Below are 57,150 nucleotides of genomic sequence, written 5' to 3'. Positions count from 1 at the left end.
CTGTTGCTCCAGCCGAGGTCCCAGGGGTAACTCCATGGAAGTAGTCAAAAGCAATGCGTTGGCATCAGACTTTGCGGTCTTGTTTCAGCAGATTATGGCGATTGCTGAGGAGCTCGATGGTATGAAGAGTTATTACCGCGAGCTTTATCAAAAGATAGAGGCTGGTGAAGTTGCTTCAGGCGACGAAGAGTTGCCCGACCTTCTCAAAACTTTTAATGTTGCTGGTTTCGTGAATTTATCCATCGTTGCAGCACGTGCAGCACAAACCGCAGCCATTATTGCCAATGATGTGTCTTTGAGTAGGGTATTTGACCCAGCACTCAAAACCACAGAACGAGCATTGCGTCATATAGAAAGCGGTGCCCATAGATGATGTACAAAGCTTATCAAACCTTTGCTAATTTGCATAATCCGGTTCGGATGTTTGCAAAAGCGTCAGAGCGCGTCTCTACTAATTGGTTTGGAAACTTTTCTCTTAACCCTATGCAGCGATTGGCTGCGCACTATGAGCAAATTTCTTTGCTTGGGTTTACGCATACAAGACCTGATTTTAAAATCCAATCTGTCATAGATTCATTTGGGGTAGACCAGCCTGTTACAGAGGAGTTAATTTACTCAACGCATTTTTGTAACTTAATTCGATTCTCAAAGCCCAATATTTCTGGTCAGCCTAAAATCCTCTTAGTTGCTCCAATGTCAGGACACTTTGCAACTTTGTTAGCGGGAACCATTAAGACACTTCTAACTGATCATGAAGTTTATGTAACTGATTGGTTGAACATTCGTGACATTCCATTGAGCTGTGGTGACTTTGACTTCGATGCTTATGTCGAGCACATCATTAACTTCTTGCAAGTGATCGGACCGCAAACCCACCTGATGGCGGTATGTCAGCCAACAGTAGCCTGCTTAGCAGCCACAGCCATCATGTCAGAAGATAAGAGTCCTTATGTCCCAGCGAGCTTGACCTTGATGGCTGGGCCGATTGACGTCAGTCAAAGCCCAACAAAGGTCAATGAATTAGCTACCAGCAAACCCATGTCTTGGTTTGAAGAAAAGCTTATCGGGGTTATTCCAAATCAATTCAATGGCACTGGACGGAAAGTCTATCCAGGTTTCTTGCAGCTCATGGCATTTATGAGTATGAATCCCGATCGCCATGCAGAGTCCTTCAGAAAGCTATATGAGTATCGCGTTAATGGTGACGATGAGAAGGCGGATGTGATTCATGATTTTTATGAAGAATATTTTGCAATCATGGATTTGTCAGGACCTTTCTACTTGGAAACCATTAAAAAAGTATTTATGGATCGCGATCTAGCTAATGGAACTTTGACATACCAAGGTAGGTTAGTGAATCCAAAGCTGATTAAGAAGACATTTCTACTCACCGTTGAAGGTGAGCGAGATGATATCTGTGGCATTGGCCAAACTTTAGCAGCGCAAGATCTCTGTTCCGGCCTGCCTGGATACAGGAAGTCACATCACCTACAGGCAGGAGTCGGCCATTACGGTGTATTTAATGGTAAGCGCTGGGAAAGTCAGATTTATCCAGTAGTTCGCAACCACATTCAGTCAGCACTTTAATCAGGGGGAAATATGGTCGTCTATATCACTCGTAATATTATTGCCAGAATGCGTTGTAATGACGGTACGGATAATGGCTGCAGACCTCTAAATCCTGGAAAGTATGAAGCTAACAAGACCAATGACGGGGCGCTGGAAATTCTTCAGGATGCTGGTGAGCCAGTTTATCTTTTACCCTTTATTTGGTGGGAAAAGATGGAGTTAGGGGATATATTGATTGCTGCTTAGAAGACAATTCAGAGACGTCATTGGCTGCGCATTCAATAACGTAGGGAGTCATTTAAAATAGCAAGCTCTAGGCATTAGTTTATGGAGCTTTATGCAAGTTAACTCAGAAGGAGTCTCAGCATCGCGGGTGTATTTGCCTGCTGAGCAGACTTATCTGAATTTACTGGCATTCTTTATTGCTCAGTTCCCGCATATTACCGAAGTAGAGTGGATCGATCGCTTTCATGAAGGGCTTATTCTCGATCAAGAAGGCCATGCCCTGAGGGCAAGTGATGCCTATAGGCCCAATACTCACTTGTTGTACTTCAGAAGGCTGACTCGTGAGCCAGGGATTCCATTTGAAGAGCAGATTCTCTATCAAGATAAACATATTCTGGTTTCAGATAAACCCCATTTTTTACCAGTGACGCCAAGCGGACTATATCTACATCAAACACTGCTAAACCGACTTAAGAAAAAAACAGGCATACAAACGCTCAGCCCGATTCATCGAATTGATCGTGACACAGCAGGGCTGGTTATTTTTTCAGTGAACCCTAGTGAGCGAGCTCAATACCAAAATTTATTCAGGGATAGAGCGGTCAAAAAAGTGTATGAAGCAATAGCACCATACTCTGCAGAATTAGAGAAGCAACTTCCAATGACTTATCAAAGTCGAATTCAGGAATCAGAACATTTTCTGCAGATGCAAGAAGTTGAGGGTGAGCCAAACACAGATACCTTGATTGAAATCATAGAGGCAAATCAATCATGGGCTAAATATCGACTCACCCCTGGTAGTGGAAAAAAACATCAACTACGTTGCCATCTCAATGCTCTCAATATCCCCATCAAGCATGATCAGATCTACCCCATGCTTACCCCTTATCAAAAATATGATTTGGACTTTTCAAGGCCATTACAGCTGCTGGCCAAAGAAATAGCCTTTATTGACCCCATGGATGGGTCAAAAAGAGTATTTAATAGCCCTCAAGAGCTAGGGCTTTAGTTCTACCCACCCTTGTTTTAAGGCTCAGGAGCAAGGTCTGCACTAAAAATAGGCATAGAATTTAGTAAAGTATTAGCTCTTAAGCTAATATGCCACCCATGACGTCTAAACACCGTTACCGTTGGCTTTTAAATCGATTGAGGCACCAGCCAGCCGGCCTGGAGGAGTGCAGCCCTGACCTCATCGTGGAATATGCAAAAGCAACCGGCGCAAAAGTCTTTTATCGCCCTAATGAATACCCACGCTGCCCTCAATTAAGTCGAGACTTTAGCAAGTTGGTTAAACATAATTTGGCGGCTCGAAGAAAAACTTTTCTTTACGACCTCAACGGATTCATGGTGTCTCCAAGATCGACCTACCTTTATCGCTTAACGCCGGTAGCTGCACATTCGCTCACTTGGGTGGACCGAGAGTGACACAATTGAATAACATCGAAAGTCTATTCGGGATCAAGCCAAAAATTGCCGTGCTGCTTGGATTTGGTTTGCTGTTAGTGATTTTAATGATCGATGTCTTATCGCCCGATGATTACCGATTGGTTTTGCTCTACTTATTTCCTGCAGCAATCATTGCATTAAATGCGAAGTCAATGAAGGTAGTCATCGCAGCTCTGATTATCGCTACCTTATTTGAAAATTACTTTCTTTTTAGGGATGGTTATTTCCCCGTCTTCTTTACCAAGATAGAAGTATTAAACATTGCCATTCGTTTTCTGGCAACCCTATTAATCATGTGGCTTGCCAGGTCGCTCAGACGTAGTCAACTGCGCGTAAATCTTCTAGCGAATACCGATTCATTAACGGGTTTGTGGAATAGGCGCTGGGCTCGCATCATGATAGAGCAGGCGATTGCAAGGCTAGAAGAGGCCCAGGAAGTATTTTCTGTCGCGCTGATTGACGTAAATGACTTCAAAAAAATTAATGATGTTCGAGGACATTTGGTAGGCGATCAAGTTTTGACAAAGATCGCACATACCTTGATGGAATTTACAGTCGAGAATGTTATGTTTTTCCGCTTGGGCGGCGATGAGTTTTTGATTGTTGCATCAAAGGTAGATCAGCAACAAATGCATCAGATATGTGGTGACATTGTTAAAACAGTTGATCAGACGATGAGTGACTCCGGATACCCAGTTAGCTTAAGTATTGGCATGGCTACATATAGCGATACAGCCAGATCCGTCTCAGAAATCCTGCATGAAGTAGATCTAGAGATGTATCGCCATAAAACTGAAGGTAAAAAGACTCAATAAAACTCTTCTGTAGAGATGCTATAAACCTAAGCCTTCAGAGCAGAAAAGCTTTGTGCTTGCGATCGATGCCAATACAGCTCAAATACTCTGGGCAAATTCAGACTCGGATCTATGTGCTCAGCCTTGAGTAGCAGGCCAGCAGGCATCTCAGGCAGTAGGAAGGATAGAAGGCGTACTTCATGCTTGTTAATACGCCGGATGATGTGAGGAGCATCAATTTCACCAGGGTGATGTAATCCAGCAGCCTCTACCAGCTCTTTCAGTGTTTTGAGGGTTTCGTTATGAAAGTTAAAGACTCGTTCAGCTTTATTCGGCACTACCAATGCTTTCTGGCGCAATGGATTCTGTGTGGTGACGCCAGTAGGGCAGTTGCCGGTATTGCAAACCTGAGCCTGAATACAGCCAATAGAGAACATGAAGCCGCGTGCACTATTGCACCAATCGGCACCTAAAGCAAAGGCCACAGCCATATCAAAGGCGCTAATAATCTTGCCAGCGCAACCAATTTTGATTTGATCTCGTAGATTTACACCCACTAGGGTGTTATGAACCAGGCGCAGGCCTTCTTGCAGTGGTGTGCCCACGTGATTAGTAAACTCCACTGGGGATGCGCCAGTTCCACCTTCGGAGCCGTCTACTACGATGAAGTCTGGATGAATGCCAGTCTCCAGCATGGCTTTGACAATACCAAACCATTCCCAGGGGTGACCAACGCAGAACTTAAAGCCAACTGGCTTGCCTCCTGAGAGGTCGCGCAGTTTCTTCACAAAGTAAATGAGCTCAAGCGGTGTCGAGAAGGCGCTATGCGAAGCAGGGGAGATGCAGGCTTCACCTTCCTTAACGCCACGGGCCGCAGCTATTTCAGCCGTCACCTTAGAGCCTGGCAAGATGCCGCCATGACCAGGCTTAGCACCTTGACTCAATTTGATCTCGATCATCTTCACCTGAGGATCTAAAGCATTCTCTTCATACTTTTTCTCATTAAAACTGCCGTCGGTATTGCGGCAGCCAAAGTAACCAGAGCCAATTTCCCAAATGAGATCGCCACCATGAACGCGATGATATTGAGAGATGGAGCCTTCACCGGTGTCGTGAGCAAAGCTACCTTTTTTAGCGCCAAGATTTAAAGCCAAAATAGCGTTGGCACTCAGTGATCCAAAGCTCATTGCCGAGATATTGAAAATACTGGCTGAATATTTCTGTTTGCAATCCTTGCCACCTATCTCGACACGAAAATCATGGCTAGGTAAGCGGGTAGGGGCTAATGATTGATTAATCCATTGGTAGCCAGGAGCCATCACATCCAGCGTGGTACCAAAAGGAATTTGATCCGGTACAGCTTTAGCGCGTGAGTAGACTAATGTGCGTTGCTCTTTTGAAAAAGGGGTTTCATCATTGTCGCCCTCGATAAAGTACTGGCGAATTTCAGGTCGAATGAATTCAAGCATGAAACGCAAATGACCAATAACAGGGTAGTTCCGAAGAATGGCTACTTTGGTTTGTGAGACGTCATACATGCCCACGAATGATAAAAAGCCAAATAGTAGGAAGAAATTCCAAGCCTGTGGATGCAACTGTAAAGAGACAAAGCTGACAATGGCCCCCAGGATGCAGAGGGAAAATGGAATATATCGGATGGGTAGGTATTTATTGGGTGACATGGCCATAATGAGCTTAAATGTGGATGGTCTAAGTATACGAATTTAATACTAATGCAAACAATTTGACTTAAATCAATCCCAAAAAGCCCTTTAGTAATGATTTTCCAGTAATTACCAAGCCTTGCAGGAGTATTCTGAAAGGGTAGTTAATACTAATCATAGGAAGAATATGTCACTAAATCATGCGGTAATTTGGATCGACCATAAAGAAGCTCACGTAATGTTCTTGAGCGAAGAGGCTAGCGAAGCCGAAGTAATTCGTAGTAAAAGTACCCACACTCATTTGCATCACAAAGCCAATGAAGTCGGTAGCGGCAGAGTCGCTTTAGATTCCAAATATTTGCATTCAGTTATCAATGCCGTGAACGAATCCAAAGAAATATTGATTCTTGGTCCAGGCTCTGCAAAATTAGAGCTCATCAAGCACGCGCACAAACATGATGCCAATATTGCAGAAAAAATTGTTGGCGTAGAAACCGTTGATCATCCTACTGATAAAGAAATTCTTGCCTATGCACGCAAGTTTTTCTATAAAGTAGATCAGATGATTTAAAAAACGAATCAAGGAAATTGAAAATGAAAGAAACTCAAGAATCTTTAGGTCCAGATGGCCTCCCTGGACATGATTATTTTCTAGATGCAGTAAATCATATTGATGCAGCTGTAGCAAACAATACGATTGCCGCTGGCGCTGCCAAAGGCTTGGTATTCAGTTTGGTTGAAACCTTAGGTGCAATGGTGGGCGATCCAGATCTACCGAATCATCTGAAGTCCGGTTATATGGGTGCTTTGGATCTTGCGGTGGAATTAGAAGCAAAACTATCAAAGTAAGTTTTGCTTATAGACTTATGTCAAGGGCAACTTCGGTTGCCCTTATTTATTCCAAAAGACGGGTCAATTGTTACAAAGCAAAGACCCCTTTTACCCCCTTAAATAGCGTTAAATGCTACTCACTTTTGAGTTAAAAAGGGATGGTATTTATTTAGTTAGTCTGATACCGCACAGACGCCTCTAAAACGTATTTATATATTTGTATGCTAGTTCATTCGAATATAAATTTATGACCACAGATCTCCCATCAACAATTTCCATAGATCCCTCACAAGAGGCTCTTGGGCGGGATGCAATTTCAAGATTATTGGCGATCGTTAATAGTGCCGACGATGGAATTATTGGATTAGACCTACAGGGCACAATTACTAGCTGGAACCCGGGGGCGGAAAAAATCTTTTCCTATACTCCCCAAGAAGTAATTGGTCAAACGATGGCATTTCTGATGCCCGCTAATAGATTGGACGAAGAGGACAATATTTTAAAAAAGATGCTTAAGGGTGTTACGGTTAATCAGTTAGAAACGGAGAGGGTTGGTAAAGGCGGTCATCACATAGCGGTATCAATTAAAGCCTGCCCAGTAATGAGTTTGGATGGCAAAGTTATTGGATTTTCTAAAATTATTCGCGACATTACAACGCAAAAGAAAGAGGCTCAGGCACTCATAGATGTTAATAACGAGTTAATTTTTCAAAATGAAGAAAAAGTAAAGCGTGCAGCTGAACTTGTAATTGCTAATGAAGAATTGACATACCAAAATAATGAGAAAGAAAAAAGATTAAAAGAGCTAATCTTTCAAAATGAGGAAAAGGCAAAGCGTGCAGCTGAACTTGTTATTGCTAATGATGAAAAAGCTAAGAGGTTGCATGAGCTTGTTGTTGCAAATAAAGAGCTACTGTATGAGAGCGATGAAAAAGCAAAGCGTGCAGCTGAACTTGTGGTTGCTAATGAAGAGTTACTTCATCAAAATGAAGAAAAAGCAAAGCGCGCCGCCGAACTTGTCTTGGCAAGTGAAGAGAAGGCTAAGCGGGTGCATGAGTTAGTCGTTGCTAATGAAGAATTGCTATATCAGAACGAAGAAAAAGTGAAGCGTGCAGATGAGCTTGTTATAGCTAATGAGGAAAAGACTAAACGGGTTGATGAGTTGGTCATTGCGAATTTTGAAAAAGCCAAAAGATCTGCTGAACTTGAGGCAAGCATTAAAGAAACGCACCAAACGGAATACCAAATGCTGACCAGCTTAAATGCATTGTCTCTTGCTCGTGATAATGAAACTGGCAATCACGTAATTAGAACTCAGCATTATGTGAGGGCTATTGCTACTAGATTATTCGAGATGGGCAAATATCCTGATCAAATCAATAGGGAAACTATTGAGTTAATGTTCAATGCAGCTTCACTTCATGATCTGGGTAAGGTTGGAATTCCGGATACTATTCTGCAAAAAAACGGGAAATTGACGGATGATGAATGGATGGTGATGAAAACTCACACCACAATTGGTGTGAATGTCTTGTCCGCTGCCCATCTTCAGTCTGTAAGAACCAATCAGGTAATTGGGATGGCTATAAAAATTGCGGGAAGCCATCATGAGCATTGGGACGGTACTGGATACCCAAAAGGATTGAGTGAAGAAGCCATACCATTAGCAGCAAGAATTATGGCAATTGCTGATGTATACGACGCCTTGGTTAGCAAGAGGGTTTACAAGGAAAAGTGGGTATATGAACTCGCAATTAAAGAAATTCTTTCTTTAAGGGGGCTCCAGTTTGATCCAGTTATTGTTGATGCTTTCGAGTTAGAGGAAAGTCATTTCTTGGAAATAGAAAAACTACACTGCGATACATAACATCTAGGGCGATTACCATTATCCTGAAGGTTTAATTGGCCCCTAAACCAAAACAAACTAAAATAATCAGTAATAAATTATTGATAAAAAGTGTCTGTGGAAAATCAAACAAAGAAAAGGCTTGCCGTAGCTCCCATGATGGAGTGGACGGACCGCCATTGCCGTTCTTTTCATCGCACGCTTACTAAAGAGGCTATTCTTTATACGGAAATGGTCACCTCTGGCGCGCTCATGCACGGGGATGTGCCACGTCATTTAGATTATTCACAAGAGCAACATCCCGTCGTTTTGCAATTAGGGGGCTCAGAGCCCAGTGACTTAGCAAAGTCTGCCGAACTGGCGCAGCAGTGGGGCTACGATGAAATCGATCTCAACTGCGGTTGCCCCTCAGAGCGGGTGCAGCGTGGTGCTTTTGGTGCTTGCTTAATGGCTGAGCCTAATTTAGTTGCAGACTGTGTACGCTCTATGAAGGGTGCAGTCGATATTCCGATCTCCGTAAAGCATCGCTTGGGTTTGGATTCAATGGATGCTGCCAATTCTGAAGCTGATTACCAATTTGCGCTGAACTTTATTCTTGCTGTTGCTGATGCAGGCGCTAGTCAGGTAACCATCCATGCGCGTAATGCGGTGCTCAAAGGTTTGTCACCCAAAGAGAATCGTAGCAAACCACCACTGCGTTATGAAGTTGCTGCCAAACTGAGATTGGATGCACAAAAGCAATTTCCGAATCTCAAAGTATTGCTTAATGGCGGCCTCGAAACCAATGAGCAAATTGCGGGCCACTGGAATGACTTTGATGGCTTCATGGTGGGTAGGGCTGCATATCATTTCCCGGCGTTGCTCTTAGGTTGGGATGACATGATCAACACGGACGGTGATGCGGCTGGCTATCTATTTAGCGAAACCGAGTGGCATCGCATTCAGATTGCCTTAGTGAAGCAAGTTCAAGCTTGGTTTGATGAGTGCCAAACCAAAGGTAAACCCTTTTATATCGGTACATTCACAAGACATATCCTCGGCTTAGCTCATGGCAGGGCGGGATCGCGGTATTGGCGTCAGCGTCTCTCAGATCATCACGCTTTGGCTAAAGTTCAGAGCAAAGCCGCCATCTTGGACTTCTTTATCGATACGAGCCTATGCCTTGGGGATTGGGCAGCTTTTGAGTTCGAAAGCGCCTAATAACAGGGCTTAAAAGGGTGTTTTTGACAGGATTTTGAGCAAAAAGCTATAATCTGAGTCTTCAGTGGCGGACGTAGCTCAGTTGGTAGAGTCCCAGATTGTGATTCTGGTTGTCGCGGGTTCGAGCCCCGTCGTTCGCCCCACATTATTAAAGTAAAAAAGCTCCTCAATGGGAGCTTTTTTACTTTCTGCGCGACTTATTTTTTGGTAATGCGTGCTGATCTAGCTGATTCGGCGGCAAGGTTAGACATTTTGACTGCTTCAGCTGCGGCGATAGCGGCACGCTTAGTGGCTTCTGCTGCCTCAGCGGACGCCAGAACTGATGACTCTTCCGCGTGATGGGCAACAGCAGCTGCGGCAGCAGCGGCAGCTGCAGAGGCGGCGGCAGCTGCTTCAATCGCTGCTTCAGCAGATGCAGCAGCGGCTTGAGCTGCAGCATCCGCAGCATCAACGATCGCTTTGGATGCAGCGAGCTTGGCTGCGTTGGCACAATTCGTTGCGGAGAGGGAGGCTTTCTCTGCAGATATAGCCGCTCTCTTGGCAGCCTCTAAGGCGCTAGAAGTCAGAATCTTAAGTGTCCCTAGTGCATTAGCATAGCGGGCGTTTACAGTGATATAGCCTTGACGTAAGTGGCTAACTTCCGTTTCTAGACCGACTAGTTTTCCATAAATCTTCTCAATGTCGTCTTTCATGTTCCCTTGACGGTTAATTTACTGTTCAGACACAGCCTATTTTTCCTGGTAGCAAGGCCTTTTCGCTCAATTTGGAGTCATAATAAAAACATGGAATCAAAGCGATTAAAAAAAGACTACGCCTTATCTCCCAATTTGTCTGTTCGTGAGGAGCTGGAGAAACGTGGTTGGGCTTTGTCTGCCTTTTCAGAGGCCGCAGCAACCTTAGCTCGCGCTACATCCACTGAGTTGCTCATTCAAGAGGTGTGTGATGCCATAGCATTGCAGGGGCCTTATAAGCTTGCCTGGGTGGGCGAGGCTGTTCATGATCAATTTAAAACGGTCAGGGTAGTGGGGGCTGCTGGTCCTGCAATGGGTTATATCGAAAATATCTTAGTTAGCTGGTCTGAGGCTGAAGTCACTGGAAGTGGCCCTGCGGGTAAATCTATTCGCAGTAATAAAACATATGTAGTGATTGATGGTGAAACAGATCCTGGATTTATTGCTTGGCGTGAGCGAGCAAAACAATTTGGCATTCGTTCGGTGATTGGGTGCCCAATACCAGATGGTCAACATGGAATGCCTTATGGATGCTTATTGGTTTATTCAGTGCTACCTAATAGTTTTGGCCCATCGGAAGTTAAATTATTTGAAGGCCTTGCACAAGAGATTGGTTTTGGCCTTCGCTCAATTGAGCGTCAACATAAATTAGATGACCAAATTCATGAAGAAGAATTGACGCAAGAGCGTTTGGCAGGAGCCTTACGGGCAACAATTGAAGCCATGTCAAAAACAATGGAGTGGCGTGATCCATATACTGCGGGCCATCAAAAAAGAGTTGCTAGTATTTCAATGGCAATTGCTCGTCAATTGGGCTGGGACAATGAACGCATACAGGCCTTATATATGGCCGCCATGGTTCATGATATTGGCAAGATGGCAGTGCCATCGGAGATTTTGACAAAGCCATCCCGTTTGACTGATCTAGAGATGCAAATGGTGCAAGGGCATGTAGAGGCTGGTTACCAGATTCTGAAGGATATTCCATTTCCATGGCCGATTGCTGAGATGGTGCATCAGCATCATGAACGTTTAGATGGCAGTGGCTACCCTAATAAGCTGGTGGGTGAGGAGATCTGCGAAGAGGCACGCGTGCTAGCTGTGGCCGATACGATTGAGGCAATGGCAACGCATCGTCCATATCGTGCAGCCAAAGGATTAAATGCTGCGCTAGAGGAAATCAAAGCCGAGGCAGGCACTAAGCTAGATATCAAAGTAGTGGAGGCTTCATTGAAATTGTTAGACAACAGCAATGAATTGCAATCTATCATCGATACCCAGTAATTATGATTCAGCAGATTGTAGTTGGCTCCTATCTAATAGCTGTCCTTGCGCAAATTTCTGCAACCGTATACGCACTGAACTTATTTTTTAAATCCAAATCTTACCGCCTAGCTAGTGGCTCACTAGCTCTTGCTTTTGGCTTAATGGTGGGCAGAAGAGTATCCCCTCTCCTACTTTTTTATGCCGAGGGACATTACAACCCATTTGATGCTTTTTTAGCGCTCATTATTTCATTATTGATTTTTTTCGGCATTGTTCAAGTAAAGAAAATCATCTCCGACTTAGAGGGCAAAAATTTCATTCTAGATCGCAGTTCGAAGCTTGATTCTCTGACTCAGGCCTTAAGTCGATCAGAGGTTTTTGCGCGCTCTGAATTAGAAATAGAGCGATCTTTTCGGAATCGTGACCCAGTAGCCTTTTTGATGTTGGATATCGATCATTTTAAAAACATTAATGATGAGTATGGTCATCTACTGGGTGACACTGTTCTGGCCAATCTTGTAAAAAATTGTCAGGAAGAACTACGCGCGATTGATATCTTTGGGCGCGTAGGCGGTGAAGAGTTTTTCGTTGTTTTGCATGGAGATAGTGTTGAGGCTGCGTTTGAGGTCGCCGAGCGGCTCCGTAAAAAAGTATTTTCCTTACCCAGTGCCGTTGTAGATGGCAAGGAGGTCTTTGTCTCCATTAGCATTGGCGTCGCGGGTTTTAGCCCAATCAGCTGTGGCGACACCAGGGCTGGGTCGGTTTTGAGGTCTTTTTACTTCAAAGCGGATAAAGCCATGTACCTGGCCAAATCTAAGGGCCGAAACCGCACTGAAGTCTGGAGCTAATAGCCGCATAATAGGGACTTTAGTCCTATTAAATATTGCGGTAATGCCAAAAAAGAGAAACATAATTCATGCGACCATCAATGCGGTAGATGGCGCCAAAGAACTCATCCTACAAAAGGCCGCCCGGAGAGAGTTAATCTTGGCGGTGATTGCGATCGGTTTTTTTTGTTATCGCCCGAATGTTTATACGGTATTAATTGCTGTTTTGGCCCTCGTGTTGTTGGCGGTTGAGGCTCTCAATACGGCGATTGAAAAGATCTGTGATCACATTACTCCAGAAGAACATCCCGAGATCAAAAAAATTAAAGATCTCGGTGCGGCAGCAGTAATGATTATTGTGTTGGCTATTGTTCTCATCTTTATTCGTTACTTGTCACCGTTTTTCTGATGAGTAATTTCTTAAGCGCCTTTCATATACATATTATTCCTAGGGTCGATGTCGACTCATCGGATGAAGCATTTAATCAAACTGTTCGTGACAAATTAGTGCAACTGATTGCTAGGATATGTAAAGATTTTCGTGGAACCGCATTTGAAGAGTCCCGCGGTAAGTTGATTTATGCATTTCAACAAGTTAGCTTTGCAACTCAAGCTGCTATGGCTATTCAAATAGAGGCGGATGCCTTAAATGCAAAAAATCATTTAGCTCCCATATGCTTAGCATCCATTGGTATTGTTGCCCTGATCAACCCATTTACTGGACTAAAGGAAGAAGAGCGCTCTATACAATTAGCCTCTTTTATTGCTGAAGCTGCTGGGGCAGGGGAGCTCTATCTATCTGAAGGTACGCATGATTCTCTAAAAAATCCAAATTCACTTCTGTGCCGCTTTACACGGCAGTTACTCAGAACGGGTGAGGATAGAGTCCTAAACGCTTATGAAGTCTTTTGGAGTCCCACTGAAGTTGATCCGGGAAAGTTACATAAAGATCCCAATGCAATCGATTTAGAAATTCAGCCTATACGTTCTTTTGGTTTGAAGCTAGTTGCCGGAGTTTTACTGCTCTTCTTTGGGGTACTACTGCTAACGGTGGGCTATGGAGCCCTATGGGAGTGGTTCATTGTGATTGTGAATCGATAATGTTTTTGCGCGATCGTCACTCTAGAATCACTGCAAGCTTACTCATGTTTGCAATTGGCATTAGCCTCATGATTTACTTCGCTGAGGAGCTTCTTAACCTTGGCGGCCAGCTTTACCTGGGATGGGGCTCGTTTTTTATTATTTTCCTAATGTCTAAGGTGAAGTACTTCCGCAATCAGCCTTGGCGATCTTTATTCATTGTTCTAGCGCTATTTGTCAGTTGTCGTTATATGGCTTGGCGTATTTTCGATACTCTAACGTATACCGGTTTCTTTGATTTCATTGGCACTGCCCTACTATTCTTGGCAGAGGTCTATGGTTTTACCCTATTCCTATTGGACATGTTTGTGAATTTCTCACCCATGTCGAGTGAAATTATTCCTTTGTCTGAAGATGAGTCTTCTTATCCCTCTGTAGATGTCTTTATTCCTACCTATGATGAGTCTGAGAGCATTGTTCGCATGACAGTGACAGCAGCAACCCAGATTCAGTACCCTAAAGATAAGCTCAATATTTATATCCTGGATGATGGCGGCACACATGCGAAGCGCCGTAGCAAAGAAACAGGTGAAAAGGCTTGGAGACGTCACTACAGCTTAAGAAATCTAGCTAAAGAGCTAGCTGTTCAATACATCACCCGTGATACCAATCAAAAAGCAAAGGCAGGAAATATTAATCACGCCTTGCAGCATAGCAATGGTGAGCTTATTTTAATATTAGATTGCGATCAAATACCGACCAAAGATATTTTGCACAACACGGTGGGGCAGTTCTTAAGCGATCCCAAAATGTTCTTGGTCCAAACGCCGCATTTCTTCATCAATGAAACTCCAGTGAATAATGTTATTACTGGAATCTCTAATCGCCCTGATGAGAGCGAGATGTTTTATCGCAAAATTCAGCCCGCCATGAATTCTTGGAACTCTGCCTTCTTCTGTGGCTCTGCAGCAGTATTGCGCCGTCATTACTTGATGGAAGTTGGCGGCATTGCCATCAAGACAATTACAGAGGATTGTGAGACCTCGCTGATTCTCCATGCGCATGGATATAACAGTAGCTACATCAACAAACCGATGGTTTGCGGCCTTTCTCCAGAGACCCCATCTGACTATCTGACTCAGCATTCACGTTGGGCCAAGGGTATGCTCCAGGTCTTGATGCATTACAACCCCTTGTTTATGCGAGGACTTAGTTTGCCTCAACGTCTTGCTTATTTCTCATCATGTTATTCATGGTTGTTTGGGTTTGCACGATACATTTTCTTCCTGGCGCCATCGGCATTCTTGATCCTGGGGTTAAATGTCTACGCAGCCAATTGGCATGAGATGGTAGATTTTACGGTGCCCTATGCATTGAGTATTTTGGTAGTCATCTCATATTTTTTTGCAGGCTCACGACAAATTTTCTTTTCTGAGATTTATGAGACTGTCAAAGGCTTCAGAATGATTCGAGAGCTCATGCCAGTTCTCCTGAACCCCTGGAAGCAAAAGTTCTTAGTAACGCCTAAAGGACTCTTGTTGGAAAAAGAGCAGCTCAGCTGGGATGCCTTCCCTTTATTTATTTTGGTAACTATCAATGCCGTTTCTATTCTGATTGCAGCCCTCCGCTGGCATTACGAGCCGATTTGGCATGACAATATCGTGATTACCGCAATTTGGTGCTGCATCAATATTTGGTTGGGCTTAATGTCCCTGGGTGCATTTTGGGAGAAACGCCAAATCAGAGCCTATTACCGAATCGGTGGCGGTGGTACAGTCACGGTCCTTCGTGAGAATAGCTTGCCTGCTATCGAAGTAGATTTGGCGGATCTTTCTGTGAGTGGTATCGGCTTCACTTTGCCATTGAATACAGATTTGAAGGTTGGTGAATCCATTCAATTAGCTGCGAATGATAGTTATGGGAATAACTATCTATTCAAGGCAAAGATCGTTCGCTTGCAGAAAGAAGCGGACCATTACTTTTGTGGAACACAGTTTGTCGCTGAGCAAATTGGCAGTCCTGGGGCTATTGCCTTTGTCTACGGCGATAGCGGTCGTTGGCAGAAAATTTGGGATGCTAGCGCAGAGCTAAAGCAATCAAAACTCCAGCTATATTTATTAACAAAGCTAGGCTTAAGGGCAGTACGCGAAAACTCTGCAGGCTATTTTGCTTACATTACAAAAAGCGTAGGCACTTTTATAGTGATGCTTTTTAACCCCTATGTTTGGTTTTATGCAATCACTGGCCTAGCAAATTGGGCTATTTATCTATTCTATTTATTTGTGGTCTACACCATTGGGTTGGTAGATCATGAGCACGCAAGAACCTTTCCTCGTCTGCAGGCTGGTCAAAAGATGACGGTGTATTTTCCTAAGCTAGATGCCACTCTAGAAGGCTGGTTATTTGATATTTCTTTAACTGGTATCGGCATTAAAGTAACTTTGCCATTTTTAATTGATGACAATGAGCTAATTGAAGTGTTTGTTTCTGGGGTGACACGGGGTCAGCATCGCATGGATTGCATCATTCGTCGGGTGATTAAAGAGGGCGATGAAGTCATTTTGGGCGCCGAATTTATTGTGGATAACAGTAATTTCTTCAAGATTGTGAGCTTTGTTTATGGCCAAGGATCCAAAATGGTATTTTCATTGGCGATTCAGAATTTAAGAAGAATTCTGTCTTATCTCTTTTTCACTGGTGAGTTGTCGGAAGAGCGCAAGAAACTTGCATCCTCTAAGTCCTTAGGTAAATGACGCCTTTGAAAATAAAAACCCTTCATCTCTGCTTCAGTTTTGCATTGCTCTCATCGGTTGGCATGGTTGAGCTTGTCCATGCTTCGGATAGCACCCTTAGCAGGCAGGAGATATCAGAGGCTAGAAGGGTATTAACCCAAGCTACGATTCTGCAAAAGAGTGGCAAGTCAGCTGAGGCAAATGCATTTCTAAAAGAGAAGTTCCCGAACGGACCGCCTGCAGGTGATTTGGCGGTTGGTTATTACAAAATTATTGCCAGCTTGCCTGGGGGTTGGAATGAGGCGCGCTCAGGATTGGAGGGCTTGGTTAAATCTGATCCTAAAAACTTGCAATACGCCTTAGCTTTAGACGCTTTATTAGGCTCAAAGCCTGAAACCCGTGACCTAGCGTTTCAAAATTTGGCTGCGACATATCAAGTTCGCAAGGTGGATAAGCAGCGGGTGCTGCAAGTTTGGAGAGAGGTGCTCAATGCCCAACAAATCGGCCCAGAACTTATTCCCCTTTATGAGCAGTATCTAAAGTTAGATCCCCATAATCAAGAAATAACCGGTCGCTGGATTCTGGAGAAGGATGCGCTTGAAGAACGTAAACGTATTGCAAGCGATCCTTTGCTCAGACGTCGTCAGGTAGGTTTGGATCTATTAGATAAAGGTGACATCGTAGGTGCAGAAGCACCGCTCATGGATACCCTCAAGGATAGGCCAAAGGATTATTTGGCATTGGGTGGCATGGGCTTAATTCGGATGAGGCAAGGTAATTATCAAGAAGCTGTTGCTTACTATCAGAAAGCCTTAGCGCTCAATCCTGAAAACAGTGGCAAGTGGAAGAGTCTGATATCCACCAGTCAATATTGGGGTCAAATTCATCAGGCTGAAGATGCGCGTGATAAGAAGAATTACCCCTTGGCGATGGAGAAAATCCGCGCAGCCATTCAGTTGGAGCCGCAGGGTGCAGAAGGGATTGCTGTATTGGGCACTATTGAAGCTGAGCGAGGAAATAACAAAGAGGCCGAAAAGCAATTCCGAGAAGCTTTAGCCATTGAATCTGATAACGGGATTGCATTACGGGGATTAGTTCAGCTATTAATTAATACTGGTAGGCGAGATGATGCTCTGGTATTAATTAATGCGCAGGCACCTGCAAATAGCCCTGCTGGTAAGGGATATGATTATTTGCGTATCAAGATTTTGAGTTCACAGGCAGATGATATAGTAAATAAAGGGCAGGGTGAGGCCGCCATTCCCTATCTTCAGAGCGCACTAAAGCTTGATCCACTCAATCCTTGGTTGCGCTTTCAGCTGGCTGGAGTTTATGAGGGTCTGGGCTCGGTCGATAAAGGTTTGGTTGTAATGAAAGAGGGCTTACGACTTGCCCCCAATGATCCCGAGATGACTAATGCGAATGTCCTATTCTTATTGAGTGCAGATAAAACTGAGGAAGCTTTAAGCCTGATGCGCAGTGCGCTGGCTAAACCCTCTTCTGATGCAACATCTCTCCGCTTAACATATGCCAATGTTCTTAATCGCTTACAGCGTGATGATGAGCTAGGTCCAGTATTACAGCAGCTTGCCAAAGCCCAGCTATCGCCAAGTGATAAGCTGAAATTGACTCAGATACGACTCGATTTTGATATTCGCCAAGCGCTTCAAGCGGGCGACATCCAAAAAGCCATTGTTCTTTTAAATCAGGCAATAGCGCTTGACAAGGATGAGATTTGGCTGCGCTTAGATTTGGCGCGCTTATATGCAAAGCTGCACCGTCCTAAAGAAGGCATTGCAATATTTGATGCCTTTCTAAAAACGCACCCTAATAGTATTGAAGGTTTGTACGCCTATGCTTTGTACTTATCTGGCCTAGATCAAAATCAACCAGCCCTCAAAATCTTGGAGCGTATTCCAGCGTCTGAACGTACTCCTAAAATTACGCGCTTCCAAAGAGGCGTTTGGGTTGATTTACGACTAACTCAGATAAATCGACTCAATGCCCAGGATAATCATGAAATGGCTATCGCCCAGCTAAGCGTGCTTGAGGATGAGGTATCCAACGATCCCGATCTTTCTTCCTTGGTTGCGTTGATGTGGGGCAAAATCGGTAAAGTGGAGCAAGCCAACGCTCTTTTTCAGAAAATTGAGCAGAGCACTCCAAACCTTTCAGTTGAATGGCATTTGCGTTATGCAAACTTTCTTCTGAATAACGATCAGCCAGAGGCGTTCCAAAAGGAGATGGCGCTGGTCTCAAATCAAAAGTTAAGTCCAGGTCAAAAGCAGGATTATGCTGATCTTCAAGAGGCAGCAGAGCTTAGGGCGATTGGTCAATTCATTCGGTCTGGCGATATTCAAGTTGCTAAAGAAAAGCTACATCCGCTGATTTCTGCAAAGCCCAATAATTACAAGATGATGTATTTGGATAGTCAGATCCAAGGAAGAGAAGGGTATCTGGATAAGGCAATCGATATTGAACAACGCGCGCTTATTCAATCCCCAGTGCCACTCTCTAGCTACCATAGTATTTCCACGCTCAAGCCAGTCGCAAGCGTTTCGGGAGTTTCTGTATACCAGATTGAACCACCAATCCTGGAGCCTTCAGCTGTCGCATCAGGAAGCTCATACCAATATAAACAGATAGCCGACATGATTGACATGCGCACTAATTGGCTTGATTCAGCTGTCGACTATTTATCTCTCAATGGCACCCCAGGACAGTCTTATTACCGTGCAACGGAGATTCCACTTGAGTGGAAGATGCCAATGCGCGCAGATGAAAGAATGACTTTCCGTGCAGACCAAGTCAATATTAATGCGGGCACCATTGATGCGGGTAACGCATATCAAGTAAGTACTTTTGGCACTATGGCTACCGTTTGCGGTGGTGGAACTGGACCCGGAAAATGCCCAACTGGTTACTCAAATCAATCTGCATCAGGCACCGCTCTCAACATTGGCTATGAGAAGCAAAACTTTAAGGCAGATATTGGTACAACCCCATTAGGCTTTCTCACCCAAAACTGGATTGGTGGAGTAAAGCAGAAGCTGGATGCGGGTCCTGTTGGCATCTCGTTGGAGTTAGCGCGTCGCCCGATGACTAGCACCCTGCTTTCTTATGCTGGTACTCGTGATCCTGTGACTGGTTCCGTTTGGGGCGGTATGGTTGCTACTGGCGGAACGGTTGGCTTGAGCCTAGATCAGGGTGGTACCTTAGGCGGATGGACTTACTATCGCGCGCGCAGCCTGACGGGTACCAATGTGCAGAGTAATAGTGACAATCAATTTATGGCCGGTCTGAACTGGCGTATCGTCAATGAAACGGATCGTCAGCTCTCTAGCGGTCTTACGGGTATGCTCTGGGGCTTTAAAAGAAATGCCGGAGAGTTTACTTATGGGCAGGGTGGTTACTATAGTCCGCAAAGCTATCGCTCTGTAACACTTCCTTTAAATTATGCACAGCGCTTCGCTCGCTTCTCTTATGTTGTTGGTGGCTCGGTATCAGCCAACTGGTCTCGTACCGATGCAGCACCATACTTTCCTACCAATTCAGAATATCAAGCCGCCTCTAATAACGCTACGTATTCAGGAAGCTCTGGACCTGGTAGCGCCTATTCTTTCTTAGCAGCTTGGGAATATCAAGTCACACCATCAGTCTTTGTTGGTAATCGCTTAAAGTTAGAGCGTTCGCCTTACTATGCTCCAAATAGTTTGGTGCTGTACATCCGGATTGCACTGGATGGTACTGCGCCAAACCCTGTACCTTTGCAAACACAGCCGGTAATCCCGACGTCCCGCTTTTAATGAATTTTAGATAATGAACAAAACCATCTCATCCTCTATCTTGCTTCTGGTGATGGGTATGGTCGCATCCTCAATGCTGAGTGCTCAACCCTTGAGTGGTCCACCTGTGTTTGATCCCTATCTTCTCGGAGAACTCAATGAACGTGCACTTTATGCATTGAAGGAGCAAGATATCTCTACCGCAGTCATCCTACTGGAGAGAGCATATCGCTTAAATCCGCATAGCCCTGACATTAAGGCTAACTTAGAAGCAGTTCGAAAGATTGCTCAAGAAAAGAATCCCATTGAGATCAATGGCGAGGTTGTTTATTTAGATGCACTTGGTAATTCAGTCAGCACTGATAAAGTGGTAGATATTCCTGCGCTATGGCCGGAGTCTACAGCCAAGCCGAAGCCTTAGTTATTGGTTTCGAATAAATTCCAATTGATGTCGTTGGAGCGGAAGTAGTACGAGGCTCCAAACTTCATAATCACTGAATCTTCATTCTCAGCCACAAAGCGTGTACTCGGCAGGTTTTTTAGATAAATCTCTGCACTTGGACTATTAGCACCAAAAGGTGCCTTACCCACAAACTTGGAGATTAAGTCGGAAGCAGCCAGGTAGCTAGTCGGCTGTTCGATGATATTTGTCTTCACCGGGGCATCTGCTTTACCAGTAAACATGATTCCCACAGGAATATTGGTCACGTTAGGGCTTGGGATTTCACGCATACCCACGATCTCATTTTTGTTTCTGCGAATCGCTGCACCATGCTCAGGGATGAACACAATCACCACTTGTCGGCCAGAGCTATTGACCTTGGCATAAAAGCGATCAATATCACTCAATAATTTGCGTGCTCTGCGAGAGTAGGTCTCGACACTGTTTTCTAGCTTGCCACCATCCAGCGCACGATTGCCATCATGCAATGAGATCGTATTGTAGAAAAGGGCGACCCGTTCATTAGGGGACTTCATACGGGCATCCCACCAATTCGATAACACAGAGTAGTCATCATAAATCTGCGAGCCATCAAAACCTCTTAAGTAAGGGGTGGCTTGCGTGTTATCAAACAGCGGGGCAGACATGCCACCTTCATCGCGGATTTCCTTCAGGAGGTCGCCGTATTTACCATCATGATTCAAGGCCAACTGAACTTGGAAGCCTGTTTTATTGAGATTGTTAAATAACAGGGAATCTTCAACGGCAGGCTTGTATAAATCGCGTTGGTCCTGTTGTCCACGACTACCGCGCAATAGGCGAATAATCGATGGCCCACTATAAGAAGAGGCCGAATTAAAGTTAGTAAACAAATAGTGGAAGCGCTGGAACAGCGGATTGTTATCTTCTTTGATGTATTTAAGGTCGTCCCAAGCCAGGGAGCAGACATTTATGACTAGGACATCAAACGGAGCACCACTAGCCTTTTGTGAGCGGTTGAAGGCGGTGCGAGATGCTTCTTCAATAAAGAAGCCATCAAGCGATTCAGTGAGCGCTGTATCGCTGGGCAGGCCAATGACTTGACCATCAGCATCGTAGGCTAAGGAAGGCATAGTCGCCCCCAATGGAAGCAGGGTGCTCATGATTGCTAATGACGCAATGGTGGTCATTCTGATCTTCTTAGAAAGAAGGAAGTAAACAATATAGAGCCCCAGCAAGATGGCAATTACTCGCCAATCAAAAATTCGGGTTAAAAGTTCAAGGTAATACTGATAACTAAAATCGAGTAACTGGCTAATTTTAGGAATGATATTGCGCAGAGGTGGCAGCGGACTATCAAAATACAGAATAACAATACCAATAGGTAGCGCTACCCATTTACGAATTCGAAGCAAAGTCGGATTAGCATGGGAAAAAATTAGAAATAGTGCAAAAGCGGCATTAACAAAAAAATGGAAATGAACATAACCTGTATAGAACAGGATTATTTTGATAATGAAATAGAAATTCCAAATTCCCATATTACTTTTTGAGATCCCCTAAAGCCATGTTGGTAAATAAAGAAAGCATAGAAGAGTAATAGCCTTGGGACGGGTTATACCTGGGTAATGGGGTTGAATCTACATTGGGGTAAGCAAGCGTTATGGCTGCAATACTATAAAAGCCTGCAGATGCATTGTACGTTGCCATTTCACCAGTATTCACGTTTACCCAAGCTGGTAAGAGCGGTTTCCCAGCAAAAGAGCTCCAGAAGTTTTGAAAGGGCTTAATCGTGTTGGGGCTGGCTTGCTGCCCCCAGATGAGGTAAAGAGGTATACGAACAGCGTTGTATCCAAATTGATCGCCATCTACAGGGCTGATGCTCTCACCCTCCAATTGCAACCAATCAGGCGGCAGTTGCCATTTACCAAAGCGGGCTTCTTGAATGAGTTGTAAGCCTGTTTCCCTTAATGCTTCCCATTCCGGTGCCGGGTCAAGCAAGGCGAGATCGGCAATAGCAGGGAAGACCCAGTGGGAAAGGTTGAGTTTTAGGCCTTCTGGCTTTTCAAAGCCCATTGCTCCAGGAAGTAAAACTGTTCCTTTGCTGGTTTTACGTAAAAGCTTAGCTCTAATAGATTGACTCACTTGAATGGCTGCAAACAGATAACTAGGCTCATTCCATTTACGATATGCACGCGATAAGGCCCAGGCAATAAATAAATCACCATCGCTAGCGTTATTCATATCATTAATACCCACCTGTGGAGACCAACTCCAAGCAAACAATTTATCATCACGCACTTGAAGATTGCGTTGTGTCCAAGCCCAGATTTGGGCAAAGGCGGCCGGGTCATTATTTTGTACTGCAAGTAGCAATGCCATTCCTTGGCCCTCGGTATGGCTGATACCATTTTGACCGACATCGATCACTCGGCCATTTTCAATAAATGCAGATTTAAATTGAGCCCAGTCTTCGCTAGCAACAGCATGTGCTGGAGAGTGCAGCACAAGAGCAATGCTCAAAAGCCAAAGCCGGAGAAGGGTGTGCCAAGTCATTGAGAGATTGAATTTAGGTGAACGATAGACTGGCAATTGATTATGATTTGTAATACTGACTAATAGGGTACATTATGTATTACCGGCATTTAATTGGCCTATTTTATTTAGATATTTCATGCAGTTAGCAAATCAAACCTTTTACTTTGCCATATTCATCGTCTTGGTCGGCTTGATGGGCCGTTTCTTAGCAAACCGGGATGACGATCGTGCTCAATTTAGGGTTATCTATTGGCCAATAGGCCTGATCTTTTTAGCGGCCTCCATGTTGGGTTATGCCACCGCTCCATGGGCTGGCAAGATCGTTTTGGCCTTGGCTAATATCTTCCTGATTGCAGGCGTTGCTAATATTTCTTTATTGTTCAGCGTTTGGAACGGTGCACTAAGGAATTCAAGTAGGCTAGTTGCTCTTGCCTTATTTGTAAGCGCCTCTTTAATTTACGTCTATCTGCACTTTTTTGGAAAAACACAAGACCGCATTCATTTAATGAATGTTGCGCTCAGTATCTTTTGTATTTGGCAGATCGTATCTTTAAGTCAGCTCTTAAAAAAAGATAACGCTTATCAAATTAAATTGTTGATTGGGGTTGAGTTTTTCCAGCTTGGCGCCCGCATCATTCGCTCGCTTTTGTCGCTTGAAGAGATAACTCACCCTGGAACCTTGTATCAAGAAGGCGGCCTAGCTTTTGCATTGCGTGTAGCTGCAATATTGTCGATTGTCATAATTTGTATATTAATTACCAACTATTACCTTGAGAAGCTCTGGCATGAATATCGCAGGAGCTCGCATGCCATTGAGGATGGGATGCTCAATAGCCTAAATGCGCTATCCATGGTGAGGGATAACGAAACCGGCAATCATATTCTGCGTACTAAAAACTATGTACGTGCTTTAGCTGAAAGATTGAGGTCAAGCGGGGCCTATGCAGACGAGTTAACTCTAAAAGCAATAGAGAACATCGTGAAGGCTGCACCATTACACGATATTGGTAAAGTCGGAATCCCCGATGAAATCCTAAAAAAGCCGGGGTCGCTGACCGACGATGAGTGGCAAACCATGAAAACCCATGCCAATTTGGGCAAAGATGTTCTCAGCGCTGCCAAACTCAAAGATGCAAAGAACACCCATGTCTTGGATGCCGCCATTAAGATTGCTGGGGGGCACCATGAGAATTGGGATGGTTCAGGTTATCCACTGGGGCTAAAGGGCGAGGAAATTCCTTTACCAGCCAGACTGATGTCCTTGGCCGATACCTATGATGCTTTGGTTAATGAACGGGTGTATAAAAAGAAGTGGTCTCACGAAGAAGCTTGCTTGGAAATTATTAGATTAAAAGGAGGGCGCTTTGACCCGCGTATTGTCGAAGCATTCATCCAGGAAAAAGACAATTTTTTGAGAATCTCTGAGTTATACGGAGACCTTAAATGACGATTAGTTTTGAGCCGAGCTCCAATGTTCGCCGCAACTCTCGCCTTATTTTGGGCGCCTCTATTATTTTGGCAATCATCTTCATTATCAATGCGGTAATTTCAGGGTATTTGCTACGCCGCAATACAACCGAAGATCGCGCGGATCAACTTGCCACCTTGACATTAATATTGGCCGAGCACACTTCGCAGATTATTTTTTCTGCTAATACTGTTTTAAATAGTATTGATAATGTGGTTTATGCAGCAAAAATTAACGATGAGAAAAGCTATCGCAAGTTCACTTCCAATAAAAATCAGTTTGAGCTGCTAGACGAAAAGACAAAATCGAATTCCATTTTAGATGTCACTACCTTTGTGGCTAATGACGGTAAAGTGCTTAATTTTTCTCGCTCTTACCCTGCGCCTGAAATTAATCTGGCGGATCGAGACTATTTTGTCTACTTAAAGAGCCATAATGATCTTGAGACCTTCTATAGCGCTCCCGTCCAGAATAAGGGGAACGGTAAATGGGTTTTTTATTTAGCTAGGCGCGTCAATGGTGCGCACGATGAGTTTCTAGGCATCATCTTGGTAGGCGTCTCTGTTGAGGTATTTTCTGTTCTCTATGAGCGATTAGGCTCCAGTTTGGGCGACGGTGCCGCCATTACCCTCTACCGTGATGATAAAACTTTGTTGACTCGATGGCCCTTTGTCGACAAATTCATTGGCAAGGTAAATACCAACACCTTGATTGACCAATCTTTAGGCGCTGCAGCAGAAGGTAATGGTGTGATCTTTACATCCAAGACCGGCTTTACTCGGCAAAATACGTCCCCGGTCGAGCGTATGATTTCCTACAGAAAAGTGACTGGTTACCCATTCATTGTTGGAGCCGTAGTCCCTGAGACTTTGTATTTGGCCAACTGGTATAAGAATGCGACGGGTGGATTAATCGCTACTATTTTGAGCATCATCATTTTATTTATTGGAACTTTTTTTCTGCTGAGGACTTATCGACGCAATGCTGAGAATCAATATCGTGCGCATCACGATGTTCTTACCACGCTGCCCAATAGAACCTTATTCTCTGACCGCCTTTCTTATTCCCTGGCCAATTGCAAGCGCAACCAAACTGAATTAGCGCTTCTTTTTATTGATTTAGATAATCTTAAAACGATTAATGATGTCTACGGCCATCTCGCGGGAGATTCAGTGCTGGTGCAGGTTGCCGAAAGAATACGAACCTGTTTAAGAGATACTGATACGGTAGCCCGTCTCGGAGGGGATGAATTTATTGTGCTCTTGCCGGCTGTGGGTGATGAGAAGAATGCTTTGATGGTTGCTGAAAAAATTCGATCCTCTCTCATGCTGCCGATGACGGCTGATGGTATTCCTATTAGTACAAGTGCAAGTATTGGAGTGGCGCTATATCCGGATCATGGATCCAATGAGTCTGATTTGATGAACAATGCCGATATGGCGATGTATGAGGCTAAATCTAGCGGTCGAAATACAATTCAGGTATTCAGTGAGAAAGTGATTAAATCAGTTTTTAAAGATATTTCATAAGCCCAATGCATTAGGGAGAATTGTTTATGAAAAAATTTAATATCTACAAGATTCTTTTGACTCCATCGATTGGCCTTGGGTTTTTGTTCATAGCGCTTGGATCAACTCCAAGTCAAGGTGCACCCACTTCAACCATTCCCACGGTGCAAATTGGAAGCCTGATCTGGGATCAAACCGAGATGAATATTGCTGACGTGAAGAAGTACGCGTCATCCACAGGTTTTGTGAGTGCCGCAGAGCGGAAGGGCGGTGGCTTATCTTATGAGGCAGGCTTTGTTCAAAAGCCAGGCTGGACTTGGCAGACCCCTTATGGTGTCCCTGCAAAAGATGCAGAGCCAGCAGCGCATCTCAATCAAAAAGAAGCTGAATCTATTTGTCGCTATTACGGTAAACGTTTGCCAACAGATGCCGAATGGACGAATGCTGCATTCTTAGAGCAAAGAACTTATCCTCCAGTTGGATACATAAAGGGTCAGCGTTATCCCTATCCAGGTGGCGCAAATCCCTTACCTTCTCATTGCCTTAGTGGTTGCGGTGACTACAAAGGCCTTTCACCGGCCGGCACTCTGAACCGAGGTACTGGGCACGTAATCACTGGCTCAACTAAACCTGGCGTTAATGGCATGTATGACATGGGTGGTAACGTTTGGGAGTGGACTGCTACAGAGCGTAATGGCGGCTACATTACTCGTGGTGCATCATGGTGGTATGGCCCCGATAGACAGCAGGAAGGCGATGTGGAATCCAAGCCTAGTGATATTGCCGTGGTTTATATCGGATTTCGTTGTGTAGCCGATGCCGTGAAACAATAGGGAATGACTAATTCCGCAGTAGATTCTTCTGAAATTGAAATCACCCCTGATTACCAAGCGGTAATTGAGGCTATTGAGCGTCACGATCCTTACATCTTTGTCAGCGGTAAAGCGGGCACTGGTAAAACAACCCTCATTGGCTATTTACGAGAGACCATTCCTGGCAATGTCGTGGTAGTTGCACCAACAGGGGTTGCCGCGCTTCAAGTTAAGGGGGTGACCATTCATTCCTTCTTTAGGTTGCCTCCACGACTCATTTTTCCAGAAGAAGATATCAAGCCGCTGCGTGATAAACGCCTTTATAAAGATATTCGCTTACTCATCATTGATGAGATCTCGATGGTGCGTGCTGATGTCGTGGACGCAATGGATTTGTTTCTGCGCGAGAACGGTCCGCAAAAGGGCAAGCCCTTTGGCGGCATTCAGGTGATGTTTGTGGGGGATTTGTTTCAGCTGCCACCAGTAGTTTCTAGTGCAGATATGCAAGTCCTGTCAGAGCGTGGTTATGAAGGACCTTATTTTTTTTGTGCCATGGCCTTACATCGCAAAGACGTCACGATGGTAGAGCTCTCTAAGATCTTCCGTCAAAAGGATGAGCACTTCGCAGGCCTATTAAATCGCATTCGAATTAATCATGACATTGATGAGGCTCTTGATACTCTGAATGCACAGTGCTATCGCAAACATGCTGAGATAGATGAGCAGACCATTACTCTGACCACTACGAATGCGCGAGCAGATCAAATTAATGGTGCTGGCTTGCGGGCAATTACCGTTGAGGGTAAGGTCTACGCAGGTCAGTCAACGGGTAAATTTAATATCGACGAACGCAATTTACCTTCACCCAATAATTTAGTGCTTAAGGTAGGCGCTAAAGTCATGTTCACCGCAACGGATCCTGGATTCCCTAAGCGCTGGGTCAATGGAACGATCGGCGTAGTGCGTGAGTTACTGCCAGATAAGGTGAAGGTGATGGTGCAAAACGGGCCTTATGCAAATACAGTGGAAGTAACAGGTCATCAATGGGAGTCTTATCGTTACGATCACGACATGATGTCTGGAAAGATATCCCCCAGCATCATCGGCACTTATGTTCAGATACCGCTCATGCTGGCTTGGGCTGTAACGATTCATAAGAGCCAGGGCAAAACCCTCGATAAAGTTAAGGTTGACCTATCGTCAGGTGCATTTGCCTCAGGACAAGTTTATGTTGCCCTAAGCCGTTGTAAAACGATTGAAGGCATTTCTCTACAGAGACCGATTGAACCCAGGGATGTGAGCTGCGATCAGGAGATCAAGCGTTTCTATCTGAATTGCCTGCCTTCCAAATAAGGCTATTTTTTCTTATTTGACGTCTGCTGGCTTATGTAATAACATTGTTATTACTATGAAACAGAGCCATAAATCCAATGCTGAAACTACAGCACCACTGCAGGTAGCTATTCGAGCTATTGGCAACTCTAAAGGCGTGGTTATCCCAAAGATTATTCTTGAACAATCTGGAATAAAGGAGATTGTTGAAATGTCAGTCGACGGAGAAAAAATTGTTTTAAGTAAACCTAAAAATACTGTGAGAGAGCATTGGGCTCAAGATGCCCAAAGCCTTGCTAAGGTTGGCGAGGATAAGTTGGTGCTTGGAGATTTTGCAAACGAAGAAGATGGAGATTGGGTTTGGTAAAGAGCATTGTTTCTCGTGGAGAAATTTGGCTTATCAATTTAGATCCTACGATCGGAAGTGAAATTAAAAAAACACGTCCTTGTATTGTGGTATCACCTCAAGAGTTAAATGACCATTTGCGCACTGTTATTGTTGTGCCCATGACCAGCAAGGGTAGACCTGCAGGCTTTCGGGTACCTATTACGCACGATGGCAAGAAGGGGCTGATACTTTTAGATCAAATCAGAGCTGTTGATAAAGCGCGCTTGGTCAAGAAAGTGGGCAAGAGCAATCCAAAAACCCTATCTGCCAGTCTTGGCGTGCTACAAGAGGCTTTTGCTATTTAGTTCTTTATTAGAAGCCAGCTGCCAATCCATCTCTACGGTGATCACTGCCAGCAATAAAAGCAGAGTCGGCATCTTCTGAGAGCTTGGCAATTGCTTGTGCGCTACCAAAGTCCAAGCTGTTTGCTGGTTGTACAGCAACCTCATGTCCTAGCGCTTTCAATCCATCAACCACGCTCTGGGGCATTGCCGCTTCCACAGTGAGCTTGCCTACATCATCAATACGCCAGCGAGGCGCATCAGAACAGGCTTGTGGATTGAGGTATTCATCCACAAAGCGCATCACGAATTGAATATGACCCTGCGGCTGCATATTGCCACCCATTACGCCAAATGCCATAGTAGGTTTGCCATTCTTGGTGAGGAAGGCGGGAAGAATAGTGTGGAAAGGGCGCTTGCCTGGCGCAACTTGGTTAGGGTGTCCATCTTCTAATCTGAAGCTCATGCCACGATTATGAAAAGCAATACCGCCCGGGGCTACCACCCCAGAACCAAAACCTTTGAAGTTAGATTGAATATAAGAAATCATCATGCCGGATTCATCGGCGGCGCATAAGTAAACAGTGCCACCAGAATGCGGATCTCCGGGTCCATAGCTACCAGCCTTTTTGTGATCAATCATGACTGCGCGACTAGCTAAGTAATCCCGATCTAATAGGGAGCTCACTGGCATTTGCATGGAGCGCGCATCAGAGACATAAGCATAGACATCGGCAAAAGCCATCCGCATTGCTTCGATTTGCAAATGAATACGTTGCGCTGAATTAGCTGGGTACTGCTTCACATTGGCTGCCTGCAAAATACCTAAGGCAATTTGAGCGGCGATACCAGATCCGTTTGGCGGAATTTCATGGAGAGTGTAATCGCCATAATCGAAGGCTAAAGGCTCAACCCATTCTGGCTGGTTATCAGCGAAGTCTTGCATAGTGAAGCAACCGCCAGTAGCCCCTGCAAAGTCCACCATACTTTGTGCAAGTGGACCTTTATAAAAAGAATCGCCTTCGGTAGCAGCAATTTCTCTGAGAGTCTTAGCTTGCGCAGGATATTTCCAGATTTGTCCCGCTTGAGGTGCTTTGCCATCAATTAAAAAGGACTCTACAAAACCAGGTTGATTCTTCAGGATTGGAATGGCTTCACGCCATTGACGAGCGATAACAGGTGAAACCGGAAAACCATTTTCCGCATAGTCAATTGCACGTTTAAACAATTGCGCAAACGGAAGCTTGCCAAACTTTCTGGAGAGTTCGATCCAGCCAGCAACCATGCCGGGGACGGTGACTGTATTCCAGCCAATGAGATCCATCGCAGATTTACCAGCAAAATACTCTGGCTTCCAAGCAGCAGGGGCTCGGCCAGAGGCATTTAAGCCATGTATCTTCTTACCATCCCAGAGGATTGCAAAACCATCTCCGCCTATGCCATTCATCGTAGGCTCAACTACAGTCAGTGTGATTGCAGTTGCAAGTGCTGCATCCACTGCGTTGCCACCACTCTGCAGAGCCTCGATGCCTGCTTGAGTGGCAAGTGGTTGAGAGCTCGCAACAGTGTTTTTAGCTAGAACAGGGGCACGACTTCCAAAAGGAGGGGATATCAACATAAGAGCTTATCTATTTAACGACTTAATCTACTTTAACATTCGCTGACTTTACAGCCTTATCCCATTTGCTGGCTTCACTTGCGGTGATTTCAGACAATTTTTCGGAGTTTGCAAACTGAGGATGAATACCTTGGGCTGCCATACGCGCTTTGAAATCAGGATTCGTGAGAATTTTACGAATTTCTTTTTCTAATTTTGCAATGATTACTGGAGAAGTTCCTTTGGGAACATATACCGCATAGAAGTTTTCCACATCAAACTGCTTCATACCATCTTGTCCGAGAGTGGGAACATTGGGTAATAAAGGGGAGCGTTCTGCTGCGGCGATCGCAATCGGGCGTAGCTTACCACTCTGAATATGGGGCAATGAGGCAGTCACACTATCAAACATCATCAGGGTGTTGCCCGCAATCAAATCTGGCAAAGCAAAACTGCTGCCCTTATAAGGGATATGGGTTCCTGTTGCGCCGATACGTTGCATAAACAAAGTGGACTCTAAGTGGGAGAGACTGCCATTACCTTGAGATGCGTAATTAAAGTCACCCTTTTTAGATTTGATAAATGCAATAAGCTCCGGGAGATTTTTTGCTGGAACGCTTGGGTTCACCACAATTAAATGAGGAATTGTTCCAATTAATGCCACCGGAACAAAATCTTTCTGCAAATCAGCTGGCGGATTTTTAAATAGGGCTGAAGAAATCGATTGATTTGTCAGCGCACTAATGTTGATGGTGTAGCCATCCGGAGCGGCTTTAGCAGCGGCTTGTAAGCCAATCATTCCACCGGCGCCTGGTTTGTTTTCGACAACGATGGATTGACCCAATGCTTCCGCCAGTGGGGCCGTCACGCTGCGCGCAAAGATATCAGTAGATCCGCCTGCAGGAAAGGACACAATCGCAACAATCGGTTTTTTAGGCCAATCTGTATCGGAGGCGGCAAGCGCCAAGTTACTTAAAGTCAACAGTCCTAAGGAGCCAAGGATGAGGGATTTGAAATAGCGCATTTAATGATCCGAGAGTGAGATGAGTAATATAGTATTGGAAATTCAGAATCTAGTTTTAAAAAGATCAAATAGAGAAACGCATGACAACAATGAACAAAACAACCAGCGGAATTGATATGTCAGCTTATTGGCTGCCATTTACACCTAACCGCTACTTTCAGCACCATCCGAAGATCATGCAGTCAGCTAAGGGAGCTTACTACTTTGATGATCAGGGTCGTAAGCTATTTGATGGCTTATCTGGGCTGTGGTGCTCTCCATTGGGGCATGCTGATCCACGTATTGGTGCAGCGATTCAAAAGCAGTTTGAAACGATGGATTATTGCCCTGCATTTCAGATGGCTAGTGAAACAACTTTTAGCTTGGCTAGTCGAATTGCAAAGATGGCGCCGGAGGGATTGAATAAAGTATTTTTCACCAACTCTGGTTCTGAGGCGGTTGATACTGCATTGAAGATCGCCATTGGTTATCACCGAGTAATGGGCAATGCATCCCGTATTCGACTAATTGGACGAGATCGCGCTTATCACGGCGTTGGTATCGCTGGTATATCGGTGGGTGGTATGGTCGCCAATCGCAAAATGTTTGCCAGCATGATGATGCCCGGTGTGGATCATTTGCCGCATACACTCAATCTCTCACAGATGGCTTTCTCAAAAGGGCAGCCAAAGTGGGGAGCGCATTTGGCAGAAGAGTTAGAAAAGATTGTTGCTCTTCATGATGCCAATACGATTGCCGCTGTCATCATGGAGCCTGTGCAGGGATCGACTGGGGTAATAGTGCCGCCGGATGGCTATTTACAAAAGATTCGTGAGATCTGTACTAAGCACGGTATTTTGCTGATCTTTGATGAGGTGATTACTGGCTTTGGTCGCTTAGGGGCAAACTTCGGCGCTGATCGCTTTGGTGTAACGCCCGACATGATTACGTTTGCCAAAGGAATTACGAATGGTGTAATTCCAATGGGTGGCGTGATTGTGCGTGGAGATATTTACGACAACATTATTTCGAATGGTGGGCAAGAGCAAGCGATTGAATTTTTCCATGGCTATACCTACTCAGGTCATCCGATACCTGCGGCTGCAGGCCATGCAGTGCTTGATATTTTTGAGTCTGATGATTTGGTCAATCGGGCTCGAGCACTAGAACCTGTTTTAGAAAATGGACTTCATGCCCTAAAGGGTAAGTCTGGCATTTTGGATATTCGTAACTTTGGTTTATCTGGCGCTGTTGAGCTTGATCCTGTGCCAGGAAAGCCAGGTCTACGTTCCATGAAGGTGCTGGAGGCCTGCATCGAAAGAGGTGCTTTAGTAAGGGTGGCTGGTGACGCTATTGCCGTAGGCCCCCCATTTATATCCAAGCCTGAAGAAGTGGAATTTCTGTGTAGCGTTTTAGGTGATGCTATTGATGAGGCGATGAAGGTTAATTAACCGCGTAAATATTAGGCTTTTAATTGGCTTGAATTATTGTATAGCTACGCTATACAATATGGTATGATTAAATCGTTTAGGCATAAAGGATTGCAGTTATTTTTTGAAACTGGAAGCCGTGCTGGCATTCAAAGTTCTCATGCTCCTCGTCTTTCAAGACAATTATCCAGATTGAATGAGGCCCGTAATTGGGAGGATGTGAATATTCCTGGCTGGCGATTACATTCCTTAGGTGGAAAACTGGTTGGCCACTTTTCAATTTCAGTTAGTGGAAACTGGAGAATTACTTTTAGGTTTGAAGGCGAAGACGTAGTGTTGGTCAATTATCAGGACTACCATTGATGATAAAAATGAGAAAAATGCACAACCCCCCGCATCCAGGACTCACCTTGCGTGATGATATTCTCCCTGCTTTAGGGATTACTGTTACTGCCGCAGCTGATCAGCTTGGTGTGACTAGAGCCGCTTTATCTCGAGTATTAAATGCTAAAGCTGCAATTTCGCCTGAGATGGCATTGAGAATTGAGGCATGGTTAGGCGTTGAAAATGGTGGCAGTGCAAGTATTTGGTTGGCCCAACAGTCTGCTTATGATTTGTGGAAAGCTAGAAAGACTATTAAACCTAAAGTGAAGCACATACAAATAGCGGATTTACTGGCCGCCTAATTATTGGCGACTCAATTAGCGATTGAATAAGTGGTAAATCACAGGAATCGCTACTGCACTGACAACGCCATTAATGCCCATCGCTAGGCTGGCGTATGTTCCTGCTTCAGGATGAATGCTAAATGCACGTGAGGTCCCGATACCATGAGCGCCAATGCCAATCGCAAAACCTCTTTGCCACCAAGCTTTCATACCCAATGCGTTCAATACAAAGGGTGCCAAGATAGCACCTAGTATTCCGGTGCTCACGGCAAAGATGGCCGTTAGAGTGGGTGAGACGCCAATACGTTCTGCAATACCCATGGCAATTGGTGCTGTGACTGATTTGGGATACATTGCCCCAGTAATGCTGGAGTCCGCCCCGAGCATAGTAGCAATACCTACCGCACTAATGATTGAAACCAATCCGCCCGTGCATAGCGAAGCAATCAAAGGGATTGATCTCCCCTTAAGGCTACTTAATCCCCTATAGATGGGGATTGCTAAAGATACTGTCGCCGATCCCAATAGAAAGTGAATAAACTGAGCGCCCTCAAAATAGGTTGAGTAGGGCATTTCAATAAATTGAATCGTACTTGCCACAATCAGAATGGCAATTGCTACTGGATTTGCTAATGGATTCTGATGACTAGCCTTATAAATGCTGAGTCCAATTTGATAGGCCGCTAGCGTAATAAACAGGGCAAAAAGCGGGCTTCCTGATAGGTAAACCCAAATCTCAACGATGGAGTGCTTTTCACTCATGAGATTCTTTCCTACTCAATAAACGGGCGACTAACGCGCTAGAGGCAATAGTGAGGATGACGCTACCAATGAGGGCGCTAATAATGGCCCATGCATTTGCCTTGAGCTGGGGCAAGAAAAGCACCACGCCAACAGCAGCTGGAACAAAGAGAAGTCCGAGGTACTGGCTAAAGCCATCGCCCACCATGGCTAAGTCGGGATTAATCCCTTTGCGCAAAACCAGCCACAGCACCAAGAGAACCAATCCAATGACCGGTCCAGGGAGCGTCGGCAGAAGGAACTTAGAAACGAGTTCACCCAGGCTTTGAAATAGAAGGATTTGTACAAGGCCAAAAATCATGTAGCTATCTTACCGCCTGCGTGAATAGACTGCCCAGATAACCATCCCAGTGCCAGAGGCACCAAACAAGGGGCTTTTATAAAGCTTCACCGTGACTTTCTAAGTTAGATTTGAGTTATTCAGGGATGCCCTGAGGATTCCAGTCAATAACTTGTATACAAAACCTTGCTACACTGGTCTGAAAATAGCAGTTCATATTAATAAATAGGAGATTCAACATGAAGTCACTCGTATCTGGCTTGCTTCTTGCTTTGTGTTCCAGCCTTTCTTTTTCTGTATCGGCTAAAGATACGGTCAAGATTGCCTACATTGGGCCATTGACCGGAGGTGTTTCCGCAAATGGTATTGGTGGTCGTAACTCTGCTGATCTAGCGGTTCGCCTCAAAAACCAAGACCCGAATGCTAAATATAAGTATGAATTGGTTACTGCAGATGATGAGTGCAAGCCAAACGTAGGCGTTCAAGTCGCTACCAAAATTGCGTCAGATAGCTCCATCATCGCTGGTGTAACGCATTACTGCTCCGCAGTCGCAATGAGTACTGTTGACGTTTATCACAAGTTTGGTTTGCCAGTGATGGTGTGGGGTGCTGTTCTTCCCGAAATCACTTATGGCAATGACTATAAAGAGATTCATCGTGTAAACGGTACGATGATTAATCAAAATGAAGTAGCAGCTAAATTCTTAACTGGCTTAGGCTACAAGAAGTGGGTCATCATTCATGACACTACCGATTACGGCAAAGGTCACAATAAGTATTTTTCTCAGTTCCTGACTAAAAATGGCGGCCAGATCTTGGGCACCTTTGGTGTCACCGCTGACCAGCAAGACTTCACGGCTGAGTTAACTAAAATCAAGCAGTTGAATCCTGAAGTGGTTTACTTTGGCGGTCTCACACCAATTGGTATTCGTATCCGCACACAAATGGATCGTTTGGGTATCAAGGCGGTATTTGAAGGAACTTCTGGAATTAAGTCTGATGCTTACATCGAGGGCTTAGGTAAATTATCTGAAGGCTCTTTATCCTTCATCGAGGGCGCACCATGGGAAAAGCTTCCAGGTGGACTTGAGTTCATTGCCAAGTATTCACAACAAAAGTATCCAGATGCGCCTGAAGCCTACGGTCCTTTTGCCTATACCGCTACCAATCTGATCATGGCTGCAATTGAAAAGGCAGGACCTAATCGCAAGAAGGTCATGGATCTTTTAAATAACACCCAAAACGTAGAAACGATTATTGGCAAAGTCAGTTTTGATGATCATCGCCAAAACATTGTTCCTTTGATATCTAAGTATGTTGCGCAAGATGGCAAATGGGTTCTCTGGGAAGACAGTCTCTATGCTAAGAAGCAGCGTAAGTTAGGGCAGTAATTGAAATCGTAGTAGAAGAGGGTAATTTTGCATGTCATTTGATATTTTTTTGCAGTACCTGCTCAATGGTTTGATGTTGGGTGTAATTTATGCAATCGTGGCAGTTGGATTTACCCTCTACTTCGGTGTTTTGGATGTCATTAAGTTTTCTCACGGTGACATCCTCATGGTTGGGGCCTTTGCTGGCCTCACCGCCTATATTGGTATAGCCGAGACTTTTACTTCTCCTTGGCTACAGCTTCTTGTGTTAATAGTAGTGAGTCTGGCTGTTGCAGCCTTTCTTGGTGCAGTCATTGCGCGCTACCTGATCCTGCCTTTGCAGAAAGCGCCCCCAATCAACACCTTATTGGTAACCTTGATGTTGGGTCTTGCGCTGCGTGAATTAGTCCGTTTGTTTTATCCAAATGGATCCAATCCCAAACCTTTTCCAAAGTTGCTACCGGTTGATGGCATTGTTCTTGGCGAATTTACGTTGCGCTCTGACAGCCTCATCTTGCTCATTACCGGAGTCTTAATTATTGTTGCAGTTCAGCGCCTGATCACCAAGAGCAAGATTGGCTTAGCTATTCGTGCGGTTGCACAAGATAGCGAGACAGCACGCATTATGGGCATTAACTTCCATCGAATTGTCTTGATTACATTCATGTTAGGTTCAGCCTTGGCTGCACTAGCTGGCTTAATGAATGGTCTGTATTACAACGAAGTCAATTTCAGCATGGGTTTATTGCTAGGCGTGATTGGCTTCTCGGCTGCGGTAGTCGGCGGCTTGGGAAATTTCTATGGTGCGATTGTTGGAGGGTTCTTATTTGCAGGACTCCAAACGATTGGCGCTGTTTTGCTGCCAGCCATATTGCCCAGTGTTCCTAGTGCATACAAAGACGTCTTTGCCTTTGCGGTAATCATCATCATCATGGGATTGAAGCCTACAGGCTTGATTTCTGAAAAATCCAGCGAGCGAGTTTAAGTATGAAGTTATTAATATCTGCCTTCATTGCCTGCCTGGTCTATTGCATTCTATTGTTGGGCTCTGAAAACCAGTTAGAAGTTGGCGCTCTTGTAATCCTCGCGTTTGTAACCAGTTTGGTTGGTAAAAAATTAGGGTTGATGGATAAGCTAGCAAATGCCGTGAGAGAACATCCTCAGTTTCCCGCTTACGCCTCGATTGCAGGTGTGCTCATAACCATGCTGGTGTTCCATAATTCACACTTTGCACTCTTGATGCTCGCTACAGTGCTGATCTATTCCATTGTTTGCCTTGGTTTAAACATTCAATTTGGTTATGTCGGCATCGTGAACTTTGCAGGTGCCGCTTTCTTTGGTATCGGCAGTTATACCGCTGCAATATTGTCGACCCACACCGCGATCCCGCATTTGCTGGTTCTATTTATAGCCGCAGGTATCTCTGCCCTGATTGGTTCCATATTGATCTACCCAGTGTTGAGAACACGTGGGCACTATGCGGCTTTAGTCACCATCGCTTTCGGTATCTTGTTCCGCAACTTCTTGGAGGTGAATGACACCTTGGGTGGTCCGCAGGGGTTAAAGATTCCTCCTCTCACTATTTTTGGCTGGAATTTATCGGATGGTTTGGACATAGGTGGTTTTGAATTGTCTTTCTACATCCCATACCTCCTGATCGCATTAGTTCTGCTAATTGCTAGTTTTAGAATCACCCGCAATTTAGAGCGCTCATGGATTGGATTGAGTATGGATATGGTCCGTACCGATGAAATTGCAGCCTCTACTTTTGGTGTGAATATTGCGCACTGGAAGGTAGTGGCATTCACATTAGGCAACTTCATTGCTGGTATGGGAGGAGCACTCTACGGAATGATGACGGCCTATGTTGCCCCAAATAACTTTACCTTTGCTGACTCCTTGATATTGGTATCAATTGTGATTTTGGGTGGTATTGGCAACCCATGGGGAATCATTCCTGCAGCAGCCATTGTGGTGATTCTTCCTGAGAAGCTTCAATTCATTCAGGAATATCGTTTCTTGCTCTATGCCATTGTGGTGATCTTGATCTTGCTATTCCGTCCCGATGGTTTGTTGCCAAGGCGGATTCGAGAGTATTTCCCGGGCAACAAAGCGGGAGGTCAAAAATGAGTTCATTGACATCATCCAAGAACAAAATCCTAGTCGCAGAAAAACTCACCATGCGTTTTGGTGGTGTAACAGCATTAGATTCGTTGGACCTTCATGTGAATGAGGGTGAAGTATTGGGATTGCTAGGTCCAAATGGTTCAGGCAAGACCACTTTCTTTAACGTCATTACCGGTTTGTATCGGGCCAGCTCAGGCAGTGTTTTATTTCGTGGTGAGGATTTAACTGATGCTACTGCTCAGCAAGTGTATCTGCATGCAATTACTCGTACGTTTCAACGCTCGCGTTTGTCTTTGCCTCTAACGGTCTTCGATAACATCGCGATTGGAGATAACCGTCGATTAAATACTGGGCTTTTCTTTAATTTGTTTCAAAGAGAGAAATTTAAGCAAGAATACGAAGGCTTGGTTGAGCAGGTAAGGCAGCTGCTCCTTACATTTAATCCTAAGTTAGCTGACAAAATATTTGAGCCGGTGGCAAGCTTGCCAATGATTGATCGCCGCCGCATTGAAATCTGCAGAGCCTTGATTAGTCAACCTGATTTACTTCTTCTAGATGAGCCTTCAGCCGGCATGACTCACGATGAGACCGCTGAAGTAATGGATGACATTTTGCAGGTACGTAGCAAGATTAAGCTATTCACTATTATTTTGATTGAGCATGAAATGGGTTTGATTCAAAGAATGACTGAGCGTTGCATTGTTCTGAACTATGGAAAGAAAATTGCTGAGGGCACTTACGATGAGATCGTGAATAATCCCGAAGTACAAGTCGCTTATTTGGGGCAGGAATAATCATGGCCTTATTAGAGATTGAACACATCTATACCGCATACGATCGCATTGATGTTTTGGAAGACGTCTCCATCAAAGTCGAGAAGGGTGAAATTACCTGCATTCTTGGTGCCAATGGCGCCGGTAAATCTACCTTAATTCGATCCGTCCTAGGATTGACCCCGGCTAATCGTGGAAAAATCATTTTTAATGGCGTAGATATTGCCCATTTGCCAACACATCGCATTATTGAAGCAGGAATTGCATGTGTTCCAGAAGGACGTCGCGTGTTTCCGCGTATGACGGTGGATGAAAATCTATCTGCTGGAGCTTATCTGGTAACTGATAAAAAAGTGATTGAAGAGCGTCGTGAGCATGTAAAGCATTTATTTCCGCGCCTTGCCGAGCGCTCTAATCAGTTAGCGGGGACTATGTCCGGTGGTGAACAGGCGATGCTGGCGATTAGTCGCAGCCTCATGAGTTCGCCTGAGTTGCTGATATTTGATGAGCCTTCACTGGGCCTGTCACCTTTGTTTGTAAAAGAAAACTTTAAGATCATTAAAGAAATCAATCAAATGGGTACCACTGTCTTATTGGTTGAGCAGAATGTTCGTCAAACCTTGGCAATCGCCCATCGTGGATATGTCATTACCAAAGGCCAAGTGGTGGCTGAGGGAAGCGCCACAGCATTGGCTGAGAATGCGGAAGTACAAGCAGCTTATTTTGGATAAATACAGATGACAACCAACATTCCTGATCCAATTGCATTAACTCAAGAGCTGATTCGTTTTAATACGATTAATCCCCCGGGCAATGAAGATCAAGTCTGTGAATATCTAGCGAAACTCTTAGAGTCTGTAGGCTATGAATGTCGCAAGATTGAATTTGCCCCACATCGAATGAGTTTAGTTGCCAAAATTGGCGCCTGTTCCGATCAAAAGCCTAGTATCTGCTTTACTGGGCATGTAGACGTTGTTCCTTTGGGTGCTCGCACTTGGAAATATGAACCCTTTGCCGGCATTATTGAAGATGGCAAGCTATATGGGCGCGGCTCTAGTGATATGAAGAGTGGCGTCGCTGCTTTTGTTGTTGCAGCTATGAAAATGGCTGACTCCGCAAAGCAAGGCGCTGGCGTGAGCATGATCATTACCGCAGGAGAAGAGACGGGCTGCGAGGGCGCATTTCATTTGGCAGCCAACCAAGAGATTTTGGATTTTCTGGGCCCTGCTGGATGCTTTATTGTGGCTGAGCCAACGGCCAATGAACCTTTGCTGGGTCATAAAGGGGCTTACTGGTTAAAAGCCTCCATCGATGGTGTCACAGCACATGGCTCGATGCCTGAGCGTGGAGACAATGCGTTCTATAAGCTGGCTAAGGCGGCATTAACGCTAGAGAAATTTTCTTTTGATACTCCTGTTCATGAGTTGATGGGTCAGGGCACCCTGAATGTGGGCACTGCAAAATCCGGCATCAATATCAACTCCGTTCCTGATGCAGCAGAAATGACGCTGGATATTCGTACGGTTGCAGGGCAAAACCACCAACATATTTATGGCTGCCTTTGTAAAGCACTAGGCCCTTCAGTACGGCTGGACACCATCATTGATATCGAAGGTGTTTTCACTCCAGCCACAGATCCCTGGATGGCAAGCGTGTTTGATTTTTGCGAAAAGATTAATAGGGTTCGCCCAGTTGAAAAGACCGTGTCTTACTTTACTGATGCATCAGCATTAAAGCCCGCTATCGGCAATCCACCTACGGTGATTCTAGGGCCGGGCCAGCCAGAAATGGCCCATCAAACCGACGAATTTTGTTATGTCGACAAGATTACAGACGCGACCCAGTTATTTTCTGAATTAATCCTTGATTGGCAGGCTCACTAATCCTTTGCCTTCAATACATGTTGCATTGCAATATATTAATTCTTAGTTAAGATAAGCACACGATAAGAAGGGGTAATGAAGTTACCCCTGAAACCATAAAAAGAATTTACAGGAGAGCACTCATGGCTGAATTGAATGTCAATGGCAAAAAATACAAGGTGGACGTAGATCCAGAAACCCCATTGCTGTGGGTGATCCGCGAACAGGTTGGATTAACCGGTACTAAGTATGGATGCGGAGTGGGTCAATGCGGCGCATGCACAGTGTTATTTGAAGGCCAGGCCATTCGTAGCTGCTCTATTCCAGTAGGTGCTGCTGAAGGTAAAAAAATCGAGACTATTGAAAGTCTGGAGAAGAGTGGTCAGCTTTCTAAAGTTCAAAAAGCGTGGGTAGACAATCAAGTGCCTCAGTGTGGTTACTGTCAGTCTGGCATGGTGATGGCAACCACTGCTTTGTTAAGAAACAATCCAAAGCCTACCGATGCGCAGATCGATGAATCCATTACTAATATCTGCCGCTGTGGCACATTCCAGCAAGTACGCGCAGCGATTCATGCGGCTAGCAAGGCCTAAGGGGAAAGACATGACTACAAATACAAATATTTCTCGTCGCCACTTTGTTATTGGTTCTAGTGCAATTGCCACTGGCTTAGCTATTGGCTTTGATCTCACATTCATGTCTGCTGCAAATGCAGCAGTCGGTTCAGGCGCATCCGCCATGGCCCCATTAGCTAGCCCAGAAATTGGTATTTGGGTGGTGGTAAAGCCAAATGATGATGTTGTTGTGCGCATTGTTCGTTCCGAAATGGGGCAGGGCACGATCACAGGTTTGGCGCAGCTAGTTGCGGAAGAATTACAGTGCGACTGGAAAAAAGTATCTTATGACTATCCATCGCCTGGCGAGAATTTAAAGCGTAAGCTGGCATGGGGCAGCTACTCCACTGGTGGTAGTCGCGGCATCCGCACATCCGAGCAGTATGTTCGCAAAGGCGGAGCTGCTGCGCGCATGATGTTGATTCAGGCTGCAGCCAACCAATGGAATGTTCCTGCCTCTGAATGCGTTGCAAAAGATAGCGTGATTACCCATACGCCGTCTGGCAAAAAAACGACTTTCGGTAAAGTATCTGTAGCAGCATCACAGTTGGAAGTGCCAAAAGACGTCCCATTGAAGGATCCCAAAGAGTGGACCTTGATTGGTAAGCCCGTCAATCGTATCGACGGTGTTTCTGACAAGGTGACTGGTCGACAGGTCTATGCAATTGACTTGAAGATGCCAGGCATGCTGGTAGCTAATATTAAAGAGTCTCCAGTATTTGGCGGCAAAGTGAAGAGTTACGATGCGGCTAAAGCACAGAGTATGAAAGGCGTGAAGAAAGTAGTTCAGGTAGGTGACTCAGCAGTAGCCATTGTCGCCGAGACTTTCTGGCAAGCTAAAACCGCGTTAGATCAAGTGAATATCGTTTGGGATAGTGGTTCCAACGCCAACGTCTCCAGCGCTTCTATTAAGAAGATGTTGGAAGATGGTTTGAACGCTGATGATGCTTTTGTACACAACACCAATGGTGATGTCAAAGCAGCGATGTCTGGCGCATCTAAGAAATTAGAGGCTACTTATTTCTACCCATTCTTAAATCATGCTACCTTAGAGCCGCAAACAGCGACTGCAAAGTGGACTGCCGACTCTTGCGAGGCTTGGGTTCCAACTCAAGACGGTGAGGCTTCATTGGCAGCCGTTATTGCTGCATCTGGACTTCCCGCGGAAAAATGTAATGTCTATAAGGTAAACCTTGGTGGTGGCTTTGGTCGCCGTGGCGCTTTCCAGGATTACACAACACAAGCGGTTAATATTGCTAAGCAAATGCAGGGCACTCCTATTAAGTTGATTTGGACTCGTGAAGAGGATATGACCCAGGGTCGCTACCATCCCATCATGATGTGTAAGATGACTGCGGCAATCGATGACAAGAAAAACGTCACCGGTATTAATATGCGCCTATCAGGTCAATCTATCTTAGCTTCGGTGCGTCCGGCGGTAGTTGCCGCAAATAAAGGTAAAGATCCTTTGACCTTCCAGGGTCTTGAGGACAGCGGGGAGCATGGAATTACTTATAGCTTCCCCAATATCACGATTGACCATGCCATGCGCAATACCCACGTGCCACCAGGTTTCTGGCGTGGTGTGAACGTTAACCAAAACGCAATCTTTATTGAAACGTTTATGGATGAGTTAGCTGAAGCTACTGGCATGGATGCGGTAGAGTTCCGTCGCAAACATATGGAAAAGTACCCTCGTGCAGTTGCAGTATTGAATGCGGTAGCTGATGGTATCGGTTGGACTAAGCCTGCTGCCCCAGGCGTATATCGCGGGGTTGCACAAATGCGCTCATTCGGTAGTTACGTTGCTGCAGCCTGTGAGCTTTCAGTTAAGAACGGCAATGAAGTGAAGATTCATCGCATTGTTGCTGCCACCGATCCGGGCTACGCAGTAAACCCTGCGCAAATTGCCCGTCAAGTGTCCGGCTCCTTTGTCTTCGGCCTATCCGCTTTATTCGAAGAAGAGATCACGATTGAAAATGGTGCTGTTGTTCAGAAGAACTTTGATACCTTTAACTCAATCCGCCTCTATCAGATGCCGAAAGTCGAAACCATCATCATTCAAGGCGGTGGCAAAGACTGGGGTGGGGTAGGCGAACCAACGATTGCGGTGGCTGCACCAGCTGTTCTCAATGCCATTTATCGTGCGACAGGTAAACGCTTGCGCACCGTGCCTTTGAAAAACAGCGGCATCAAGTTGGTTTAAGAGCTAGCTCACAGTGAAGTTGTGTCGATGAGAAAGAGGATTGCACTAGCGTTTTTATGGCTAGTCATCCTCAATCTGAATGCTGTGCATGCTCAAGTAATTACGGGGGATTCGATTTTCGAATCCCTTTCTTCTGAGGTAGGCAACCCAATACGTGGCAGAGCAATCGTAGCAAGTCGTCAAACAGGTTTATGTTTGTTGTGTCATAGCGGCCCCTTTCCAGAAGAGCGCTTTCAAGGAAACTTAGCTCCTGAATTGAAGGCAAGCGTAGCGAGGTTAAATGCGCCTCAATTAAGGGCGCGTATTGTGAATGCAGCGCATTTCAATCCACAAACGATCATGCCAGCCTACTATCAAACAAGCCATCTCAATCGTGTAGCCCCTAAATTTGTTGGTCAAACCATATTGAGTGGCCAAGAGATCGAAGATGTGATCGCTTTCTTAATGACTTTGAATAATCAAAACTAACTGTAACTAAGATGAAAAATACTATTTACCAGCATCGCCGGAAATGGCTTAAGCAAGTTCAAGGTCTTGGACTGATAGCCCTTGGCTTGCTAGCAAATCCTTTAACAGCCTTTTCTAAAAAAGAGGATGCAAATGAAGCCATTAAAAAAATTGTTGGTGGCGCTACTATTCGGGAGGGTAAGGTTGCTCTAACTATTCCCCCGCTGGTGGAGAACGGCAATCTAGTGGTTTTGAAGGTCAGCGTAGATAGTCCGATGACTGCCAATGATTACGTCAAGACCATATATGTGATTGCCGAGGGTAATCCTTTGCCCAATATCTTTACCGTGTACCTTACCCCTCGCTCAGGAACTGCCAATATTACGACTCGCGTCCGTTTAGCTGATAGTCAGAAGGTATGGGCTATTGCACAGATGAGTAATGGTAGTTTTTGGCAGGGTTCCGCCGAAACCTTGGTAACCCTTTCCGCATGTACGGAGATGGTATGAGTAAAACTTCCCGTACATCCATTACGATGCCGTCGACGGCAAAAAAAGATTCCATTATTGAGATTCGCGCAATTGCGCAGCATGATATGGAGTCTGGTTTTCGATATACCGAGGGCGGTAAGCCCATTCCACGCGACATCATTCGCACCTTTACCTGTACCTACAACACTGTGGAAGTGTTTAAAGCGGATTTCTATTCAGGGATTGGGGCTAATCCCTTAATCATCTTTGCTACGATCGCTGTTGAGTCCGGAACCCTTGAATTTAGATGGGTTGGGGATAATGGGTACGAGGCGGTAAACCAGTCTCACATTACTGTTTCGTGAATCAGCAGACATCTTTATTCCTAAGCAGTATTTATTTAATGCTTGCTAACCTTATACCAATGGGGGTAGCCAAAGCAGTGCCGCCATCACAGCAATCGAGTTATGAATTAATGTCTGCTGAGAACAAGGCAATGCAGGATGATCCTTCATTCAATCCGGCAATGTTCTGGGTTGGTGATGGCGAAAGTTTATGGCAACAGAAGCTTGGCCCACAAAATAATTCTTGTAGTACCTGCCATGGCGATGCAAAAAAATCCATGCGGGGTGTAGCGACACAATATCCGAAAGTGATCAAAGGCAAACTCCAGACCCTAGAGGGGCAAATTAATCAGTGTCGAGTTGGCACTCAATCAGCCCCCGCTTTAGCTTATGAGAGTAAAGATCTGCTAGCTTTAACAGCCTTCATTGCGTTTCAATCCAAAGGCATGCCAATTGCAGTTAATGAAAACTCTGTTAACGCACCTTTTTTAAAAAAGGGTAGGCAGTCTTTTAACGAGCGTATGGGACAGCTCAATTTATCTTGTGCGCAATGCCATGAGGACAGGGCGGGTCTTAAGCTGGGTGGTAGCCCAATACCTCAAGGGCATCCCAATGCCTACCCAATATATCGCTTGGAGTGGCAAACCTTAGGTTCATTGCAAAGGCGCCTACGCAACTGCATGAGCGGTGTAAGAGCCCAACAATTTGAATATGGTTCGCCAGAGATGGCGCAGTTAGAGCTGTTTCTGATGTGGCGAGCTAGAGGTCTACCCCTAGAATCTCCAGGGGTGAGGCCTTAGCAAAAGTTTTTCCTCAGTTAATCAGAAAAGACTACTGAAGTTGCTCCATTTATGAGAACGCGGTCATGTAGGTAGTAACGTAATGCTCTTGAGAGAACGGCGCGCTCTAAATCTCGACCCTTACGTACTAAATCATCTGGTGCATCGCCATGGGTAACGCGGGTCACGTCTTGTTCAATGATCGGACCCTCATCCAGATCGCTGGTCACAAAATGGGCGGTAGCACCAATCAGTTTGATGCCGCGCGCATGTGCTTGGTGATAAGGCTTGGCACCCTTAAAGCTAGGTAGGAAGGAATGATGTACGTTAATGCAGCGGCCAGATAGTTGGGTAGATAGATCATCCGACAAGATTTGCATGTAGCGTGCCAAAATCACCATATCAACCTTCGACTCGGCAACGATTTCGAGAAGTCTGGCTTCTTGAGCTGGCTTGGTTTCAGGTGTGACTGGTAAGTGGTAGAAGGGGATATCCGCAAAATCGATGCTTGCATAAACTTCGCGAGGATGGTTGGAGACGATACCGCAGATAATCATTGGCAATTCACCAATGCGCCAGCGATAGAGAAGGTCAACTAGGCAATGATCTAGCTTGGAGGCCATGATTAATACTCGCTTGAGGTCTTTTACTGCACGCAATTCCCAGGTGAGTTCAAAACGCTTTGCAATTTCTAAAAAGCCGGCTCGGAGTGAATCTACATTCGCAGGACAACTAAAGCTGACGCGCATAAAAAAACGCTTTGACGCTTTGTCATCAAACTGTTGAGCCTCTTCAATGTCACCGCCCAGTTCAAATATATAAGTGGAGACCGCGGCAACAATGCCAGGCTTATTGGGGCAGGTGAGGGTGAGGTAATAGTTTTCAGTGATCATATGAAATTGTTAGTAGATTGCTTGTAATTGGCAATTTTAATCTGTTATCCCGCTGCTTGGGGATAAGTGATTCAGTTATTAATGGGGGGATTTTTGAAGCGAATCCGCGGGTCCCAATAAGGGCTCGCTATTGTCAGTAATCGTTGGCAGGACAACTTCAATACAGATAGGTTTTGAGCCAATCACATTAAAGAAGCTGCATTCCTTTTTGGTAGCAGCGGATGCAGCATGTTCCAAAGGGGACTTGCCTGTAGCTGCAGTTGATGCAAGGCTAACCGCTGTTCCAGGATTGGCTACAGCAGCAGTTCCAACAGCGCTGGCAGCTGCCGTACTGGAGCTACTTAAAGCGGCTAAAGGCGCAGCGCATCCGCTAATAAAAAAAACCGAGATACCTAAGACTGCTAAGACAATCGCCTTTAGCGTTAATAAGCCTGTTTTACTTTGTCCGGCAAGCAACGTTAAAGACTCCGGCTGGCCAAGATCCATTCTCAATGGTTTCAAAAGAGCTATCTGGAGTTTTTTGTTCTTCTACCACTTTGCCTTTGCCCATGTTCCCGGAAAAGACTTTAAATTCGATAGGGCGATATTTCATGGCGCTGCAATCAAATTCGTTAAGGCCAATAAGGGAGTTTGCAGTCTCTTTAGTTTTTGGATTTTGTCCAGGTTTTTTGAAATCCAATAAAGACATAATTTGTACTTTATCGCCTTGCTTTTGAATCGTAGCTGCGTCTACGTAAAGAGTGAAAGCATCAGGTTTGCCGATCTCTTGCCATTCTGCAAATGCGTTGGGAGAGCAAATTATGGTGGTGGCTAGAACAAGCAGAGAAGATAATTTTTTCATGAAAGGCCCTTTAAAATTTCTGGTCACAATAATCACATTTTACCTGCCATGAATAGCAGCCGTGAGATTTTTAGCGTTTATCTAAATGCTTATTTATTCATCAATTCGAGCTGTCGACCAGTCTTTTCTGGCTTCATCTGCAGCGGGAGATATTCATTATTGGCCCACAACGAGTTCATATTGCGATAGAGCTTACTTTGCACCCATCCAGATTGGCCTGTCTGATATACAAAGAGTGATTTCTCCAGATTCGATAAATCATAGACTGTCCGCAAGCTTGGGGCCTGCAGTGTTTCATAGGGGTTCTCGGACTGCAAAAGTTCAAGGCGCCCCACGTTGACTGAAAAGCTATCTCCAGGGAAGGGCGTTTTGATATTAAATAAATCTCCAAGTAGCGGCACCTTGCTAAATGGACGATGCTCAGAGACGGCGATATGCGCCTTGCCCCAGGCCCAAGATTTAGGATCGTTGCCAAACTCCTTGCTTAAGTAATCCAAGGCTTTATCAAGCGCCTGATTGGAGGACTCCTGACAGGATTCAATCTTCTCAGTTTTTGGATCATCACACCAGGGACTGTTGGGATTTGTAACTTGCTGTATTAGTGGGGCGCGGTAGTTACGTGCTCCATAATTTTCAGTAAATAGGTAACTCAATCTAGAGAAGAGATTGCGCGTTAATTGGTCCGCCCAGGCATTGAAAATAAGTGCGCCTGCGCTATCTACTTTCATATTGCCATCAAAACTTTTACCAATCTCCATTGCTTGCATGCTTAAGGGATGAGAGCTTTGGCTGGCCTTAAATAGTTCTAATAATGGTGTTGCCCCAAGCGATAGGGTATCGCCTTGCATGATTTTCATATCATCAGCCGAATGGGTGCTCTTAGATTTGATGAGGTCAACTATGCGGTCATAACGGGTTGGTAAGTCCCAGTCGCCAGTTAAAGGGTTGGGATCATTGGCTGCAATAATTTTTTGATTGGCGGTTGCTATCCAGCCTTGCTCTGGGTTGTTGCTGGCGGGGAGTTGTTCAAAGGGGACATAGCCATTCCAGTCATACTGACGTTCCCAGCCAGGAGCTGGCGCCACCCCATAAAGCCCCTGGTGCAGAATTCTTTTGGGGGCTACTCCCGCTGCCTGATAGGCAATATTACCTTCTGTATCTGCCATCACCACGTTTTGCATCGGGGCATAATTTTTTCGTAGAGCTTGTTTAAATTGGTCAAGATCAGCTGCACGATTCATATCCATCAAGCCAGCAACCGATTGGTTTTCAACATCGAGCGCCGTCCAGCGCAAGGCAAGAGCAAAACGATCTGTATCAATCGTACGCTTGGCTTTTGCATGGGAATCCGAGATGACAGGACCATGTCGAGTTTCCTTTACTAAGAAAGTTAGAGAAGGGGATCCTTTGATGTCAATAATCTCTTGATGCACTTTGAACGGAAGTGGTCCATCAGGACCTCGATACATGCCCGGATTCTTGGAGTCAATTTGCTCAATGTATAAATCTTGAACATCGGGTCCAGTATTAGTAAAGCTCCATGCAAACTTATCTGTTCTACCCAAAACAACTGCAGGTATGCCGGGGAGGGTCCCGCCGATCACATTTAAACCAGGTGCTTCTAGGTGGGCGAAGTACCAGACAGCAGGGGCGGATAGCCCCAGATGCGGATCATTAGCCAATAATGGCTTGCCAGAGGTGCTTAACTTGCCGCTCAAAGCCCAGTTATTGGAGCCGATACCGTCTCTTGCTCCCATTTGATCTAACTGACTCAACTCGGTTGCAGGCAAGTTCTGAGGCTTACTTTCTGCTGGACCGGGAGCGGGATGAAAGACTTTCAACTCCCTATACAGCTTAGAAAAATCTGCATTGCTGACGGGCTCGTCATTCTCATAGGGCTGAATCACTTCCCATACTTGTTTGGTGCTAAGGTATTGGGAGAGCTCTAGTCTTTGTAATTCTTTCTGCCAATTTCCGCCTAGGTCATACGCCATCATGAGCATCCAGGCGACGCTATCTGTTGGTGACCAATGGCCTGGTTTTGAACCTGTTAAGAAATACTCCACTGGGAGAGCCCAGCCTAATTGCGCATTGCCAGCATTGACGCCGTCGGCATAGGCTTGCAATAAACGTTTGGCGGAAACGGGGTAGCGATCAAATTGACGTTCAGCTGCACGCTTGATGCCGAGGGTGCGAACAAAGCGATCAATTTTTACAGTGTCATTACCCAAGATTTCTGAAAGTCGACCGCTCGCAATGCGTCGATTCATTTCCATTTGCCAGGAGCGTTCACTAGCGTGGAGGTAGCCTAAGGCAAAGTAGGCATCTGCCTGGCTTTTTGCTTTGATATGTGGAATATCAGACTCATCAAAGGTAATGGCAACAGAATCACCCAGACTTTTAATTGCGCGTTTGCCGGAGATATTGGATTGGGCCGAATATAAATAGGCAAGAGTGGCTACTAAGCTCGCTACGAGACATAGCCCTATTAGCCACAGTCCAGCCCGTAAAAGCTTGCCGAGACCCGATGATTTAGCCAGTAAATTCATGAGGATATTTTAGATGTTTTATTCGGTCTACCCTTGGTTAGCGGGGCAAAAGGGGCTCCAGGGGTTTATAAAGGGGTTGCGTGCTAAAATTTCGCTTGTCTTGATTTATTTAGCACGGCTTTATTGTTGATGCGAGCCCGAGTGGTGAAATCGGTAGACACAGCAGATTTAAAATCTGCCGACTCAAAAAAGTCGTGCCGGTTCGATTCCGGCCTCGGGCACCAAAGACACTTCTACCTCGTTTATGAATTTACCCAAACTTCTCATTTGCTCAAGCTTGATCTTTTCATCTCTCGCATGGGGTGTTGACGTTCTGGAATTTAATTGCAAGCGAACAGAAAAAGGCTACACCGAAGAGTATGAGATGAAATTGATGCTCGCCTCGGGCGCTCAAAAAGCCAAGCTATTTTTAGATGGTCGCGACCTAGATCAGTCAGATATGTATGGAACACAAGTCGTCAAGAGCATCACCTTGGCACGACCCAATATTTTGATATTGATAGAGGCAAATTTTCAGCCTGAAGAAATTATGGGGGTTTCTTATCCTGCAGGTAATGTCATCACCAACATTACCCTTGACCCAGTAACTGGCAAGTTCAAGAAGGTCGAGAAAATACAGGGTGGTATTTTGGGCGCAACTATTGGAAACGGCACGCACACTAGTGAAGAAACTTGTTTTCCCTCGAAAGCGCCATACAGGACTAAGTAAAGCTTAGTTTGGCTCTGTCACAAACCCAAGCTTAGTTAAGCCAGCGCGGCGCGATGCAGCCAACACCTGCGCAACATATTCATACTTCACGGATTTATCAGCTCGAAGATTAATTTCTGGTTGAGGGTCTTTCTGGGCAGCTTTTTCAGCATAGCCATCAAAGGTCTTTAAATCGATCGGAGTGCTATTCCAAAAGATTTGACCATTAGCATCGATTGAAAGCTGAACTGACTCAGGCTTTACTTCGTTGCGTACGCTATTGGCCTTAGGAAGTTCTACCTTCACTGCCTGCTGAATCACCGGTAGTGTGATGATGAAAATAATCAGCAATACCAACATGACGTCCACCATCGGCGTCATATTGATTTCCGACATGATGTTGTCGTCGTTTTGATCGTCTTGGATATGAAAAGACATGACTATTCTCCGGAGTTAACGCGGGCACCAGTAACGAAGTAGGCTAATAGATCATTGCCAAAGCGATTGAGGTCAGCAACAAATAATTTATTGGCGCGATTAATGGCGTTAAAACTCAAAACGGCAGGGATAGCAACCGCAAGACCAAGGGAAGTCATGATGAGCGCTTCGCCAATGGGGCCGGCTACTTGATCAAGTTGTGCGCTTCCTGAGCTGCTGATGGCAATCAGGGCATGATAGATACCCCACACGGTGCCAAACAAACCAATAAATGGAGCGATAGCGCCTGTAGATCCTAAGAAGGTTAAGCCCTTCTGCAATCCCGCTGCAATGCTGTCAACGCTATTTTTAAGGCTTCTTGCCATCCACTCAGAGTAGTTCAGTGTTTGCAGTAATTCACGGTGGTTGGTCGATTGACTTTGATGATGCGCAGATGCTTTGGTTGCTGACTTAGCAATTTGGTAATAAGGGTTGATAGCATGATTGCTAAATGCTTGTAAGCCTTGATCAAATGAAGTGGCACGCCAGAATTGCTCAAGTTCAGGTTTGAGTTTGCGTAGATTACGTAAATCCCAAAGTCGAGTGAGCAAAATGACCCAAGTCACAATAGAGCAGATGAGCAGGGCAATTGCTACAAATCGTGTAATCACATCGCCTTCAAGCCAGAGATTTGCAATGCCAAATGGTGTATTCATATTGATTAATTCTTGAGATTAAATTTGATTAAAAGATTGGTGGAAATTCTTTGGGGTGAACCATTTACTAAAAAAGGTTTAAAGCGATAACGTTTGCCGATATCGGTTGCAGCGCGATCTAGTCTGGGGAAGGTGCTCGATTGAAGTAATGCTACATCTTCTACGTTGCCACTTTCATCAATAATTAAGCGCACTACCACTGTACCTTGTTCCCCAGAACGCTTTGAGAATGATGGGTAATAGGCATCTGCATCAGGCTGATAAACCACAACCAGTTTACCAATGTCAGTCTGAATAGGTGTGCCGCTAGCACCCCCACTAGTAGCAGGGGCTACAGCAGCGTTTTGGGTCTGCGATTGAGTTGGCGACTGAGATTCAGACTTGCTCTGTGCTTGGTTTTGCTGTGGCGTCTGCTGTGCTTGAGTTGGACTGGGCTTATCTGAAGACTTCTCTTTCGGTTTTTCTTTAACTACTTTTTTCTGCTCTTTAGGCTTTGGCGGAGCAGCGGCTGGCGGCTGTTGGGCTGTGGATGCCTCCGGGCTCACCAAATTCGCCATGACACGCTCATCATCCATTTGCGGCGGGCGCTGACTAAAGTATAAAAACTCGAGCGCAGGAAGAGCATGCAAAAGTACTACGATGCCAATAATGATGCGTTCAGATTTATTGAACGGTAGAAAATCGTCTAACTTTTTCAGAAAGGCGCTCATTTTATTTCACCCAAGATGCGCGCTTCAACTGTATGCGAAGTTAAATCGGCAGACATTAAATCTTGCGCCATGAGCAATAGTGACTCTTCATTCTTGCTGCTCAGGAATAGTATTGCTCCATGTTCATTACTAGAGCTTGTATCTTCAAGATTCTCAAGTTGTCTTTTGAGCTGCCTAACCACAGCATCGCTGGTGTCAATCAGCGTAATAGATTCGCCTAGCAGTTTACGAATAGCTTTCCTCAAGAAAGGGTAATGCGTGCAGCCTAGCACCAAGGTATCGGCGCCAGCATCCTGAATGGGCACAAGATGTTTTGCTAGCAACTCTAAGGTTTCTTCGTTATCCGCTTTACCAGACTCTATCAACGGCACCAATCCTGCGCCAGCTTGTTTAATGAACTGACAATCATTTGGCAAGGTATTTAATAAGGCATTGAACTTATCGCTCTTGAGAGTCGCCTCTGTAGCCAGGACGCCCACAATATTGTTTTGCGATTGCATGGCTGCTGGCTTAATGCCTGGCTCAACCCCAATGATCGGGATAGAAATCGCTGCCCGAATTTTTTTAATCGCTTCAGCAGTTGCGGTGTTACAAGCAACTACGATAGCGTCACACCCTTTGTTGGTTAGATAGCTGCAAAGGGCGAGGCTGCGCTTGGTAATCCAGTCGCTCGATTTTTCGCCATAAGGCGCGTTGGCTGAGTCGGCAAGATAGATATAGTCATGCTGGGGAAGCTGACGCAGAGCCTCATCCAATACGGATAAGCCTCCAACGCCAGAATCAAATACCCCGATGAGTGCCAATGTTGACTATGCTTACTCTGTAATGAAGTTGTTAGGGCGTTAAGCAATCTTGACTGGAATACCAGCAATCTTCGCTTGCCATTCACGTGGACCTTCATTGTGCATTGAGATGCCTTCTGAGTTCACTGCAACAGTTACTGGCATGTCTTTGACATCAAACTCGTAAATGGCTTCCATGCCTAAATCGGCAAAGCCAACTACTTTAGAGGTTTGAATAGCTTTAGATACCAAGTACGCAGCGCCGCCAACAGCCATTAAGTAAGCTGACTTATGTTTCTTGATCGCTTCAATCGCCTCAGGCCCACGCTCAGCTTTACCAATCATGGAGATCAAGCCAGTTTTGGCAAGCATCATTTCGGTGAACTTATCCATACGAGTTGCAGTCGTAGGGCCTGCTGGGCCAACTGCCTCATCACGTACTGGATCAACTGGGCCAACGTAATAGATCACGCGGTTTTTAAAGCTCACTGGCAACTCTTCGCCTTTAGCGAGCATGTCTTGAATGCGCTTATGAGCGGCGTCACGACCAGTCAAAATCTTGCCGTTCAGTAATAGTGTTTCGCCTAGTTTCCAACCAGCCACTTCTTCAGCAGTGAGGGTGTCTAAATTCACGCGCTTGGATTTTTGAACATCTGGTGTCCAGGTGACATCTGGCCAATCTGAGAGTGAAGGTGCTTCGAGTTTTGCAGGGCCATCGCCATGTAAATGGAAATGAATATGACGAGTCGCTGCGCAATTAGGAATCATGGCTACAGGCAATGAAGCAGCATGTGTTGGGTAATCCAAGATCTTGATGTCGAGCACGGTGGCTAAACCACCTAGGCCTTGAGCGCCGATGCCGAGTTTGTTTACTTTTTCATAGAGCTCGAGACGTAGTTCATCAACGCGATTTTTAGGCCCACGCTCAATCAGCTCTTGAATATCAACTGGACCCATCAAAGCTTCTTTAGCCATGAGCATGGCTTTTTCTGGTGTGCCGCCAATACCAATGCCGAGGATGCCTGGAGGGCACCAACCTGCGCCCATCGTAGGAACAGTCTTGAGAACCCAATCGACGATTGAGTCTGAAGGGTTGAGCATGACCATCTTGGCTTTATTTTCTGAGCCACCACCTTTAGCTGCACAAATCACTTCAACATCATCGCCTGGAACAATTTCGTAATGGATCACGGCAGGGGTGTTGTCTCCAGTATTTTTACGTTTGCCTGCTGGATCCGTTAGAACGGATGCGCGCAACATATTGTCTGGATTGAGGTAGGCGCGACGCACGCCTTCGTTCACCATATCTGTGACGCTCATCGTTGCATCAGGCCATTGAACATTCATACCAATCTTGAGGAAGACTACGGCAATACCAGTGTCTTGGCACATGGGTCGATGACCTTCGGCGCACATACGGCTATTGGTCAAAATTTGGGCAATCGCATCTTTGGCACCATGACCCTGTTCCAATTCATAAGCCTTGCCCATGGCGGTAATAAAGTCCTTGGGATGGTAGTAGGAGATGAACTGAAATGCGTCCGCAACGCTTTGAATCAGGTCGTTTTGTTTGATATTGGTCATGTTTATCTGCTTATTTCCACATTATTAGTAAGGTTTGCCCTATTTTAAGGGTTTGCCATAGAGCAAATCCCAAGTGTTTTCACTTATCTTCTAAGGTCTTGAGACTCTAAATATGCCATTCTGCGACATTTTCTCGCATTTGTTGTTGATTTTAGATTATTGATTATTAGATAGAGGGCTGTGAAGCATGGAACCATTAAAGCAAGAAAACCGCGTTTTTAACCCACCTGCAGACTTTGTAAAGGGTGCGGCAATTCCAGGTATGGAGGCTTATAACAAGCTCTGTGCTGAAGCCAATTCAGATTACGACGGCTTTTGGGGTCGTCTTGCTAAAGAGAATCTCTATTGGAAAAAGCCCTTTACCAAGGTTTTAGATGAATCCAAGGCGCCTTTCTACAAATGGTTTGAAGATGGAACTACCAATGCTTCTTACAATTGTTTAGATCGTCAAGTTGAAGCCGGCCTAGGTGATAAGACTGCCATCATTTTTGAAGCAGATGACGGTAGTGTTACTAAAGTAACTTACAAAGAGATGCTTGAGCGCGTTTGCAAAATGGCAAATGCACTGCGCAAGATGGGCGTTAAGTCCGGTGACAGTGTCATCATTTATATGGCAATGACCATCGAAGGTATTGTTGCTATGCAGGCGTGTGCGCGTATCGGCGCAATTCATTCAGTCGTGTTTGGCGGTTTCTCTGCCCAAGCATTGCGTGACCGCATTATGGACGTGGGCGCCGTTGCTGTGATTACTGCTGATGGACAGTTCCGCGGCGGCAAAGCATTGCCACTCAAAGCAATCTGTGACGAAGCTCTTTCAACTGGCGAGTGCCCTAAGGTTAAGCATGTAATAGTTAGTAAACGCACTGGTACTGATGTCACCATGCAAGCAGGGCGTGACGTGTGGATGCAAGAAATCGTAGCAAACGAAGCTACTACTTGCGAGCCAGAGTGGGTAAGCGCTGAGCATCCATTATTTATTCTTTATACATCCGGTTCAACCGGTAAGCCAAAGGGTGTACAACACTCAACAGGCGGCTACCTCTTGTGGGCCATTCTCACAATGAAGTGGACTTTTGATATTAAGCCTAACGATGTGTTCTGGTGTACTGCTGACATCGGTTGGGTAACGGGTCACTCTTATATTACTTATGGCCCACTCGCAGTTGGCGCTACTGAGATCGTATTTGAAGGCGTTCCAACTTATCCAAATGCGGGCCGTTTCTGGGACATGATCCAAAAACATAAAGCCTCTATTTTCTACACCGCACCGACTGCAATTCGTTCATTGATTAAAGCATCAAGCAATGATGAAGCAGTGCATCCAAAGAGCTACGATTTATCATCACTGCGCCTCCTAGGTTCTGTTGGTGAGCCAATTAATCCAGAGGCATGGATGTGGTATTACGAGCATGTTGGTAATTCAAAGTGCCCAATTGCCGATACGTTCTGGCAAACAGAAACTGGCGGTCACATGATTTCACCATTGCCAGGCGCAACCCCAATGATTCCGGGTTCATGCACATTGCCATTGCCAGGTATTCAGGCGGCGATTGTGGATGAGGCTGGTGTAGACGTTCCTAACGGTCAAGGCGGTATCTTGGTTGTGAAACGTCCATGGCCTTCCATGATTCGTACGATTTGGAATGATGCAGATCGTTTCGTGAAATCTTATTTCCCAGAAGAGTTGGGCGGTACTTTGTATCTTGCTGGTGACGGTGCAATCCGTAACAAAGATACTGGCTACTTCACCATTACTGGTCGTATCGATGACGTATTGAACGTTTCTGGTCACCGCATGGGAACCATGGAGATTGAATCTTGCTTAGTGGCTAACCCATTGGTTGCTGAAGCAGCAGTTGTGGGTCGTCCTGACGAGCTGACTGGTGAAGCCATTTGCGTCTTCGTCGTTCTGAAGGGCGGTCGCCCAACTGGTGATGAAGCCAAGAAGCTTGCTACTGAGCTGCGTAACTGGGTAGGCAAGGAGATCGGTCCGATCGCTAAGCCTAAAGATGTTCGTTTCGGTGATAACTTGCCTAAGACCCGTTCCGGTAAGATCATGCGCCGTCTCTTGCGTGTGATTGCTAAAGGCGAGGAAGTAACTCAAGACACCTCCACCCTGGAAAATCCACACATCTTGGACCAGCTAAAAGAGTCTCTGTAATAAGCTAAATCGAGATTTAGACCAAATCCCTTAGGGAATCGTATAATCATCGGTTCCGGAAGGGTGGATGAGCGGTTTAAGTCACACGCCTGGAAAGCGTGCGTAGGTTAATAGCCTACCGCGGGTTCGAATCCCGCCTCTTCCGCCAAGTATCAAGAAAACCACCTTCTGAACTGACCCCCAGTAGTTGGACAGTTTAGTTAGGTTAGCACGAGGGATTGAGTTCGGTATTGCACCGGACTTAATCCCTTTAGCTTTTGCTTGATTCGATCATGGTTGTAGTAGTGGATGTAT

59 protein-coding genes and 3 tRNA genes (1 of these 62 only partly in view) are annotated in these 57,150 nt (G+C 45.3%); 44 read left to right on the top strand and 18 right to left on the bottom strand.

Going from position 1 to position 57,150, the window contains the following annotated elements; genetic code table 11:
- The 7 genes from VC188_RS06105 to VC188_RS06075 form a co-directional block, all read left to right on the top strand.
- Positions 1-44 carry the end of a cupin domain-containing protein gene (locus tag VC188_RS06105; RefSeq protein ID WP_323483373.1) on the top strand. The gene continues 394 nt to the left of window position 1, outside the view, so only the last 44 of its 438 coding nucleotides appear in the window; the start codon falls outside the window, past its left edge; its stop codon occupies positions 42-44.
- Positions 35-373 carry a hypothetical protein gene (locus tag VC188_RS06100; protein WP_323483372.1) on the top strand — a complete coding sequence of 113 codons (339 nt, stop codon included), beginning with the start codon at positions 35-37 and terminating at the stop codon, positions 371-373. The genes VC188_RS06105 and VC188_RS06100 overlap by 10 nt, the downstream gene beginning before the upstream one ends.
- A complete protein-coding gene (locus VC188_RS06095) occupies positions 370-1,587 on the top strand; it encodes a polyhydroxyalkanoate depolymerase (protein WP_323483371.1) in 1,218 nt (405 codons plus the stop codon). Before VC188_RS06100 ends, VC188_RS06095 begins: the two co-directional genes overlap by 4 nt.
- A gap of 12 nt (positions 1,588-1,599) precedes the next feature.
- A complete protein-coding gene (locus VC188_RS06090) occupies positions 1,600-1,815 on the top strand; it encodes a hypothetical protein (RefSeq protein ID WP_323483370.1) in 216 nt (71 codons plus the stop codon).
- A gap of 91 nt (positions 1,816-1,906) precedes the next feature.
- The gene (locus VC188_RS06085) at positions 1,907-2,803 is read left to right on the top strand and encodes a pseudouridine synthase (RefSeq protein ID WP_323483369.1); all 897 of its coding nucleotides are present in this window, start codon (positions 1,907-1,909) and stop codon (positions 2,801-2,803) included.
- Between the two features lie 98 nt (positions 2,804-2,901).
- Complete coding sequence (locus VC188_RS06080; RefSeq protein ID WP_323483368.1) at positions 2,902-3,219, top strand: hypothetical protein; 318 nt, start codon at positions 2,902-2,904, stop codon at positions 3,217-3,219.
- Positions 3,216-4,055 carry a GGDEF domain-containing protein gene (locus tag VC188_RS06075; RefSeq protein ID WP_323483367.1) on the top strand — a complete coding sequence of 280 codons (840 nt, stop codon included), beginning with the start codon at positions 3,216-3,218 and terminating at the stop codon, positions 4,053-4,055. Before VC188_RS06080 ends, VC188_RS06075 begins: the two co-directional genes overlap by 4 nt.
- Positions 4,056-4,081: 26 nt before the next feature.
- Here VC188_RS06075 and VC188_RS06070 read toward each other — a convergent pair whose 3' ends face one another.
- Entirely contained in the window at positions 4,082-5,722 is a 1,641-nt protein-coding gene (locus VC188_RS06070; RefSeq protein ID WP_323483366.1) for an FMN-binding glutamate synthase family protein, read from the bottom strand.
- Between the two features lie 163 nt (positions 5,723-5,885).
- Here VC188_RS06070 and VC188_RS06065 point away from each other — a divergent pair, with 163 nt between their 5' ends.
- The 5 genes from VC188_RS06065 (at position 5,886) to VC188_RS06045 (ending at position 9,718) form a co-directional block, all read left to right on the top strand.
- Entirely contained in the window at positions 5,886-6,269 is a 384-nt protein-coding gene (locus VC188_RS06065) for a translational machinery protein (protein WP_323483365.1), read from the top strand.
- Positions 6,270-6,292: 23 nt separating this feature from the next.
- Positions 6,293-6,547, top strand: a complete 255-nt coding sequence (locus tag VC188_RS06060) for a hypothetical protein (RefSeq protein WP_323483364.1) — start codon at positions 6,293-6,295, stop codon at positions 6,545-6,547.
- A gap of 229 nt (positions 6,548-6,776) precedes the next feature.
- Positions 6,777-8,396, top strand: coding sequence for an HD domain-containing phosphohydrolase (locus tag VC188_RS06055; RefSeq protein ID WP_323483363.1), 1,620 nt, complete (start codon positions 6,777-6,779; stop codon positions 8,394-8,396).
- A 96-nt stretch (positions 8,397-8,492) separates the two neighbouring features.
- Positions 8,493-9,575, top strand: coding sequence for a tRNA dihydrouridine(20/20a) synthase DusA (dusA, locus tag VC188_RS06050; RefSeq protein ID WP_323483362.1), 1,083 nt, complete (start codon positions 8,493-8,495; stop codon positions 9,573-9,575).
- 67 nt (positions 9,576-9,642) lie between these two features.
- Positions 9,643-9,718 (top strand) — tRNA-His (locus VC188_RS06045).
- A 54-nt stretch (positions 9,719-9,772) separates the two neighbouring features.
- Here the strand turns inward: VC188_RS06045 and VC188_RS06040 are convergent.
- Positions 9,773-10,267 (bottom strand): hypothetical protein, encoded by a 495-nt coding sequence (locus tag VC188_RS06040; protein WP_323483361.1) that lies wholly within the window; start codon positions 10,265-10,267, stop codon positions 9,773-9,775.
- A 90-nt stretch (positions 10,268-10,357) separates the two neighbouring features.
- Between VC188_RS06040 and VC188_RS06035 the strand changes: the two genes are divergently transcribed.
- The 7 genes from VC188_RS06035 to VC188_RS06005 are packed head-to-tail and all read left to right on the top strand — an operon-like array spanning position 10,358 to position 20,417.
- On the top strand, positions 10,358-11,590 hold the full coding sequence (locus tag VC188_RS06035; protein ID WP_323483360.1) for an HD domain-containing phosphohydrolase: 1,233 nt from the start codon (positions 10,358-10,360) through the stop codon (positions 11,588-11,590).
- A 2-nt stretch (positions 11,591-11,592) separates the two neighbouring features.
- On the top strand, positions 11,593-12,420 hold the full coding sequence (locus VC188_RS06030) for a GGDEF domain-containing protein (protein ID WP_323483359.1): 828 nt from the start codon (positions 11,593-11,595) through the stop codon (positions 12,418-12,420).
- A 43-nt stretch (positions 12,421-12,463) separates the two neighbouring features.
- Positions 12,464-12,808: a diacylglycerol kinase gene (locus VC188_RS06025; protein WP_323483358.1), complete on the top strand. Its 345-nt coding sequence runs from the start codon at positions 12,464-12,466 to the stop codon at positions 12,806-12,808.
- Positions 12,808-13,500 carry a hypothetical protein gene (locus tag VC188_RS06020; protein ID WP_323483357.1) on the top strand — a complete coding sequence of 231 codons (693 nt, stop codon included), beginning with the start codon at positions 12,808-12,810 and terminating at the stop codon, positions 13,498-13,500. The genes VC188_RS06025 and VC188_RS06020 overlap by 1 nt, the downstream gene beginning before the upstream one ends.
- Positions 13,500-16,232: a glycosyltransferase family 2 protein gene (locus tag VC188_RS06015; protein WP_323483356.1), complete on the top strand. Its 2,733-nt coding sequence runs from the start codon at positions 13,500-13,502 to the stop codon at positions 16,230-16,232. Before VC188_RS06020 ends, VC188_RS06015 begins: the two co-directional genes overlap by 1 nt.
- 5 nt (positions 16,233-16,237) lie before the next feature.
- The gene (locus VC188_RS06010) at positions 16,238-20,017 is read left to right on the top strand and encodes a cellulose synthase subunit BcsC-related outer membrane protein (protein WP_323483355.1); all 3,780 of its coding nucleotides are present in this window, start codon (positions 16,238-16,240) and stop codon (positions 20,015-20,017) included.
- A gap of 13 nt (positions 20,018-20,030) precedes the next feature.
- Positions 20,031-20,417: a hypothetical protein gene (locus tag VC188_RS06005; protein WP_323483354.1), complete on the top strand. Its 387-nt coding sequence runs from the start codon at positions 20,031-20,033 to the stop codon at positions 20,415-20,417.
- On the opposite strand, the gene bcsG is transcribed toward VC188_RS06005, so the two are convergent.
- Together bcsG and VC188_RS05995 are read right to left on the bottom strand one after the other, a co-directional pair.
- Complete coding sequence (bcsG, locus tag VC188_RS06000) at positions 20,414-21,958, bottom strand: cellulose biosynthesis protein BcsG (RefSeq protein WP_323483353.1); 1,545 nt, start codon at positions 21,956-21,958, stop codon at positions 20,414-20,416. The two genes, VC188_RS06005 and bcsG, sit on opposite strands and share 4 nt — an antisense overlap.
- Position 21,959: 1 nt before the next feature.
- Positions 21,960-22,940: a glycosyl hydrolase family 8 gene (locus VC188_RS05995; RefSeq protein ID WP_323483352.1), complete on the bottom strand. Its 981-nt coding sequence runs from the start codon at positions 22,938-22,940 to the stop codon at positions 21,960-21,962.
- Between the two features lie 151 nt (positions 22,941-23,091).
- On the opposite strand from VC188_RS05995, the gene VC188_RS05990 reads away from it, so the two are divergent.
- From VC188_RS05990 to VC188_RS05965, 6 genes are read left to right on the top strand one after another with little or no spacing between them, the layout of a single operon-like run.
- The gene (locus tag VC188_RS05990; RefSeq protein WP_323483351.1) at positions 23,092-24,402 is read left to right on the top strand and encodes an HD-GYP domain-containing protein; all 1,311 of its coding nucleotides are present in this window, start codon (positions 23,092-23,094) and stop codon (positions 24,400-24,402) included.
- The gene (locus VC188_RS05985; RefSeq protein ID WP_323483350.1) at positions 24,399-25,952 is read left to right on the top strand and encodes a sensor domain-containing diguanylate cyclase; all 1,554 of its coding nucleotides are present in this window, start codon (positions 24,399-24,401) and stop codon (positions 25,950-25,952) included. The genes VC188_RS05990 and VC188_RS05985 overlap by 4 nt, the downstream gene beginning before the upstream one ends.
- A 26-nt stretch (positions 25,953-25,978) precedes the next feature.
- Positions 25,979-26,764, top strand: a complete 786-nt coding sequence (locus VC188_RS05980) for a formylglycine-generating enzyme family protein (protein WP_323483349.1) — start codon at positions 25,979-25,981, stop codon at positions 26,762-26,764.
- A gap of 3 nt (positions 26,765-26,767) precedes the next feature.
- Positions 26,768-28,096, top strand: coding sequence for an ATP-dependent DNA helicase (locus tag VC188_RS05975; protein ID WP_323483348.1), 1,329 nt, complete (start codon positions 26,768-26,770; stop codon positions 28,094-28,096).
- 55 nt (positions 28,097-28,151) lie between these two features.
- Positions 28,152-28,442, top strand: a complete 291-nt coding sequence (locus VC188_RS05970; protein ID WP_255561308.1) for an AbrB/MazE/SpoVT family DNA-binding domain-containing protein — start codon at positions 28,152-28,154, stop codon at positions 28,440-28,442.
- Positions 28,443-28,447: 5 nt separating this feature from the next.
- On the top strand, positions 28,448-28,768 hold the full coding sequence (locus VC188_RS05965) for a type II toxin-antitoxin system PemK/MazF family toxin (protein WP_323483408.1): 321 nt from the start codon (positions 28,448-28,450) through the stop codon (positions 28,766-28,768).
- 7 nt (positions 28,769-28,775) lie between these two features.
- On the opposite strand, the gene VC188_RS05960 is transcribed toward VC188_RS05965, so the two are convergent.
- Both VC188_RS05960 and VC188_RS05955 read right to left on the bottom strand, forming a co-directional pair.
- Positions 28,776-30,362, bottom strand: coding sequence for a gamma-glutamyltransferase family protein (locus tag VC188_RS05960; RefSeq protein WP_323483347.1), 1,587 nt, complete (start codon positions 30,360-30,362; stop codon positions 28,776-28,778).
- Between the two features lie 22 nt (positions 30,363-30,384).
- Positions 30,385-31,365 carry a tripartite tricarboxylate transporter substrate binding protein gene (locus VC188_RS05955; protein ID WP_323483346.1) on the bottom strand — a complete coding sequence of 327 codons (981 nt, stop codon included), beginning with the start codon at positions 31,363-31,365 and terminating at the stop codon, positions 30,385-30,387.
- Positions 31,366-31,454: 89 nt separating this feature from the next.
- Here VC188_RS05955 and VC188_RS05950 point away from each other — a divergent pair, with 89 nt between their 5' ends.
- From VC188_RS05950 to VC188_RS05940, 3 genes are all read left to right on the top strand, one after another.
- Entirely contained in the window at positions 31,455-32,795 is a 1,341-nt protein-coding gene (locus VC188_RS05950) for an aspartate aminotransferase family protein (protein ID WP_216262635.1), read from the top strand.
- A 63-nt stretch (positions 32,796-32,858) separates the two neighbouring features.
- Positions 32,859-33,137 (top strand): type II toxin-antitoxin system RelE/ParE family toxin, encoded by a 279-nt coding sequence (locus tag VC188_RS05945; RefSeq protein ID WP_215357080.1) that lies wholly within the window; start codon positions 32,859-32,861, stop codon positions 33,135-33,137.
- Positions 33,138-33,145: 8 nt separating this feature from the next.
- Positions 33,146-33,460 carry a HigA family addiction module antitoxin gene (locus tag VC188_RS05940; protein ID WP_323483345.1) on the top strand — a complete coding sequence of 105 codons (315 nt, stop codon included), beginning with the start codon at positions 33,146-33,148 and terminating at the stop codon, positions 33,458-33,460.
- Positions 33,461-33,475: 15 nt separating this feature from the next.
- On the opposite strand, the gene VC188_RS05935 is transcribed toward VC188_RS05940, so the two are convergent.
- Together VC188_RS05935 and VC188_RS05930 are read right to left on the bottom strand one after the other, a co-directional pair.
- The gene (locus tag VC188_RS05935) at positions 33,476-34,204 is read right to left on the bottom strand and encodes an LrgB family protein (protein ID WP_323483344.1); all 729 of its coding nucleotides are present in this window, start codon (positions 34,202-34,204) and stop codon (positions 33,476-33,478) included.
- The gene (locus VC188_RS05930) at positions 34,197-34,544 is read right to left on the bottom strand and encodes a CidA/LrgA family protein (RefSeq protein ID WP_216262019.1); all 348 of its coding nucleotides are present in this window, start codon (positions 34,542-34,544) and stop codon (positions 34,197-34,199) included. The genes VC188_RS05935 and VC188_RS05930 overlap by 8 nt, the downstream gene beginning before the upstream one ends.
- 218 nt (positions 34,545-34,762) lie before the next feature.
- Here VC188_RS05930 and VC188_RS05925 point away from each other — a divergent pair, with 218 nt between their 5' ends.
- From VC188_RS05925 to soxA, 12 genes are all read left to right on the top strand, one after another.
- Positions 34,763-35,914 (top strand): branched-chain amino acid ABC transporter substrate-binding protein, encoded by a 1,152-nt coding sequence (locus tag VC188_RS05925; protein ID WP_215357072.1) that lies wholly within the window; start codon positions 34,763-34,765, stop codon positions 35,912-35,914.
- Between the two features lie 31 nt (positions 35,915-35,945).
- Positions 35,946-36,878: a branched-chain amino acid ABC transporter permease gene (locus VC188_RS05920; protein WP_216262018.1), complete on the top strand. Its 933-nt coding sequence runs from the start codon at positions 35,946-35,948 to the stop codon at positions 36,876-36,878.
- Positions 36,879-36,880: 2 nt separating this feature from the next.
- On the top strand, positions 36,881-38,023 hold the full coding sequence (locus VC188_RS05915) for a branched-chain amino acid ABC transporter permease (RefSeq protein ID WP_323483343.1): 1,143 nt from the start codon (positions 36,881-36,883) through the stop codon (positions 38,021-38,023).
- A complete protein-coding gene (locus VC188_RS05910; protein ID WP_323483342.1) occupies positions 38,020-38,814 on the top strand; it encodes an ABC transporter ATP-binding protein in 795 nt (264 codons plus the stop codon). Before VC188_RS05915 ends, VC188_RS05910 begins: the two co-directional genes overlap by 4 nt.
- A gap of 2 nt (positions 38,815-38,816) precedes the next feature.
- Positions 38,817-39,524, top strand: a complete 708-nt coding sequence (locus tag VC188_RS05905; RefSeq protein ID WP_215357064.1) for an ABC transporter ATP-binding protein — start codon at positions 38,817-38,819, stop codon at positions 39,522-39,524.
- A 6-nt stretch (positions 39,525-39,530) separates the two neighbouring features.
- Complete coding sequence (locus tag VC188_RS05900; protein WP_323483341.1) at positions 39,531-40,676, top strand: M20 family metallopeptidase; 1,146 nt, start codon at positions 39,531-39,533, stop codon at positions 40,674-40,676.
- A gap of 122 nt (positions 40,677-40,798) precedes the next feature.
- Positions 40,799-41,248, top strand: a complete 450-nt coding sequence (locus VC188_RS05895; protein WP_216122551.1) for a (2Fe-2S)-binding protein — start codon at positions 40,799-40,801, stop codon at positions 41,246-41,248.
- Between the two features lie 10 nt (positions 41,249-41,258).
- A complete protein-coding gene (locus VC188_RS05890) occupies positions 41,259-43,475 on the top strand; it encodes a xanthine dehydrogenase family protein molybdopterin-binding subunit (protein ID WP_323483340.1) in 2,217 nt (738 codons plus the stop codon).
- Between the two features lie 27 nt (positions 43,476-43,502).
- On the top strand, positions 43,503-43,943 hold the full coding sequence (gene soxX / locus VC188_RS05885; protein WP_323483339.1) for a sulfur oxidation c-type cytochrome SoxX: 441 nt from the start codon (positions 43,503-43,505) through the stop codon (positions 43,941-43,943).
- A gap of 11 nt (positions 43,944-43,954) precedes the next feature.
- Positions 43,955-44,431 carry a SoxY-related AACIE arm protein gene (locus VC188_RS05880; RefSeq protein ID WP_323483338.1) on the top strand — a complete coding sequence of 159 codons (477 nt, stop codon included), beginning with the start codon at positions 43,955-43,957 and terminating at the stop codon, positions 44,429-44,431.
- Positions 44,428-44,757 carry a thiosulfate oxidation carrier complex protein SoxZ gene (locus VC188_RS05875; RefSeq protein WP_323483337.1) on the top strand — a complete coding sequence of 110 codons (330 nt, stop codon included), beginning with the start codon at positions 44,428-44,430 and terminating at the stop codon, positions 44,755-44,757. The genes VC188_RS05880 and VC188_RS05875 overlap by 4 nt, the downstream gene beginning before the upstream one ends.
- A 38-nt stretch (positions 44,758-44,795) precedes the next feature.
- Positions 44,796-45,536, top strand: coding sequence for a sulfur oxidation c-type cytochrome SoxA (gene soxA / locus VC188_RS05870; RefSeq protein ID WP_323483336.1), 741 nt, complete (start codon positions 44,796-44,798; stop codon positions 45,534-45,536).
- Positions 45,537-45,553: 17 nt separating this feature from the next.
- On the opposite strand, the gene purU is transcribed toward soxA, so the two are convergent.
- From purU to VC188_RS05850, 4 genes are all read right to left on the bottom strand, one after another.
- Positions 45,554-46,408: a formyltetrahydrofolate deformylase gene (gene purU, locus VC188_RS05865; protein WP_323483335.1), complete on the bottom strand. Its 855-nt coding sequence runs from the start codon at positions 46,406-46,408 to the stop codon at positions 45,554-45,556.
- Positions 46,409-46,486: 78 nt separating this feature from the next.
- On the bottom strand, positions 46,487-46,894 hold the full coding sequence (locus VC188_RS05860) for a hypothetical protein (protein ID WP_323483334.1): 408 nt from the start codon (positions 46,892-46,894) through the stop codon (positions 46,487-46,489).
- Positions 46,845-47,249, bottom strand: a complete 405-nt coding sequence (locus VC188_RS05855) for a surface-adhesin E family protein (protein ID WP_323483333.1) — start codon at positions 47,247-47,249, stop codon at positions 46,845-46,847. The genes VC188_RS05860 and VC188_RS05855 overlap by 50 nt, the downstream gene beginning before the upstream one ends.
- An 89-nt stretch (positions 47,250-47,338) precedes the next feature.
- The gene (locus VC188_RS05850; RefSeq protein ID WP_323483332.1) at positions 47,339-49,798 is read right to left on the bottom strand and encodes a penicillin acylase family protein; all 2,460 of its coding nucleotides are present in this window, start codon (positions 49,796-49,798) and stop codon (positions 47,339-47,341) included.
- 135 nt (positions 49,799-49,933) lie between these two features.
- Between VC188_RS05850 and VC188_RS05845 the strand changes: the two genes are divergently transcribed.
- Positions 49,934-50,022: transfer RNA gene (locus VC188_RS05845), tRNA-Leu, on the top strand.
- A gap of 20 nt (positions 50,023-50,042) precedes the next feature.
- Positions 50,043-50,507 carry a hypothetical protein gene (locus VC188_RS05840; RefSeq protein ID WP_323483331.1) on the top strand — a complete coding sequence of 155 codons (465 nt, stop codon included), beginning with the start codon at positions 50,043-50,045 and terminating at the stop codon, positions 50,505-50,507.
- 3 nt (positions 50,508-50,510) lie between these two features.
- Here the strand turns inward: VC188_RS05840 and VC188_RS05835 are convergent, their stop codons facing one another.
- Genes VC188_RS05835 through VC188_RS05815 form a run of 5 tightly spaced genes read right to left on the bottom strand, consistent with a single transcriptional unit; the run spans position 50,511 to position 54,695 of the window.
- Positions 50,511-50,924 (bottom strand): ExbD/TolR family protein, encoded by a 414-nt coding sequence (locus tag VC188_RS05835; RefSeq protein WP_215361198.1) that lies wholly within the window; start codon positions 50,922-50,924, stop codon positions 50,511-50,513.
- A gap of 2 nt (positions 50,925-50,926) precedes the next feature.
- Positions 50,927-51,619, bottom strand: a complete 693-nt coding sequence (locus tag VC188_RS05830; RefSeq protein WP_323483330.1) for a MotA/TolQ/ExbB proton channel family protein — start codon at positions 51,617-51,619, stop codon at positions 50,927-50,929.
- Between the two features lie 5 nt (positions 51,620-51,624).
- Positions 51,625-52,329 (bottom strand): energy transducer TonB, encoded by a 705-nt coding sequence (locus VC188_RS05825; RefSeq protein WP_323483329.1) that lies wholly within the window; start codon positions 52,327-52,329, stop codon positions 51,625-51,627.
- A complete protein-coding gene (gene murI, locus VC188_RS05820) occupies positions 52,326-53,132 on the bottom strand; it encodes a glutamate racemase (protein ID WP_323483328.1) in 807 nt (268 codons plus the stop codon). The genes VC188_RS05825 and murI overlap by 4 nt, the downstream gene beginning before the upstream one ends.
- 39 nt (positions 53,133-53,171) lie before the next feature.
- A complete protein-coding gene (locus tag VC188_RS05815; RefSeq protein WP_215357025.1) occupies positions 53,172-54,695 on the bottom strand; it encodes a fumarate hydratase in 1,524 nt (507 codons plus the stop codon).
- A 187-nt stretch (positions 54,696-54,882) separates the two neighbouring features.
- Here VC188_RS05815 and acs point away from each other — a divergent pair, with 187 nt between their 5' ends.
- Both acs and VC188_RS05805 read left to right on the top strand, forming a co-directional pair.
- Positions 54,883-56,856: an acetate--CoA ligase gene (gene acs / locus VC188_RS05810; protein WP_323483327.1), complete on the top strand. Its 1,974-nt coding sequence runs from the start codon at positions 54,883-54,885 to the stop codon at positions 56,854-56,856.
- 57 nt (positions 56,857-56,913) lie between these two features.
- Positions 56,914-57,004: transfer RNA gene (locus VC188_RS05805), tRNA-Ser, on the top strand.
- 52 nt (positions 57,005-57,056) lie between these two features.
- Here VC188_RS05805 and VC188_RS05800 read toward each other — a convergent pair.
- Positions 57,057-57,150 (bottom strand): IS3 family transposase (locus tag VC188_RS05800; RefSeq protein ID WP_216176193.1); only part of this gene is annotated, 94 nt, incomplete at its 5' end.

Source organism: Polynucleobacter sp. MG-28-Ekke-A2 (genome assembly GCF_035012985.1).
Classification (GTDB): Bacteria; Pseudomonadota; Gammaproteobacteria; order Burkholderiales; family Burkholderiaceae; genus Polynucleobacter.
The sequence above is the reverse complement of the archived record's forward strand: the minus strand, read 5'-3'. Positions and strand labels throughout refer to the sequence as shown.

Coding starts and splice junctions, on each gene's coding strand:
- VC188_RS06100 (WP_323483372.1), top strand. CDS start 35: ATGGAAGTAGTCAAAAGCAATGCGTTGGCATCAGACTTTGCGGTCTTG.
- VC188_RS06095 (WP_323483371.1), top strand. CDS start 370: ATGATGTACAAAGCTTATCAAACCTTTGCTAATTTGCATAATCCGGTT.
- VC188_RS06090 (WP_323483370.1), top strand. CDS start 1,600: ATGGTCGTCTATATCACTCGTAATATTATTGCCAGAATGCGTTGTAAT.
- VC188_RS06085 (WP_323483369.1), top strand. CDS start 1,907: ATGCAAGTTAACTCAGAAGGAGTCTCAGCATCGCGGGTGTATTTGCCT.
- VC188_RS06080 (WP_323483368.1), top strand. CDS start 2,902: ATGACGTCTAAACACCGTTACCGTTGGCTTTTAAATCGATTGAGGCAC.
- VC188_RS06070 (WP_323483366.1), bottom strand. CDS start 5,722: ATGGCCATGTCACCCAATAAATACCTACCCATCCGATATATTCCATTT.
- VC188_RS06065 (WP_323483365.1), top strand. CDS start 5,886: ATGTCACTAAATCATGCGGTAATTTGGATCGACCATAAAGAAGCTCAC.
- VC188_RS06060 (WP_323483364.1), top strand. CDS start 6,293: ATGAAAGAAACTCAAGAATCTTTAGGTCCAGATGGCCTCCCTGGACAT.
- VC188_RS06055 (WP_323483363.1), top strand. CDS start 6,777: ATGACCACAGATCTCCCATCAACAATTTCCATAGATCCCTCACAAGAG.
- VC188_RS06040 (WP_323483361.1), bottom strand. CDS start 10,267: ATGAAAGACGACATTGAGAAGATTTATGGAAAACTAGTCGGTCTAGAA.
- VC188_RS06035 (WP_323483360.1), top strand. CDS start 10,358: ATGGAATCAAAGCGATTAAAAAAAGACTACGCCTTATCTCCCAATTTG.
- VC188_RS06030 (WP_323483359.1), top strand. CDS start 11,593: ATGATTCAGCAGATTGTAGTTGGCTCCTATCTAATAGCTGTCCTTGCG.
- VC188_RS06025 (WP_323483358.1), top strand. CDS start 12,464: ATGCCAAAAAAGAGAAACATAATTCATGCGACCATCAATGCGGTAGAT.
- VC188_RS06020 (WP_323483357.1), top strand. CDS start 12,808: ATGAGTAATTTCTTAAGCGCCTTTCATATACATATTATTCCTAGGGTC.
- VC188_RS06015 (WP_323483356.1), top strand. CDS start 13,500: ATGTTTTTGCGCGATCGTCACTCTAGAATCACTGCAAGCTTACTCATG.
- VC188_RS06005 (WP_323483354.1), top strand. CDS start 20,031: ATGAACAAAACCATCTCATCCTCTATCTTGCTTCTGGTGATGGGTATG.
- bcsG (WP_323483353.1), bottom strand. CDS start 21,958: ATGGGAATTTGGAATTTCTATTTCATTATCAAAATAATCCTGTTCTAT.
- VC188_RS05990 (WP_323483351.1), top strand. CDS start 23,092: ATGCAGTTAGCAAATCAAACCTTTTACTTTGCCATATTCATCGTCTTG.
- VC188_RS05985 (WP_323483350.1), top strand. CDS start 24,399: ATGACGATTAGTTTTGAGCCGAGCTCCAATGTTCGCCGCAACTCTCGC.
- VC188_RS05980 (WP_323483349.1), top strand. CDS start 25,979: ATGAAAAAATTTAATATCTACAAGATTCTTTTGACTCCATCGATTGGC.
- VC188_RS05975 (WP_323483348.1), top strand. CDS start 26,768: ATGACTAATTCCGCAGTAGATTCTTCTGAAATTGAAATCACCCCTGAT.
- VC188_RS05970 (WP_255561308.1), top strand. CDS start 28,152: ATGAAACAGAGCCATAAATCCAATGCTGAAACTACAGCACCACTGCAG.
- VC188_RS05960 (WP_323483347.1), bottom strand. CDS start 30,362: ATGTTGATATCCCCTCCTTTTGGAAGTCGTGCCCCTGTTCTAGCTAAA.
- VC188_RS05955 (WP_323483346.1), bottom strand. CDS start 31,365: ATGCGCTATTTCAAATCCCTCATCCTTGGCTCCTTAGGACTGTTGACT.
- VC188_RS05950 (WP_216262635.1), top strand. CDS start 31,455: ATGAACAAAACAACCAGCGGAATTGATATGTCAGCTTATTGGCTGCCA.
- VC188_RS05945 (WP_215357080.1), top strand. CDS start 32,859: ATGATTAAATCGTTTAGGCATAAAGGATTGCAGTTATTTTTTGAAACT.
- VC188_RS05940 (WP_323483345.1), top strand. CDS start 33,146: ATGAGAAAAATGCACAACCCCCCGCATCCAGGACTCACCTTGCGTGAT.
- VC188_RS05935 (WP_323483344.1), bottom strand. CDS start 34,204: ATGAGTGAAAAGCACTCCATCGTTGAGATTTGGGTTTACCTATCAGGA.
- VC188_RS05930 (WP_216262019.1), bottom strand. CDS start 34,544: ATGATTTTTGGCCTTGTACAAATCCTTCTATTTCAAAGCCTGGGTGAA.
- VC188_RS05925 (WP_215357072.1), top strand. CDS start 34,763: ATGAAGTCACTCGTATCTGGCTTGCTTCTTGCTTTGTGTTCCAGCCTT.
- VC188_RS05920 (WP_216262018.1), top strand. CDS start 35,946: ATGTCATTTGATATTTTTTTGCAGTACCTGCTCAATGGTTTGATGTTG.
- VC188_RS05915 (WP_323483343.1), top strand. CDS start 36,881: ATGAAGTTATTAATATCTGCCTTCATTGCCTGCCTGGTCTATTGCATT.
- VC188_RS05910 (WP_323483342.1), top strand. CDS start 38,020: ATGAGTTCATTGACATCATCCAAGAACAAAATCCTAGTCGCAGAAAAA.
- VC188_RS05905 (WP_215357064.1), top strand. CDS start 38,817: ATGGCCTTATTAGAGATTGAACACATCTATACCGCATACGATCGCATT.
- VC188_RS05900 (WP_323483341.1), top strand. CDS start 39,531: ATGACAACCAACATTCCTGATCCAATTGCATTAACTCAAGAGCTGATT.
- VC188_RS05895 (WP_216122551.1), top strand. CDS start 40,799: ATGGCTGAATTGAATGTCAATGGCAAAAAATACAAGGTGGACGTAGAT.
- VC188_RS05890 (WP_323483340.1), top strand. CDS start 41,259: ATGACTACAAATACAAATATTTCTCGTCGCCACTTTGTTATTGGTTCT.
- soxX (WP_323483339.1), top strand. CDS start 43,503: ATGAGAAAGAGGATTGCACTAGCGTTTTTATGGCTAGTCATCCTCAAT.
- VC188_RS05880 (WP_323483338.1), top strand. CDS start 43,955: ATGAAAAATACTATTTACCAGCATCGCCGGAAATGGCTTAAGCAAGTT.
- VC188_RS05875 (WP_323483337.1), top strand. CDS start 44,428: ATGAGTAAAACTTCCCGTACATCCATTACGATGCCGTCGACGGCAAAA.
- soxA (WP_323483336.1), top strand. CDS start 44,796: ATGCTTGCTAACCTTATACCAATGGGGGTAGCCAAAGCAGTGCCGCCA.
- purU (WP_323483335.1), bottom strand. CDS start 46,408: ATGATCACTGAAAACTATTACCTCACCCTCACCTGCCCCAATAAGCCT.
- VC188_RS05860 (WP_323483334.1), bottom strand. CDS start 46,894: ATGGATCTTGGCCAGCCGGAGTCTTTAACGTTGCTTGCCGGACAAAGT.
- VC188_RS05855 (WP_323483333.1), bottom strand. CDS start 47,249: ATGAAAAAATTATCTTCTCTGCTTGTTCTAGCCACCACCATAATTTGC.
- VC188_RS05850 (WP_323483332.1), bottom strand. CDS start 49,798: ATGAATTTACTGGCTAAATCATCGGGTCTCGGCAAGCTTTTACGGGCT.
- VC188_RS05840 (WP_323483331.1), top strand. CDS start 50,043: ATGAATTTACCCAAACTTCTCATTTGCTCAAGCTTGATCTTTTCATCT.
- VC188_RS05835 (WP_215361198.1), bottom strand. CDS start 50,924: ATGTCTTTTCATATCCAAGACGATCAAAACGACGACAACATCATGTCG.
- VC188_RS05830 (WP_323483330.1), bottom strand. CDS start 51,619: ATGAATACACCATTTGGCATTGCAAATCTCTGGCTTGAAGGCGATGTG.
- VC188_RS05825 (WP_323483329.1), bottom strand. CDS start 52,329: ATGAGCGCCTTTCTGAAAAAGTTAGACGATTTTCTACCGTTCAATAAA.
- VC188_RS05815 (WP_215357025.1), bottom strand. CDS start 54,695: ATGACCAATATCAAACAAAACGACCTGATTCAAAGCGTTGCGGACGCA.
- acs (WP_323483327.1), top strand. CDS start 54,883: ATGGAACCATTAAAGCAAGAAAACCGCGTTTTTAACCCACCTGCAGAC.